Origin of the sequence: Microcoleus sp. B13-B6 (assembly GCF_036705405.1) — a bacterium.
GTDB lineage: Bacteria > Cyanobacteriota > Cyanobacteriia > Cyanobacteriales > Microcoleaceae > Microcoleus.
This window is the reverse complement of the sequence record NZ_JAUBUJ010000059.1, coordinates 1-51,438: the sequence shown is the minus strand read 5'-3', so window position 1 is coordinate 51,438 and position 51,438 is coordinate 1. Positions and strand designations below refer to the sequence as shown.

Here is a 51,438-nt window from a genome sequence, read left to right as displayed (position 1 = left end):
TTGCACACGCGGAGCATTCAAACCAGTCAAAGTCTTTCTATGTAAAGGTTTTAGGCTTTTTCAGCAAGCCCTAAGTAAAGCAGCAAAAACTTAGGAAATAAGCAATTGACTGAAAGCTAATTGACTTTGACAAGTAAATATTTTGTTCTCGCTGGGGGGAGTCTAGGTTAACCAATGGCGGCGAATCACTCGATCGCGATCAACCTGTTATTTCCTCTCATAGTTGTCACTCTCAATTGAGATGCGATCGCCTTTGATGACAGAAATTCTCTGTACTGAGGAATCTCCGCTTCTTGAAACCGAGTTTTTCTGGCAGACATCGATCGAATTTAGATATCGACTCAACCGTAGTAAGGATTTTAGCTTCATTTTGGGAGATATCTAATTTACATATCAGGAAACAAAAAGTTTTTTATATAGCCACAATAAAATTAAGGGCGATCGATGTCTGTTAAATTCCTTAATCCTACGATACTCTTACGGCAAAAAAAGAGGATTTTTACCAGGATGAGTCTTTTTTTCTGTATATCTACCCAAAAAAGATTTTCTTTGATAAGATTACCTTAAACTCAGGTTAAAAAAACATGAAATTCCAAATTTCCCTAACTCCTGGGGCTGTAACCCAGTTCCTGCTTCGAGTGGTGGTCTGTCTAGTTTTACTATCTTTCTTAGGTCAGATGACTTTGTATTTCTTGCCGGATTACCCGTCTAGAGACTTCTTGGCAAACGGATTCAACGTTGATTACGAGAGGAACATTCCAACCTTATACTCATTTTTGGCATTGCTGTTCAGTTCTCTCTTGCTGGGTGCGATCGCCCATGCGAAAAATTTGGATAGTTGTCGCTACAAGCATCACTGGACAATTTTATCCTTCATCTTTTTATATCTATCTTTAGACGAAGTGAGTCAATGGCACGAAAAGCTTGCTAACCCGATGCGAAGCCTGGTAAATACTACAGGATTTCTTTACTTTAATTGGGTTGTGCCGATGGGTTTTCTAGTAGCGATATTTCTCTTATCCTACAGTAAGTTTCTGTTCCACCTTCCGGTTGCTACAAAAAAATTGTTTGTTGCAGCAACCGCTCTTTATATTGGAGGAGCCATCGGAATGGAAATGCTAGCGGGATACATAGTTTATACAACGGGACCGGAGAGGAATCTATCCTACGTGATAGTAACGACCCTTGAAGAGTTTTTAGAAATGCTGGGAATCGTTGTATTTATCCACGCCTTGATTTCATATATCAAGACATATTTAGGCGGCGTAAGTTGGAATATTTACATACCAGGAAAAAACACAGAAGTTACCTAGAATCAAACTATGGGTATAGCGGCCCTTAACGAACCAGCAAACAGAAAGCTATCCAAGTAAATCACTTGAAAGCGGGTTTGATGGACGAAAATACTGTATTCAGGTCTTTAATCAGGATAAAAAACCAGGTTTCTTTGGTACTGATGCGTCCTGGACTGGAAGTGCTACGCTCTTCGGCGCACCTACGACTAATATGTAGGGTGCTTGCTGCACCAAACGACTAATTAGACGTGGAGCAGCTTAGAGATGAAATCCTCACCTTTACCAGAAAATCGTTAAGAGCCACCTTTGCATTAGGATTTGACGGCAAATGACTTGTAAAACTTGCTTCTTCTAATATATTAATTAGCCGATCGCGCTCTTGCTGATAAAATTCAATATCTGTATCTTCCAGCACTGATTTTTCCTCCCCGCCCAGCTTTCTAGCAATCAAATCAGGAATATACGACAACTGGAATTTCTGGTTAAGTTTCACCAAATTCGCCTCGACTTCCCCCGTTTGCATCAAGTGAATCCCAGCCAGCAACACCCGATAAACGTACAGCAGCGGCTTAACCCGACGCGGGCGTTCTTTCTCAAACAGTTTCCATTGAGTTTTAGCAAAACCGAGATAGTGGTGGCTGTGGTGCTTGGTAATGCAGTTTGAGGCGAGATCCTTTAATTCCTCGTGTTCCTTTGTAGTGTAAACTATTAGCGGCGAATACAGTTGTTCCAACACGTAGCCGTTCCGCTTCAACAGCAACTCAAAAAATTTCTTGATGTCGTGAGTTACTAAATCGAGTTGCATTCCCTCCCGAACTTCCGAAACTTCGATTGTTTCTTCGGCAGAAATCAGTCCAATTACTTTCGGTAGCGGTAAAATGTGTACTCCCCGCAAATCAAAGTCAGAATCTGCGGAAGCAAAGCCGTATAAGTGCGAACCGCTGACAGTCGCAAACAGCAGCGGGTAAGGTCGAACTGAAATAATTTTAGCGAGATTAGAGATGTATTCTATCATCTTTTTCTTCAGTCCGCGTAGGCGGACTTTGTTTGTATAGAAGCGATTTCAATCGCCGATTCAATCGCCGATTCAATTCCCGATTTCGATCGCACCTCTACGAGATTTAATCAAAAACAGATTCGCTTTCTCGTAATTAGGACGTTCCGGTAAGGAAGTTGCAGCAAAAGCGCGATCGAACTCACCGTGCAAACTCAACCGCCAGCGATTCACCTCATCCCAGGATATTTCTTGGTTGCGGATAGATAAAAGTTGCGATCGATAATCCTGCACCCGAACTGGTACAAACCCCTCCTTGAGCACCGTAATTCCTGACAGCAACAAGCGAATTAAGTGCATCGCGTGCTTCCAACGAATTTCCCCGGTATTGCGGAGGTCTTGCTCCATTTTTTTAAATTGAGACAAAACGTAGCTATTGTAAGTTTGATAAACCAATTGAGAAAGAAAGATTTCCCTAATTTCGAGCAATTCTTGTGCTACAGGAGAAACAGTTTCTACTAAAGGCGTGTACAAACATTCTAGCACATTTGGATTAGCTTTTAGTGCCAAAACTAGAAACTTTTGCAGTTCCCAATAGCATTCCTGATTTTCCTTGTTTTCCAATTGTTCTGGAATGCCGTAAAGCGACCAATGAAGTATTGCCGGCGGCAGGTAAATCCCGCGTCTGTCTGTATCGGATTGCTCGTTATCAAGACCGTAGGCTCTCGAACCAAGAATGCAGCGGTAAATTACAGAATCATAGAGGTTGTATTCTGCAAGAAAATCTCCTCCTGAATGCAATCCTTCGCTCTGAAACTGCTTGCGGATACTGAGTTCGTGCCGCCGCAGACTAACTTGTGTTCCGTCTGGGAGTTTGACTAAATATGCGTGGGAATTGTCCGTAGGCGATTGAACGATGACGCCTACTAATCCCGGTTTCCAAGGTTGGTCGCTGGCGGGGTTCTTGACCTCGATTCTGGTGACAATTTGGGTTCCTGCGGGTAGGATTAAGTTGAAATTTTGAGGAATATTGGCATTTGCCATGAGGAAACCTCCTGCGGGGGCACGAGCTACAATGTTAGTGTAGCATATTTGTAATACAAAACTCAATCGAGAATTTATAGCAATTCGGAAAAGGACAGCTACATACAGAATTCTGTTTAGCGAAAAAGCAAAAAGTTCTCTAATTTTATCGCTGCTTAATTTTTCGCTTTAGCTTATACCCCCTTTTCACTTTCATGTTGTGCAGGAAGTGCTACACGCCCATGAAAGTCATGATAACGATGTGAAAAGTCTTCTAAATATGGACTTTCAAGCACAGCACGTCGTTTAGCAAAATTATTATTTATTTGATGGTATAAGAAATCAGCATCTATCGCAAAAATTTTTTTAAAATCTACTGTTAATTCTGGTATTCCTTCCTGAGATGATTCACGTTCTAGAGGTATTTTTTCCAAAAAATGGTATTGCTGATAACGATTAGATTTAACTAAATTCCAATCTGCTGAATTTAGCTGAACTGTTTTGTTGGAGCGAATTTCTTGAGCTGTATATACTTGACAAAAAAGTATAGAGTTTAATAACTTATTAGGTTTATCTCGATTTTGCCTAGCGCTATAGTCCCAATCTAAATCACAGTTTTGAGTAACAATAATTGCATAAGGATGAACAATAGGTTTAAACTGAATTTGATCGAGGTACGGAATTTGATCGAGGTTTGGAGAAGATTCACTTGGAACTGGTTTAATCTGTATAAGTCCAGTCAGAATTTCCCCTTGTCTAAGAGCCTCTGTGTCATTCGAGGCTCTGTAAATCCAAGGTTTACGCATGGTTAGCTACTCAAAATCTAGGACTAAAGGTGGTCTGACTTCGCTAGGTAATACGCTACCAGTAAGTAATCCTAATTCTTGAGGTAAGGTAGTTTGTCCTAAATCAGACCGACAGTCACTATAATATTCCACCATTTGTTCAAGCACGTCAGATGCTTCTTGCAATCCTTCTGGAGTCTTAGCAAAAAGCAGATTGAGTAGCGTTAAGCACTTAACCCAAGCGATCGTGTTTTGATTGAATTGACCAAACCATTCACCACTAATAGGTGGTTCGATGGAAACTTCGATTTTTAAGCTAGGAGTAGCAGATGCTAATGTGTGCCGATACTGCGTCTGAGCAGGAGTGGGTAAAACTTCATACCTTTGTCCAATTATATTTTTGCTTTGAGTACCACCAGTTGTTACGTGCATAGGATTATATTGGTTGAGGTCGCATTGCTCTGTGCAACTCTTCCGTGATACCCCAGCGGAAGAGATTTCTGGCTGTATGGTTGTAGTTATCGAGTATTTTCCAGGCATTTTCACTCCTTTCTACTTTATCCTCAGTAAAAAAATCAGTATCTAATAAATAAGCTGTTTCATCTATACCTCTTTCTGTGTCCCTAACGTTAACAAGCCCATGATTAAAATTAACTTGACCGAATTCAGTTTTTAGCTGTAAATTTTTAACAAAGTTTAGAATTGAATCTGCTACTTCTGGTGTATACAGTTCAGAAGCAATATGTTGCGGTATTAATTCATGCCACTCTTTGTCTTTGATATTTAGTTTTGACCTAATAATTAAATCACGATATCTTAGTCCTGTTCGTGAATAAAAAGAGGGATTATATATTTTTTCAAAAATTTCTACAGCGCGTTTAAATTTATCAATAAAATTTTCATATCTTTCATACTTTGTCGTAGCAAACGTTATAGAGTTTTTGTCTAAAGATATCTGGCAACTCAAGTCTTCTGACTTAAATTGATAAGTCAAGTCAATTGAAGTCAAGTCACTGGTAAAATTAGAGGTAAATTGGGTTAAAAGATTAGATAGCTCAACCGGAATCTGCAAATTTCTAGAACTTTCAAAAATTGGGTATTCAAACCTTATACTATCTTGAAAGTCTACAGGCTGTTGGCTGGCAATTTTCAGGATAGTTGGAAATCTAAGTTGAGCAATAACCTCAATTAGGGGGCTGTCCTCATAAATTACTCTTTCATAGTTTGGGAGCTTCATTTTTTCAAAGTATCCATTACCAGTTTGAAGAGCGTCTATTACTCTAGCTTAACTTACTTCCCAACAGAATTACATTCAGGATAGATGCCCTCGCCTTTTCCGAATCCAATTTTACAACTTAAAAATATGGGCAATACAGGATTTGAACCTGTGACCCCTTCCGTGTGAAGGAAGTGCGCTACCACTGTGCTAATTGCCCGCAGATAATTACTATACCATACCAAGTCCAAATTAGCAACTAAATTTTTCCTAAAAATTCAGCCGCTGGTTTCCGAGTTAAACTCGACACAATGCCAAGAAAACAGGCATTTGTCGAGTCTGGCATCAGTTAACCTGCCACCAACCCGCCGAGGGGCCGACAAACCGCACTACAATCCACCAAGCCACCAAAAGACTAATCCCCATCCAGCTTCCGCGACTTGTCCACTTCACAAAATCTTCGCTTTGGGTTTTCGTGATTGGCAGCCAGGGAACGATGCGTTCTTCTTTTCCGTATTCGTCGCCGATCGACTCTTTGCGACGCTTAGCTTCACCCATAATCTTTGTCTACTAAATTAGATTTCAACTGGATAGTTACAGGTTTTATAGGCAAATATTACACTTGCCTCGGACAACCATTTTGTAAGGTGTGACCCTCACCGGACGTACTACCACGCCCTGTATTCCCTCGGCAAAAGCGTTGGGAAATGCTTTTTTGACAATGTTAGCGCTGCCATTGACATCGGCATTAATCAGTCTGCCGTCACCAGCACGAAACAACCCTCGCTTAATGCGTTTACCTTTATACTCCGAATGCTTGACACAAGGTTCATTATCTAAAAAAGAACACTTTGAAGTGTAACTTTCTTCAATAACCTTCACAACGATTCCTGCTAACTGCGCTTTATAAGTTAGCATTTCAATAAACCTTGCATGAGGTATGGCTACGAAGTTCTGATTATTCCGCTTGCCGAGATTTATTCCCTGTTTCCAGTTATCGTTTTTACCAATCACCAGTGTCCCGATTCGGTTAGCTGCCAGATGATTGATGATGAATCGACTTGCATTATGCAGGTAATTATCTACTTTTACATGCCGCTTGTGAGTTAATTGTTCAATTTTGATTGATGTCTTTCTTTCCCCCTTCAAGTAGGACTGAAACACTGTCTTATTTTTGTGATAGTAAGCATTGATTGATTTGAGGGGTTTGCCATTTATTATCAGCGGAACCAACCCTTTTTGAGTGGATGTAATTGTCGCTAAATTATTGAGCCCCATATCAATTCCTGCTATCCCTTCTCTACCTGATGATGATTGACTTACATCCTTGGGTTCATAAACTACCTCCATCGAGTAATGGTAAGTTTTTGGGACGATTCTGACTTGATTTACGACCCTAACTTTAGTAGTCAGAAATATCTGGCTTTTCGAGAGATTGATAATTCCTTTCTTGAGCCATTCTTTACTGATGGCTTGAGCGGTGTAAGTCAGGACATTTCTGCCTAATGTTTTGTGTTTGTATCTGGGTATTTTTGGTCGGGCTTTGAATTTCTCTGGATGGATGGCATATTCCTTGGTAGCTTCAAAAAATGATTTCCAGCTTTCATTTAATCTCAATAATACTTGCTGAGATACTTTGGCTGGTAATGCTAGATAGTCAGTCGTTCCCTGACATAGTTTCTGTATTTTGTAATAGTCGAGGTATTCTCCTGAGATAATAAATTTTTGTCTGATTAGGTAGTTAGCGTAGTTGAAAAGATTCTTCGAGAGAAAGCACAAATTATCTAGCTGCTTGTATAGCCAGTGGGTTCGATCGATAATGTGCTTTTCAACTAGCTGCATTGTTGTACCGTCATTTTGACTATTCTATACTAGAAATGGCTATTAATGGCCATAAAGTCAATAAAGTTTTACAATACCTAACCAAATTATACGCCAACAGGTCATCTCAAGCCTGCGTCAGCCAAGTCGTATCCAAATAATCAATCCTCGCAAAAGGACTCAAGGCCACTAAAACCTGCTGTCCATAACTGCGGTGAATCACCCTGCTGTCGAAAATCGCCACCACCCCTTGACGTTCTCGCACCGGCGCGATCGCCCGTTGCAACTCATTCAGCGCCGCCGGCAGCAAATACAACCGAAACCAATCCTTGCGCCGTTCCTTATAATAAGCCACACGCGCCGTCACCAAAGGATTCTCCAAAGAAGGTAGCGGCAAAGTTGCGATCGCCAGCAAGTGAGGCGCCCTCAATTCCCCCTGATGTTCCCGCCAAAACTCCCACCCTGTCACCAAAATCGCATTCTCGCCCACATCAGTCTTTTCTACCTGCACCCGAGAACCGAACTCAGAAGCCAAAATCGCCGCCAGCCGAGCCCTCAGCGGTACATCACCAACAATCAGCACCGTTAAACCCGCCACCGACGCGCTCATCAACAGCAAAGTCCGAATTTCTTCCATTAAAACACCCTGAAATTCCGGCGTATTTGGCAGCGGCAGCCAGTTGGGAATGTACAGTTGAATTAATTCGCTTTGTCGATCGGGCGAAAACTTAACGCTCGTCAATTCTGGCAGTCCCAGCATTTGCCGGAAGATCGGAGCCTTCGGTTCCACATCCACCGCCCCCCCAATCAACACCACAGGCTGAGAATCCCAAATTTTGCTCAAAACCTCAGCCACCTGAACCGGCGCGCAGAACAGAGAAAATGAGCCAGCCTCCCGATTAATTTGCGCCCACCGCAATTTTCCGTCTCCTTCCCACCGCTGCCAAAAATTGCTCCAAGCAGCCGGAATCAGCGAATTCGGCTCGATTTTTTCAAACAGCCCCTTCAAAATATTTTGCTCTGCGGTTTCCAGCAAATAGCACTCCTCTGGTTTCGCCGGATGCTGAAAGAAAGCCCGCGTTAGCAGTACCCGCCCTTGGAGGATTGCATCGGCTTCCAAAGGCTGAGATTGCATTAAATCATTCCAGTCAGCAGGTTGCAAGCCCGCCGTCAATTGCTGGCGCGTCCAAACTTCCAAGTCATCCACACCGTCGATAATTGTCGGAATATTGCTGTGAAGTTCCGAATTCCCCGCCAAGCGAGCCGCCAGCCAAGACTCGGGATCGGCTAGCATCAATCCTCGTCCAGTGGCATTATCGGAATAAGTCTCGATCAGCTTATCAGTTTCCAACCACTCTTGCAAACGCGGAATTTCCACTCCTCTCAAATGCTCGATCAGCCGTGTCGGCGCCACCAAAATCACAGGCTCCGGCCACATCAAAATCGGCATCAAATAGCTGACTCGATACCGCTGTCGGTAAGCTCCAGCGGGAAGCCCCGTTTGGATCAGAGCGCTGCGCCCCAAGCGCAAAGCCCGCGCCACGAGCCGCGCCATCGTTAAATGGTGGGGCCAGTGCGGCTCGGAGTTCGATCGCAGGAAGCGGAGCAATGAGTTGTGGACTTCTACCTCAATCAATCGGTTTTAAAATTGACATTTCTCACTCAAGATAATCAAAACTGGCCAGAAAATCAACTACTTTTTGACCGAGAGGCAAACTGAATTTACTCTCCTGATGAGTTGCACCTCCCTTCCCAAAATTCCCGTGAGAATTCACCATCAAACTCTCCTGTCCCGAACTAATTAAAATAGTTTGGGTAGGTGACTCAAAAAACTTTGTGGGCTGACTAAGCCGTGATATATTAGAGAGCAAATTTATCAACTCATTTAACTTATTTGTAGCTGTACTCAATGCTTGACGCAACTGCACTATTCGTTTTTCATCCAAATTTTGACTTTCAATATTTTTGCCGATAACCATAATATTTCTCTGAGTTTGTACAGCATCCTTAAAAGGAAGAATCGCTAAAAAAGCTGCTGGCAATAAATGCTCATCGCTCTCAAATCTAAAAGTTAGAGTTGTGCGGCGGTAGCCGACTTCAATATTAGGAGGAAAAATCATGGCCCGGTAATGCCGAGCTATTTCGCTGTAAACTGTTGCTAAAGTGCTGTTTGCTGAGTAGTCTAAAAGTGCGTCAACCACAATTTGCACTAACCCCGGCGTGTGACTTAAAAATTTTATCGATTCTGACGGCGAATGAAATTGTTGAATCTGAGTGCGATCGCCAGCGGGGCTGAGGTCAACCCACTGGCAAGTAATATCATCTGCAATGATGCCACATCGAGGAACCAAATGCAGTTTTGCTCCTGTTAAAGTTGCTCCCCTCAAATCAGCGCCCACCCAATCTGCATTAATCAAATTTGTTTCTGTCAAATCAGCGTGAACCAAACTAGCACTTGCTAAATTAGTATTTCTTAAATCTGCTCCGTTAAGGTTAGCTCCGTTCAATTTAGCACAGCTCAGATCGGCGCCGTTGAGGTTAGCTCCCGTCAAATCAGCCCATTTGAGGTTAGCTCCGCTCAAATTGGCACTGCTGAGATTCACCTGTTGCAAAGAAGCTTGTCTCATATCGGCATTGCTCAAATTGACGCCGCTAAGTTCTGCTTTCGTCAAATCTGCGCCATGTAAGTTAGCTTCTTGAAAGTTAGCTGAAGCAGCCGAAGCACCTCTGAGATTTGCACCGGAAAGATTAGCACCGCACAGGTTAGCTTCCGTCAGTTTTACCTCTCTTAAATCTGCTTCAGTCAGGTTTGCACCGCTGAAGTTAGTTTTGCTGAGTTCGCAGCGGACTAATTCGCATCTAATCAGGGATGCTCGGATTAATTGAGCTGCACTTAAATCGGCTCTGACTAAGTTTGCTACGTTGAGAGTCGCCCCGTTTAAGATTGCCCGCGACAGGTTGGTACTGCTGAGTCTAGCCACATTCAAGTTAGCGTCGCTCAAGTTAGCGTCGCTCAAGTTAGCGCCGCTGAGGTTGGTGACAAATAAGCTAGCCCGCCTTAAAATTGATTGGCTGAGGTTGATGCGGCTGAGATTAGCTTCATTCAGGTTCATTCCTGTGAAATCTCTGTCGCCTTCTGTGTATCTCTTGACGAGTGCAAATCGTTTGAGCAGTTCTTCAGCTTCCATTTTTTTACCTAACTGAAAGGGCAATTGGCTAACTTTTATAGGGCATGAATAGAAATTATTTCAAATTAATTTATAGTATTTACTCACCGAGCTGATAAAAGCTTTTGACAAACTCAATGACCGTATTTAGCGGCGGGGTGGTAAATCTTTGGGCTTTAATTGCAGGACTGATAGAGGTTTTGTTGACTCCGGGCAAATTTGTCAAGTTTCTGCCAAAATCTGGGTGATAGTGAATCATCAAAGTTTCGGCGCTGGAGTTAGCCAGTACAGTTTGGGTAGGCGATTGGAAAAAACTTGACATCGGTTCGCGATCGAGGCGAATCGGCTGAATTTTCATTTCCCCTATTTTTCTCATTGTTTTGGTCAGGGCGACGTTTAATTGCACTACCATATTTGAGACTCTGACGCCCAGGTTATTACCACTTTGGGGTTGAATCATCTTGATCAGAGTCATCAAATTTTTCTGAGTAAATGCTGCATCACTAAAGGGAATAATCGCCACGAAAGCTGTGGGAAATAGTTGATCGTCCTGCTCTATTCTAAATGATATGATTGTGCGTCGGGAATTAACTTCGATACTGGGAGGATGGTTCAAAGCAGGGTATTGACGGGCTATTTGGCGGTAGGTAGCTGCCAGGACAAAGTTAGCATCCGGGTCGAGGGGTCGATCGACAATAATTTGAACTGTCGGCGGTGTAGCATTGAAAAACCTTTGAGATTCTTCTGGGGTAAAGCGCTGAATGTGGCTGCGATCGCCGTTAGGACTCAGGTCAACCCAATCGCAGGTAATGTCATCTGCTTTCACATCAAACCTAGACACCGCGTAAATTTTTGCCCCCGTCAGGGCCGCCCCCGTCAAATCTGCGCCCACCCAATCAGCGTGAATCAAATTCGCTTGAGTCAAATCCGCGTGTACCAGAGTAGCGTTCAACAGATTGACATTGCTCAAATTTGCCCCGTACAAGTTGGCCCCGCTCAATCTCGCTTCATCGAGGTCAGCACCGGTCAGGTTCGCCCCGCTGAGGTCAGCCCACCGGAGATTAGCGCCTCGCAAGTCAGCGCCGCTGAGGTTGGCCTGAGAGAGATTAGCTTGTCTGAGTTCGGCATTGCAGAGGTTGACTCCTCGCAAGTCTGCCCTGCTGAGGTCGGCTCTGTGCAAGTTAGCCCGTTCCAAGTTGGCCGCGGTTAGGGAAGCGCCTCTAAGGTGAGCCCCGCTGAGGTCGGCTTGCTCTAGATTGGCTTCTCTGAGGGTTGCTTCTCTCAAATCTGCTTCGCTGAGGTTTGCCCCGCTCAAGTTGGCACTGCTGAGGTTTGCTCGGATCAGTTCGGATCTGATCATTGTAGCTTCGACGAGTTGGGCTTCGCTGAGGTCGGCTCGAATCAAGTTAGCCACGTTGAGGATAGCGCCGCTGAGGTTGGCTTTGTGGAGATTAGCACCGCTGAGTCTGGCAACATTGAGTTTGGCTTTTCTCATGTTGGCGTTTGACAGATTGGTGCCGCTCATGTTGGTGAGGCTCAAGATTGCCTCACTGAAATTAGCCCCGCTGAGATCGATCCTGCTGAGATTTGCCTCGCAAAGGAGAATGGCAGTAAAGTCTCTTTCTCCTGCTGCATATTTGGTGATGAGTTCTTCGGCATCCATGCTTTTCAATTTCCCTGATGTGTTAGCTAGAACAAAGCTTTGTTGTGCCAACCTTTAAACTAGAATAAGCATTTTTTGTAACTTGATGCAATATGCCTAAACATCTATATTGTGGAAGCCTTTTATAAAATCCAAAATGCTACTGATATTAGTTTGAGCCAATTTTGTGCTTTCGGCTAACTTACCAGAGGTTGAGTTACTTGGGTCGTATTTTTTAATCAGGCGCTTGCCGAAGGCTGGGTGGTGATATACGCTGAGTCTTTGGTCGCGGGAATTAATTAAGAGCATCTGTGTAGGAATTTGAAAAAAATTGATGCTTTCGCCGATTTTGGGAAAAGAACTGGAAATTTTGATTTGGTCTACTTTGCTGATAGCTTGGTTGAGAGCTTTGCTGCATAACTGGACGTGTTTAGATTCTTTGACGTTAAGTTTGCCTGCATCGTGGGATTGAATCATTTTCATCAAAGCTATTAGGTTTTTTTGAGTTATGGCAGCGTCGTTAAAAGGAATGATGGCAACGTAAGCGGTGGCAAATAATTTATCGTCACTGTCCATTTGAAAGGCGAGTACGGTGCGCCTGGAGCTGACTTCGATCGTGGGAGGCTGACTTAAACTCGGGTATTGTTGGGCAATTTGGTAATAAGTTGCAGCTAGCGCAAAATGAGCGCCTTGGTCTAAGGGCGAGTCAATCACAATCCGAACTGTGGGCAAGGTTTCGTGAAAAAATTCCTGGGTTCCTCCCGAGTTCAACCAGTAAATTTGGCTGTGGTCGCCGTTGGGGCTGAGATCGACCCACTTGCAGGTCATGCCTTCGGTTTTGATGCCCAGCCGCGAAACTGCGTGAAGTTTGGCTCCGGTTAAGGTGGCTCCGGTTAAGTCGGCTCCAATCCAGTCGGCGCGAATCAGATAGGCATTTGACAGGTCGGCGTGAACTAAGCTGGCATTCAGCAAGTTGGCGTGGCAGAGGTCGGCTCGGCTGAGGTCGGCACCGCTCAATTTGGCTTCGCTGAGGTCGGCCCAGCGAAGATTGCACCCGCTGAGGATTGCCCAGCGCAAATTGACGCCGCTGAGGTCGGCGCCGCTGAGTACGGCTTGAGTGAGGTTGGCTTGTCTCAGTTCTGTGCCTCGCAAGTCGGCGCCGCTGAGGTCGGCTCGGCTGAGGTCTGCTCCTTGCAGGTTGGCTTGTTCGAGGTTGGCTTCTGTCAAGCACGCGCCGCTGAGGTGAGCGCCTCGAAGGTTGGCTTGAGCGAGGTTGGCTCCTCGAAGGGTGGCTTCGGTGAGGGTGGCGCCGCTGAGGTTTGCGCCGCTGAGGTTTGCACCGCTGAGTTCGGCTCTAATGAGCTCGGCTCTGATCAGTTTGGCCCCTGTGAGTATGGCTTTTTTGAGGTCAACTCGCACTAGGTAAGCGACGTTGAGGTCGGCGTCGGTGAGGTCGGCGCCGCCTAGATGGGCGCCGCTGAGTCTGGCGATGTTGAGTTTGGCACCTGTGAGGTTGGTTTTGCTGAGGTTGGCTCCGCTCAGGTTTGCTACACTCAGATTCGCACCCTTGAGGTTGGCTCCGCTCAAGTTGACGCCGCTGAGGTTGGCCTCAGTCAGGTTGATTCCGGCAAAATCTCTTTCTCCGGCGGCATATTTTTTCAGGAGTTCCTCGACTGTCATGGGGGCGGCACCGTATCAAATATCCCCATTTTATTGCTATGAATATCGGTATTGTAGGACTGGGTTTAATTGGTGGCTCGATCGGGCTGGATTTGCGATCGCGCGGGTTTAATGTTTTTGGGGTTTCGAGTCGGCAGCAGACTTGCGATCGGGCGCAAGCTCGCGGTGTTGTCAATGAAGCCAGCATAAACCTGTCTCTGATGGCAGCAGCCGATGTGGTTTTTATTTGCACGCCACTGGGGTCGATCGAGCCGATCGTCCGAGAGTTGGTGCCCTATCTTTCCCCTGATACTATTGTAACCGATGTCGGTTCCGTAAAAACACCCATAGTACAGGCTGTGTCTCCTCTGTGGCCGAATTTTGTGGGGGGACACCCGATGGCGGGGACTGCTGAAAGCGGAATTGAGGCGGCGGTAAAGGATTTGTTTGTGGGCCGGCCTTATGTGGTGACGCCGACTGCCCAGACGCCGACGCTTGCGGTGGATAAGGTTGAGGAAATTGCGCGGTTGCTGGGTGCGTCGGTTTACCGGTGCGATCCGATCGAGCACGATCGAGCTGTGGCTTGGATTTCTCATTTGCCGCTGATGGCGAGCGCGACGCTGCTTGCTGCGTGCGATCGAGAGGGCGATCGGGATATTGTGAATTTAGCCCAACATTTGGCGAGTTCGGGTTTTCGGGATACGAGCCGCGTTGGGGGCGGCAATCCCGAGCTGGGAGTGATGGTGGCAAAGTACAATCGAGAGGAATTATTGCGATCGCTCTCTATTTACCGCGACAGTCTCGACGAGTTCATCAGCGATATCAAAGCCGAAAATTGGCAATGTCTCGAACACAAGCTGAAGCTGACTCAACAAGCGAGACAGAATTACAACTTGTGATCCCAAATTTACCAGCCAATTCAACCAGTAATTGACGTTCAGGTGGATGCCCAAATAGTTGGTGTAGTCGCTAAAATAAAGCGAGTGTTAACGTTTAAAGCGTAGCCTGGGGCTATTTCTCCGTTTTTAATAACTGGTGTCTAAACCAGGCGAAAAGCCCGTTCTAAAAGACAATTTCTTAGTTGTGGAACGGGCATCTTGCCCGTTCGGAACAGGCGAAAAGCCCGTTCTAAAAGACAATTTCTTAGTTGTGGAACGGGCATCTTGCCCGTTTCTAAAGCTGTGAGAGTAGTGCAAAATCTAAAAATTGCCCAATTACCCCCAATCCTCAATTGTCACCAAATCCATCAAAACCTGTCCATCCCCTAAAGCGGCTGCTGAAGTACGGGCGCCGCTACCGCATGAAAGCTTGGCTGGCAAGTATCTGTTCGCTGCTGAATAAATTCTTTGATTTAGCGCCGCCAGCATTAATCGGTATTGCCGTTGATGTGGTGGTGAAACAGCAAGATTCTATCCTCGCTCAGTGGGGCATAAAAGATGTTTTTTGGCAACTGGCTCTTATTACTCTTTTGAGCGCGGTTGTTTGGACGTTGGAATCTCTTTTTGAATATGCCTATGATTATTTGTGGCGCAATTTGGCTCAGGATATTGAACACGATTTGCGTCTGGAAGCTTACAGCCATTTGCAAGAATTAGAATTAGCTTATTTTGAAGAACGCAGCACGGGCGGTTTGATTTCTATTCTCAACGATGATATCAATCAACTCGAACGTTTTTTGGACGACGGCGCTAATGAGGTGATTCAGGTAATTACAACGGTTGTTGTGATTGGTGCGGCTTTTTTTGCTGCTTCTCCTGGTGTTGCTGGGCTGTCAATGCTGCCGATACCTTTTATTATTTGGGGTTCGATCGCCTTTCAAAATCGCCTTGCTCCTTTCTATGCTGATGTGCGGGAAAAGGTGAGTTTTCTGAACGGGCAACTGTCGAATAATTTGATGGGAATTACTACTATTAAAAGTTTTACTTCCGAAGATTATGAAATTCAGCGCATCGAAGCACAAAGCCAAGCTTACCGGCAAAGCAACCGACGGGCGATCGTACTTTCGGCAGCTTTTATTCCGCTGATTCGGGTTGTGATTTTCTTAGGGTTTATTGCAACGCTATTTCTGGGCGGTTTGGAGGTTGTGGCGGGCCGGTTGTCTGTGGGAACTTACAGCGTTTTGGTGTTTTTGACCCAGCGGTTGCTGTGGCCTCTGACTCGCCTGGGAAATACTCTGGATCAATACCAGCGCGCTATGGCTTCTACTAATCGGGTGATGAATTTGTTGGATACTCCGATCGCAATTCGCACGGGTGATATCCGGCGGCCTGTTAGTTCGATTAAGGGTGAGCTAGAATTTAAAAATGTTACTTTTTCTTACAATCAAAGAAAACCGATTTTGCAGTATTTTTCCCTGACTCTGCCGGCGGGAAAAACTACTGCGATTGTTGGGGCTACTGGTTCGGGAAAAAGTACGCTGGTGAAACTAATATTGAGGCTGTACGAGGTACAGTACGGCAATATTTATCTCGACGGTATAGAATTAAATAGCCTGAATTTAAAAGATTTACGCAGAGCGATCGGATTGGTGAGTCAAGATGTGTTTTTATTTCACGGTACGGTGGCAGAAAATATTGCTTACGGCAGTTTTGAGGCTAACAATCGAGAGATAGTAAATGCTGCTAAAATTGCCGAAGCGCACGAGTTTATCGTACAATTGCCGGACGGTTACAACACTATTGTAGGGGAACGCGGTCAAAAATTGTCGGGGGGGCAACGGCAGCGAATTGCAATTGCGAGGGCTGTTTTGAAGAATCCGCCGATTTTGATTCTTGACGAAGCTACTTCAGCGGTGGATAACGAGACTGAGGCGGCAATTCAGCGATCGCTCGAACGAATTACCAAGAATCGCACTACAATTGCGATCGCCCACCGTCTTTCTACTGTCCGCAATGCCGATTGCATTTGTGTCATGGAAGAGGGGCTGGTGGTAGAATCGGGGCAGCACGAACAACTGATCGAACAGGACGGAATTTATGCGGCGCTCTGGCGCGTGCAATCTGGTATAAGATAGAAACGCAGCGGTTTTGGGTAATTGGGAATTGCGGGAGCATCTCAATGAAAGCAGCAAAGCTCGAAATTGGAATTAGGAGTCAGGAGTCAGGAGCCAGGAGAAAAGAGTCAGAAGGAAGAAGAAAGAAGTGTTTTTGCAAATATGAGATGCTCCCGGGAATTGCTAATTTGTAATTGGGGATGGGCTATTGGGCATGGGTAACTAATGACAACAGTCAACTGCCAACTGCCAACTGCCAACTGCCAACTGCCAACTGCCAACTGCCAACTGACTACTGACTGCTGACTGTAAAATATTAGTTTATACAAACAAGAAGAGAAAATGTTTCTATTTGATAGCCCTGAGTCCAAACCCAACGAAAATAGCTGGAGTCGGAAATTAGATAAATTTGTGAAAGCTAATCAACATGAATTGGCTGCTTTGGCTTGGGGGCTATTTCTGGAAAGGGGAGAAGAAAGCGAGGAGATTTTGGCAATTGATATTGCAGAAACTGCGCGTTTTGTGTATTGTAAGAAAGAGGCGGTTGAAGAGTTGAACCGTCAAGTTAAAAGCCATATTCAGGAAGTTGTAGGTGTGTTGAACGCTCACAAGCCTGAGAAGGAAGTGGCCATTTTGGCGATCGGCGAAGGTCAAATTAAGTTGATTCTTTTTGAACCTAAGCCTGAACCTCCTGTTTGTTTTGAGGAAGCTGCAACAGATGTTGATACATTGTTGGCTAAGCTAGAACAGCAGATGGTTGAATGTATGAAAGGATAATGTAAAATGCAATCCCCGTTCGATACCCCCAGCCGTTAAATTGCTGCGGGGTTCAGGATATCCTGTTTTTTGAGCCGTTGCTCACTTATCAGAATAACCAGCAATCAAAATAACCAGCGGGCGGCGAATCGTCATGAAAAATTTGAGCTTTGTCTAAATTAGGTATAGCTTCCGCCAATTCTCTACCTACTTTTACCTCAAGCGCCCTGTCTGTTAATGGAAAGGAAAATTGATAGCTATCTTGCAAATATTTTGCCTTAGCAACAATCTCATCTTTCTCTAAAATCTGGCTGTTGCTACCAATCAAAATGCTATTACTTTCCTGGCCAACACACACGCACACCTGAGAAAACACACTTTGAAGAGTCGTGATTTTTTCGGCATAAAACTGATCTCTTTGCAGCAGATTTGCTATCACAACTCCCTCGCTTGACAAGTGTTTTTCGCAGATTTGATAAAATTCTTTTGTGGATAAGCGGTGCGGAAAGTAGCCGTTGCCAAAAGCTACGTCGATCATGATGATATCGTACTGAGTATCTGATTTTTGCTGCTCTAAATACTCTCTGCCGTCTTGAATTGTTACAGTTAGCCGATCGTCCAATTTTACCCCAAAACACTGTGTAGCTGCTTCGATCGCGATCGGGTCTACATCCGCACATTCTATAACAGTTTCCGGCAAATAGTGGTGCAAAACTAAGGGAATTCTGCCGCCGCCAAATCCAGCCATATAGATTCTTTGAGGTTGGCTTTGCCACACTAAACCCAACATCATCGCCTGAGTATATTCAGACACTAGATGTAAAGGATTGTTGAAATCGAAAATAGATTGCAGTAAATCTGTATGCTGATTTACTTTTTCTACTAAAGATAGCTTAATGTGCGATCGATCTTTTGTGACTGCAACATAGTGAACACCAGACTCTTTGCAAAAAATAACTTTGTCTGGCTGTTGCTGCAGCCAAGCCAGCCGCTGTCCAATAGCGGATAAATTAATAGATTGCCAAGTTTTGTGTTCCTCAATCATCTGATTTTAAATTTTATTTAAATTCGATATTCTCTAAGAATATAGCCTCATCAACCCGGTTTCTACAAAAATGGCTGAGTCGCCCGGTATCTGCGAAGAAACCGGGTTTCTAATCAAGGCTGGGGCCAGTCAGTCGATTTTAGATTTTAGATTTTAGATTTTAGATTTACCCCACAGATCAATCTGGGATCTTGAACTAGGGTCTAAAATTTTTATCTTTCCACGACTTAAGTCGGTGGCTTGTATCCGTTTTTGGGCTGGGTCATGTCTCATTTTCCAGCAGGGCGAAGAACGAGAAGACAACAGAAATTCACCCGATTACAGCCGCTTGTACGCCACCAACTCCAAACCTGAAACCGAAAGTTCCACTTTTTCCCAATCTTGCTTGTCACCTTCTAACTTTTCAAAGGCTGCTGAAGTGAGCAAAATCTCTCCCCGTTCCGCCACATCCTCTCCCAGCTTAGATGCCAGATTAAATTCCGATCCGTACATATCCTCTCCTTCCAGCATCAAAACATCGCCACAGCCAATACCAATGCAGAGGTAAATATCCATCTCCGGCGGCAGTGTGGTGTTGACAGCCGCCGTTTGTTTCAAAGAGTCGATCGCAGCTTCCACCGCTGATTTTACATCAGTAAAAACTGCAAAAATATTGTCTGCTTCCTCCTTAACTACAGTGCCACCGTATTCTGAAATTATCGGTTTGACAATTCCGTGCATCCGGTGAATCATTGCCAAAAAATGAATAATTCCGTAGCGGACTGTCGTGCGCGAAAATCCCGACATATCCATTACTAAAATTGCGTAATTTTTGCGGAAAGTGGCATTAATTTTTTCATCAATTTCCGCCATTCTTTCGGGATGTTCGTTTCTTTCTTGCAGCAACTTTTCCAAGTTAGCGCGGTTATTTGTTTTCATTTTAGTTTAATTAAATTCCCAATCGCGACACAGTTCTTGAGGGCGGCCAGCAGGATGCACCGCACAATTGATGCCATCCTTACCGTAATAATAATCGCACACTTTGCAGGGTTTAGTTTGCTCTAATTTTTTCATCAAAATTGTCCGGATTGTCTGGACTCGGTTGCGATACTTGTTTGCATTCGAGTGACTCGGTTCAATTGCCAAAGCTTGCTCGAAAGCTGCTAAGCTGGAATCGTACAATTTAATAATTTGGGCGCTGTATTTTGTCCAAGCATCGGCATGGCTTTGATACAGTTCGACTGTACTTAAGTTTAAAATCCCGTATTCTGTCCAAGCGTCGGCTGAAGCTCGATCGAACTTAATATTGGCATTGAGCAAAACTTTTTTGATCGTTGCCAAAAGTTCCCTCGGCTGCCAAGGTTTGCTAACATAAGCCTCGGCGCGATCGCCCTGGAACCTCGCAAATAAAGCTAACTGCTGTCCCTTGCCTGTTAAAAAAACAACTGGTAGATTCCGAGTTTCGGGATTAGCTTTAATTAAACGACAAACCCCGTAGCCGTCTAGACGGGGCATTATGACATCTAATAATACTAAATCAGGGCAATTTTTTTCAATTTTATCCAGCGCTTCCACACCGTCAGATGCCTGAATTACATTCAATCCGCTGCATCTCAACTGATGTGAAATGCACTCGCGCTGGCTGCGGGAATCTTCCACCACTAAAACTGTACTCATCACTCCCCACCTGGTTTTTGAGGTAAACTTGTTCGTTGCTTCGAGTAACCCTTGCTGAAATCAGTTTACCCACATTGGAAGAGTTTGTTATCACTGGCAAGCTAAATTTACTCAAATTGCAACAAATCTTAAACAGGGGAGCCAAGGTGATACTTATCAGAAAATGCTGGTTGCTAATACGCGGACAATTATTCGAGATTTAGGGGGCAAATATTCGGCTTTTAAGCCTTAATAACGGCAAATCGTACTGATATCGGACGAAAACCTTGTTGAATTGCAACAGATAATCGGCTACTGTGTACGTTGAAGTTCTTAAGGACGACAAATGAATCGATTGCTCCTCACTTTATTGGTAAGTCCGACGCTGTTTGGATCTTTGATGTCTTTGAGCGCGATCGCAAATCCCGCTCAAATTGGCGAAACACCAAGCCAATCGGCTGATTCGCCTCAATGCGTGCGATCGCCCCACACTCAGCGTCTGACTTGCGTGCGGCTTCCTGGCAAGTCTGCTGCTGTGGCTTCTAAGCCGAGAATTACTTGGCAGCGCCCGGGTGAAGAACGGGTGGCGATGCTGGATTTTTCGGAAGAAGAAAGCGATGCGGCGGCGGCGCTGTTTGGCTGCGACTGCCAAGCGTGTATCAACTCGCTGCGGCAGTTGCGCGGTTTGCCACCTCTGGATCTGACTTGAGGCCGATCGATCGGATATCTTGCATCATTCTCAATTAACCTTTTATGAACAGGCTTTTCGGCCTGTTCCACAAGAAAATTTATCTTTTGTGGAACAGGCCGAAAAGCCTGTTACTGACAAGGGTGCGCGCTTTTGAGTGCCTTTAGCTTTCTCACTTTTAGAGAAATTATAGTCAATTTGTTCTGTTCCATCATTTATAGAGATTTTTTATCTCTCAAAATCGGATCTCTACTTTTTAGCTAAAACTTGTTTAAGTTGAGCAGTTGCTTGCTCAATTTTTTCGATACTGCCGGGGTTGACCAATCCGTAGTAGTCAAAAACGTAAACTCGATTATTTTTGGTGGCTGTTAGTTGATTCCAAAATGAATCCGATTTAAATTGGTCTAAAATTCCTTCTCCCCGATCGACTATAGCAATCCTAAATCATTCTCATAATTATTGTAGGGGCAATCCCCCCGTGGTTGCCCGATAGATAGGGGGTAGGCACGGGGGCACTACCCCTACAAATTTATCGGAATCATTTAGGATTGCTATATAATGATTACTTCGGGATTAGCCTCTAAAACCTTTTCCGCTGAAAGCGTTACGTAGCCTCGCACGGGGCTATCTCCTTGCAATTGGGCTGCGACATTTTTCACGTTAAACTTATCCAGCAAATCTCCAGCCCAACTGCTTTGATTGGGTGATAAAATCGATCGAAGTTAAAATAGCACCTATCCAAGCCGCCAAAGGCACCCAAGTTTGAAATATTCCCAAAGTCAGCATGGTAATCGCAACCAACCCTGCACCAGCCGAAATTCCTAATACAAAAGGATCGGCTAAACCGTTGCGGAGCAAACCTTGCAGCAAAGCCCCCGACATTCCTAAAGCCGCACCAACCGTCAGCGCCGCCGCAACTCTGGGCAAACGCAATTCCCACAAAATAGTTTGATTGACAGCATCACCTCGGTGCAGAAATGCTTGCCACAATTGATCTGAACTCATCGGCACCGCACCAAAAGAAAGCGAAAGGGCGATGGTTAATAGCAAACCCAATCCTAAAAAGACAACTGCCGGAAAAATGCGATGTTGTAGCCAGAGTTTTTGCAGAGTCACTACATTACACCACAATCTTGATTAACAGCACTAAATACCATATTTCCTCTGTTTTGAATGCTCGAACTCGTTAACTACAATAACAATAACCCATTCACCTGAAGACGGCTTCAGTGGGAGCAGATGAGCAGGCGATCGCACCCGCCGCCAAAATTAAATGTATAATATTAACGAAGTAAACCGCTACGAGTGAATCATGTCCGCAAACACCGCGCTACCCGCAGCCCTAGCTAAAATCGTTCAGCGCTTTCAGCGACATTCCGATCCCAAACAGCGCTACGAACAACTGCTGTGGTATGCCAAGAGACTCCCAGCATTTCCCGAAAGCGACAAACTGCCGGAAAACAAGGTTTCTGGCTGCGCGTCGCAAGTTTATGTTACTGCAAATTTGGCAGAAGGAAAAGTATTGTTTCAAGGCGATTCAGACGCTCAGTTAGTCAAAGGATTAGTTGGCTTGCTGGTGGAAGGTTTGAGCGGCTTAACGCCTGCTGAAATTGTCACCATTACCCCAGATTTTATTCAAGACACGGGATTGAATGTGAGTCTGACACCCTCCCGCGCTAACGGATTTTACAACATCTTTCAAATGATGAGAAACAAAGCCCTTGCTTGCGAAGTGAGCAAGCAAGCCGAAGCAAATTAAAAGAATAAACAGCCATGACTCAAACTACAAATTTAACAAAATCAGGTTCTGGCAACTATCCCGCCGCAGTTCAACAATATCTCTGGAATTGGCAAGAAACGCAAATCAAAGTTATTTACGAAACCAGAGGACAGGGAAATCCTGTATTGCTGCTGCCGGCTTTCAGTACGGTTTCGACGCGAGAAGAAATGCGTCCTTTAGCAGAATTGTTAGCTCCTAAATTTCAAGTTGTGAGCTTAGATTGGCCGGGTTTTGGCGAATCTGATCGGCCGCGAACCGACTATCAACCGCAATTATACCATCAATTTCTCAAGGATTTTGTTGAGTCAATTTTTAAGAGTCCTGTGGCTGTAGTTGCAGCCGGTCACGCGGCGGGTTATGTGATGCAATTAGCCCAATCACAGCCCAATGTTTGGTCAAAGATTGTCTTAGCTGCGCCGACTTGGCGCGGGCCTTTGCCGACGATGAGCAAACAGCAAAGCGGGTGGCACGGAATGGTGAGAGAATTAGTACGATCGCCCTTACTGGGACAATTCCTATACAAACTCAACACTGCGCCGTCATTCCTCAGTTTGATGTACCGCCGCCACGTCTATGTTGATGCAGCTAAAGTCACGCCGGATTTCATCCAAAGCAAATGGCAAGTGACGCAAAAACCCGGTGCTCGATACGGTTCCGCGGCCTTTGTGACTGGTGGTTTAGATACGGCAAAAGTGCGATCGGAATTTACAGATAAATTTCAACAGTTAGCAGTGCCGATGATGGTTGTAATTGCTGAGAATGCGCCGCCAAAATCAAAGGCTGAAATGGCAGCATTAACGGAATTACCGGGTGTTGAATCGCGAGTTATTCCTGGTTCTTTGGGTATGCACGAAGAGAATGCAGAAGCTTTGGCAAATGCGATTCAATCTTTTATTGGAGAGGATTAAGAGGGGATGAACCGCAGAGGGCGCAGAGAACGCAGAGGGGAGAAGGGAAGAGGGGAGGAATGCAAGCTGTTTTTTTTACGTTAGTTTGGATGGTTTGCTATTGGTTTTGTCTGCCAGTTTATGCTGTCGGAGATTCGCCGATAATCAATTTGCCACAGAGTACGATTGAAGGTGCGATCGACTTTCACATTCATTCTTCTCCTGATGTGATTCCCCGCAGGTTGGATGATTTTGAGGTAGCGAAATTAGCTGCTAGGGCGAAGATGAAAGCTGTTGTATTGAAAAATCATTATGCCAGCACAGCAGCGCGGGCAGTTTTGGTTAATAAAATAGTACCAGAAATCCAAGTTTTCGGAGGAGTTGTTCTTAATCATTCGGTAGGCGGCATTAATCCCGACGCTGTTAACGCAATGCACCGCATAGGTGGCAAATACGGTAAAGTAGTGTGGCTACCAACGGTTGATGCTGAGCATCACTTGCAGGTTTTTCACAAGTCGGGAAGGGGGATTAAAGTTGCGGAAAATGGCAAGGTTTTACCGGAAACAGCAGCGGTGTTGAAGATTGTGGCAAAAGAGAATTTGGTATTGGAAACCGGTCATATTTCCTCAGAAGAAGTGATGGCGGTTGTCGGTGAAGCCAACCTGCTCAAGATTAAGAACATCCTGATTACCCACGCAATGGCGGATGTACCCGGTTTATCCCTAGAAAATATGCAAACAGTCGCCGCAGCCGGAGCTTTTCTAGAACTAGCATTTGTGAACGATTTGATGGGAGAAAATGCCGCTGATGACGGACACAAAAACTGGCATCAAGTTCCTATTAGTAAAATGGCAGCAGCGATTAAACTAATAGGAGCAGAGCATTTTGTGATGAGCACGGATTTAGGAAGGAAACCCGATCCTTTACCTGCAGAAGGCTACAAATTATTTGTGAAAAAATTGATAGGTGAAGGCATTTCTCCGCAGGAAATTGATTTAATGATGAAACACAATCCAGCTCGATTGTTAGGCATTGAGAATTGGTAATTGGTAATTGGGTATTGGCAATCGGGGATTGGGAATCGCTAATTGGGAATTCTCTTTCCTCTTCCTTCTTCCTCCTTCCCTCTTCCTTCTGCCTTCTGCCTTCTGCCTTCTGCCTTCTTCCTCCTTCCCTCTTCCCTCTGCCTTCTGCCTTCTGCCTTCTGCCTTCTTCCTTCTTCTATTCTTGATTGCCTTTGTCGCGCAGGTATCCGTTATCTGCAATGCGCCAAGCACCCCCAGCATTGCCCGTTAAATCGCAATCTTCCACGGTAGCAATGCCATCTGTGTAAACGGCGATCGCCTCACCTTCATTACCATTAATCCGACACCGGCGCACGATCAATTTTCCTCCCAATCCGACACCTATTCCCAAACTGCCGTTGTCAAAAATACTGCAATCTTCCACCGTTGCTTTCCCATTATCCGATATAAAAATTCCGTTCCATACCCCATCATGAATTTGACTGCGGCGGAGGATAGAAGTTGCATCAGGGCCGCAAATTCCCACCACAGAATAGTCCGCAGAAGTGATATCGCTGTCTTCTATGATTAACTCGCCTTTGCGAATATCTACAGCGTAATATTTCCCAGTAGCGCTCAGGGTTAAACCCCGCACTAAAGCCGTATCAGTTGCCATTTTAATGCAGTTTGAGTTGATACTTTCAACCACAATGCGATCGACATCTCCGCTGCCGATAATTTCTACCGATTTGTCGAGAATTAGACTTTCGCGGTAAACGCCTGGATGCACGTCAATGCGCGTGCCAGGTGCTGCATTTTTCAGGGCTTCGCTAATAGTAGTATAATCGCCTTCACCCTGCTGAGAAACAACAAATCCTTGACTCTTCCCAACTTTGGTATCTGAAGTAGATGCTTTAATTTGCCCTGACTTCGACTCAAAATGCTCAGATTGTCGATCGCCCGCTTCGGAAAGTTGCGATGTTAGCTGCAAGCGTTCTTGATAAACTGTCTCTAGCTGATGTTCTAACTCGCATACTTGAGATATAAGTTGAGCTTGATTCTGATTGGCTGTCTCGATTTGACTTTGAGTTTCCGAGAGTTGAGAATAAAGGTGCGATCGTTCTCTGTTAGCAGTTTCTAGCCCAGATGCCAATTCAGAGCGACTTTGACGCACACTTTCTAACTGATTTTCTAACTCAAAGATTTGAGATTGAAGTTGATCTTGATTCTGATTTGCTGTCTCGATTTGACTTTGCAATTGGGAAATTTGAGAAGTTAGCTGAGATTCCAATTCAGTGCGACTTTGACGCACACTTTCTAACTGGTGTTCTAACTCCGAGATTTGAGATTGAAGTTGAGTTTGATTCTGATTGGCTGTCTCGATTTGACTTTGGAATTCCGATATTTGAGAAGTTAGCTGAGATTCCAATTCAGAGCGACTTTGACGCACACTCTCTAACTCATGTTCTAACTCGGAGATGTGAGATTGAAGTTGATTTTGATTCTGATTGGCTGTCTCGATTTGACTTTGGAATTCCGATATTTGAGAAGTTAGCTGAGATTCCAATTCAGAGCGAGTTTGATGCACACTTTCTAACTGGTGTTCTAACTCCGAGATTTGAGATTGAAGTTGATTTTGATTCTGATTGGCTGTCTCGGCTTGACTTTGAATTTCCGAGAGTTGAGAAGAAAGTTGCGATCGTTCGGTGTTAGCAGTTTCTAGCTGAACTTCTAATTCAGAGCGAGTTTGACGCAGGCTATTTAGCTGATTTTCTAAGTCCGATACTTGAGATTGAAGTTGAGTTTGATTCTGATTAACCGTCTCGATTTGACTTTGGGATTCCGAGAGTTGAGAAGTGAGTTGAGATTCCAATTCAGAGCGACTTTGACGCACACTTTCTAACTGGTGTTCTAACTCGGAGATTTGAGATTGAAGTTGAGTTTGATTCTGGTGGGCTGTCTCGGTTTGACTTTGGGATTCCGAGATTTGAGAAGTGAGTTGAGATTCCAATTCAGAGCGATTTTGACGCACAGTTTCTAACTGGTGTTCTAACTCGGAGATTTGAGATTGAAGTTGAGTTTGATTCTGGTTGGCTGTCTCGGTTTGACTTTGCAATTGGGAGAGTTGAGAATAAAGTTGCGAGCGTTCTGTGTTAGCAGTTTCTAGCTGAACTTCTAATTCAGAGCGAGTTTGACGCACAGTTTCTAACTGGTGTTCTAACTCCGAGATTTGAGATTGAAGTTGAGTTGGGATCTGGTTGGCTCTCTCGATTTGACTTTGCAATTGGGACAGTTGAGAATAAAGGTGCGATCGTTCTGTGTTAGCAGTTTCTAATTCAGCTTGCAGTTCTGATAACTGAGACTGGAGTTGCGAGCTATCTCCCTCCTTGCGCTGTATCTGAGACTCCAATTCTGACAACTCAGACAGCAGTCTCTCTCGCTCTACAACAACCATTTCGGATTGAAGTTGTACTTCATGAAGTTGAGAGTTTAACTGCATCTTCTCCAGATTAGCTGCTTCTAACTGTCTTTGCAGTTCTAATAATTCCAATGGAGGTTGCTTTGCTTGTTGGCGAGCGGTTTGCAATTGAGAGTTGAGTCTTTTGCGTTCTTGCTCTGCACTCTCCAATTGAGCTTGTATATCTGACAATTCCGAAGTAAATTGCGATCGCTCTGCTTCGACTAATTGCAGTTGAGCTTGCAAACCCGACAGTTGAGACTGAAGTTGCTGCCGCTCTTCAATGGAGCGATCGAACTTAATTTGAATTTCCGACAACTGGTACTGTACCTGCAATCTGCTTTGAGTAGCCGTTTCCAACTGACTCTCAAATTCCGACAGCAGAGCGTGAAATTGAGAACGTTCTGCATCAACCGCCTCTAACTCTGCTTGCATTTCCAGCAATTGAGCGTTAAGTTGCGATCGCTCCTGATCCGCAACTTCTAACTGATCTTTAAGTTCGGCCACTTCTCCTAACTGCGACTCAGCTTGTTGAGCATTTTCTAGCTGAAACTGCAAATCAGCAATCAGAGAATCAATCTGCGATCGATCCTGGGCAATTCCTGTCAAAAATTCTTCCATTTCCGACACTTGATTTTTTAACAATTCTTGCTCGCCCGTCACAGTTTCCAACCGACTTTGCAACTGAGACACTTCAGAATTTAGCTGATTTTCATTCTGCACCTTTTGTCGCAATTCCGAAGTTCTGGCATCCAACTGAGCAGCCAAATTCGATATAGCCTCCTGCGAACCCTGCATCCGCACCAAATTGCGTGAATTTCGCTTATTCAAAATTAGCCAGCAGACTAATGCCCCGCCTCCAAATCCTATGAATAAAAGTAATGCTTGCATTTGTTTTATCTAATTAATATCAATTGAGTTATTTTGAGACCGACCCAAAAATGGACATCTACCAATCGCTATCTTATATCGTTTCCGGTTGCATCGGAATAATAAAATCGAGTCAACAGTTAACACTCAAGCATTCAGTTTTACGACTGCGAGTCAACTGTCAACTGTCAACTGTCAACTGTCAACTGTCAACAATCATGAGGAGTGCCACCGGAATTGATATTACTCAAAACTATCACAACTTGCCAGCCTGTGTTCACTTGGATCGAGAATTTATATTTCTTTACAAATCCCTTTTGGTTACAGGTAAGGTGCAGCGCACCCTGCAAGTCCGATTAATGAAGCAAATCCACAATATGAGGAATAATTTCGATATGCTGAGTCAACAAATAATCCAACCTATCCGCCAGTAAACTAAAAATTAAATCGTTATAACTCATCCCGTATTCCGCCAAACCTAAAGCTACCAAACTCGTCACATTTTCCCCTGGATGTTTCAGATCCGGTTTCGGATTTGCTTCCAAAACATAAAGCGAGCCATCAGCATCACTTCGGACATCAATCCGCACCAAACTGTTCAAACTAAACTCCCAATAAATTGTTCGAGCTAACTCAATTAACTTTTGTTTTAGTTCTGGTTCCTCACCGCCCATCAACCGTCCTCGATCTGCCGTAATCGCCTTTTGATCCATAGAAGTAAAGATACGTTCGTCAGGCTCCAACACGCGCTCTATCGTGGAAAAAGCAAAAGGCTTTGTATTTTTAGAGAAACCGCCTTTAGCATATTTAACATAGCCACAAACCGCTACACAAAATTCTCGTCCCGGCAAATACTTTTCAATTAAAGCAGTATTGTGAGTGGAGCGGTGAACTTCCGAAACCGCCTGAGACAAACCCTCAATTTTGTCTACAAAATGAACGTGCAGCGAAGCGCGACCGGATACGGGTTTAACAACAAACGGCCCTTGATAGTCACCAAAAGCAATGGCAAAACGCTGATGCAAATTAGGCTGCAAAATCCCTTGAGAAGGATGCCAAGTCATAAACGGAGCGGTTTTAATTCCAACTGATTGCAGTTCCCGTTTAAAAGCGTGTTTGTTATCTAAAATTGAACTATTTAGAGGATTGTGACCGACATAAGGCATTCCCAACATTTCCAACAATGCGGGAGTGTGACAAACAGGATTGTAGCCCTGGACTCCGCCAGTATTCAGCCACACTAAATGGATATTTTTTTGTTTGAGTTGTTCCGGCAAATTCATGTCATCAGGCATGACAAAGACTTGCTGAAAGCCAATTTCTGCTAAGGCTTTAGCAATCTCGCGGGCGACTACTTCGTAACTTTTCCAAGAGCGGGGATTGTGAGTTTTGTAAATCACTGAGCCGGGGCGATCGCAGTCGCCGCCGAACACCACAGCAATCCGCAATTTAGCAAACAGCACCTCCAAATATTGAGGCAGCAAACTAAAGTCGTAATGCCAGCTATTGAGGCTGATTGATGTTGGAGTCATTTAAGTATTTTTTCCTTTTGGTTTCATTTTTTACCCACCGAACCGCTAGATTTTCCCAAATATATTCCCGCTAAAACCACAGAAAAAGCAAACCAATTAAACAAGCTCAAACTTTCCGAAAACAGCACCCAAGCCATAATCGCCGTAATTACGGGTTCTAGCAGCAGGAAAAAAGCTACAAATTCCGACGACAAACTACCGAGACTGTGGATAAGCAGTCCCTGACCGAAAGCTTGGCAAATCACGGCCAAAGCAATTACAGTCAGCCATCCCTGCCAAGAATAAGGGAAAACTCGATCGCCCGCAAGCAGAACCAGTGGCAAAACCAAGATACTGCCCATAAAACAGCGCCACATCAATATAGTTGTCGCCGGAAACTTGGTTCGCAAATGTTCTGAAATTAGCAGATTTCCTGCATAAAACATCGCCGATAAAAGAGCAGCAAAGTCGCCGGCAAGATTGTCTCCCGCAGTTTGCAAATCGTCCATTCCGATCGCAATTGCGCCGGACAAAGCCACCGCCAGTCCCACCAAAAACCTGTTGTCAAAGCGTCGCCCCAACAGCAGCCATCCCCCCAAAGTAGTAAATAAAGGAGTTAAGTTTCGCAGTACAGTAGAATTAGCGACATTAGTCTGACTCAGTGACCAGGCCCAGAAACCCACAGAAGCAGAAGAAACCACGCCTACGGCTATTAACAGCATCACATCCTGCAGAGTGTAGTTTGATCGCTCTTCAACTTGGGCCCCAGACATTCGGCGACGCATAGCACCCGCACCATTCCACACTCCAAATACTACAGTTGCTATCCACAAACGGTTAAAAACAGTAGCATTCGGGCTGATTTCCCGTTCGCTCAACCTAATAAAAATCGCCGCCAGCGACACCGCTAGCAGGGCCGCCGACAGCGATGCGATCGCCCAAATTTTGGCTTTACTGTCAGCTAATTCACCGTTTTTTAAACTTTCTGGCTTTCCCGAAACAAGAGTTTTGTCTTCAGTTTTTAAGGCAGAGTTTAACTCGGTTTTTTCCAAAATATTGCGCTGACGTTGAATATTTGGCTCTGGCAATTCCAGTTTTTTTGACATTATTAAAAGTTCCAATGAAGGCAGAAGGCAGTTGTGTAGGGTGCGTGACGAAAGAAAATTTGGGCGACGAATAAAGTGACTCAAAAGTCACGCACTCTACTTACTAAGGCTGCACCCACTATTTTTTATAGTTAACAGCAGCTTAGGTTGAAGGTTTAACAGAAAGCCTTGTCAAAGCCTCCTTCAGCGCCGGTGGCAATTGGCGGATAATCTTGTTCTTGTCACGATCGACACCAACCAAAGTTACCTGTGCTGTCACATATAACTCCTGAGTATCAGCCGATCGAATTTCGTAATCCCAAAGCAGCCGCACACCCTCGCTAGCAGCCATCCGCGTTCTGACTGCCACAGATTGACCCATTTGTACAGCCCGGTGGTAGCGCAGCGAAAGTTCCACCACGGGCAATTCCAAACCCTGCGCCACCCAGTCTGCATACTCGATGCCAAGAGATCGCAAACTTTCCACCCTAGCTTCCTCCATCCAAGCCAGATAAGTCCCGTGCCAAACCACACCGCTGTAGTCAGTATGGTGAGGGTACACTCGCACCAAATATTCAAACCAGCCCTCAGAGTCCATCCCCCGCCGATTTTGAATAGCACCAGCCGGTGCGAGTTCTGGTTGAGTTCGATCGTTCTCTAACACTTTACAAATCGTTCCAAAACGCTACATTTCTACAAATCATAAGACAAACTTCAGGCTTATGCTTGACAGTAAGCAACTAGAGTAATTGCTAGGATGATATTTTCCGAGACTTTTAGGTAATACTCATGACAATTGGTGTAGACTGAAGTAGCCTGCATAAAACCATCAGTAATGATGACTTGGACTTTCTCTCACTTATCTCAAGCTTTCCCTTGAGATCATCTCTGTAATCCTTGCGGTTCGAGGTTGGTCAAAACCAGTGAAGAATACACCTCCTTGATTTGTGCAAAATACGGTTAGAGCCATAAAAGTTAGGTGGCTCTAAAATTTTAAAAGGCCCCAACTGTGGTTAGAAAACACCAAGTTTGAGTAGCGCTTTAGGGATTTTCCTTAAAGCTTTGTGGGATACCACCATGCTCTGAGACCTGTCTGATGAGTGTGCTATATTCGGATTCTCTCAGGTTGTCGGAGATTGTCTGGATTAAAAGTATCAGTACCAACGCCCTAGTTTAACGTCGCACAAGAAAACTCAACTGTTTTTACCGCCAAAACCCCATGATAGAAAAAATTTTAGTAGCCGTCGCCGGTCGCGGCTTGTGCGAAGAGATGTTTAATATGTTGATGGACATCCCTTCCTTGCAACAAACCTCTGTCACCGTCTTGCACGTCGTGCCGCCGCAAGTAACCTCCGATGGCATGGCCGAGAAATTGGAAGAAGGAGGCAAGATTTTAGCACAAGCAGTCCAGTCTTTGAAAATAGATCCCAGCAAAGTCAACCCCCGGCTCAAACAGGGAGACCCGAAAACCACAGTTTGCCAAGTCGCAGAAGAAGAACAATCCGACTTAGTAATTATGGGTTCCCGGGGACTCGGACGGCTGCAATCGATTTTGGAAAACTCAGTCAGCCAGTACGTTTTCCAGCTAACATCCCGACCGATGTTGTTAGTAAAAGACGACATCTACGTCAAAAAAATCAAGCGAGTCATGGTGGCGGTAGACAAATCAGAATCTGCCAAACAGTCATTGCAGCTTGCGCTATCTTTGGTCAAAGAAGTCAGTGGCGGAGAGATAATTTTAGTACACGTCACCAAAGATTTGACGGGAAAAGCCAGCGAAGATTTAACAGCAAGTGCTGAAAAAGACCCCGTATTGGCCCCAGCAGTAGCACTAACCAAACAAATGGGAGTTAGCTACCGCTGCGTGAGTGCTACAGGCAAGCCAGGGGAAGAAATTTGTCGGATTGCAGACGACTTGAATGCCGACTTGTTGGTAATCGGTTCCCCGGATCGGCGACCCAACGTTGCCAAAAACTTTGTGGATATCGATCGACTCCTAGGAAATTCGCTATCAGACTACGTGCGAGTTTATGCCAACTGTCCCGTCTTGCTAGCCCGCACAGTCGGCTAGAATCTCATCATTAAGAGTTAGCAGCTAACACTCAACATTTAACAAAAAAAGCGCCTCAGCAAAAAGCTGTTGGCGCTTTTTTTGCAAGCAGCAAAGCCAGAGAGAAATAGCAGCAGTTGCTAATCTTTTCTGCCTTGACGGCTAGCTGTTTGAATGTACAGAATGATTAGAAAAACACTGGGAACCAATACAAACAGAATGGTTGCCACAAACCCTAAATCGTTAACTTCCATGAAGACGCTCGCCTCTATCGGAAAATAGAAAAACACACACAACTAGGATATCACTCAAAGGCAAAAGGCAAACTCGAAGACAGAAGAAGAGCTAACGGACAAGCGTCGAAACCCGCTTTCTGCCTGGATGCCTCGCTGCCCAATCTCTTATTTGTCCTAGAAACCAAGTTTCTTTTCCTAGGCAGGCAAAAGGCGTGATTATACAGTGAAATAGGAAAAAAAACACAATTATTGCATTCTGCATTTTTCTTTCCTTCTGCATTAGAGCATCTCTAGCCTTCTGCCTTCTGAAAGTCACGGTTTAGTCTTCACGCTCACCTGACCATTGACCATAGCTTGACAAGCCAATCGATAGTTTTCGGGCTTTTTCTTGAGCTTGCGGTTCTCAAAGTCAGTGCGGGGCGACAGATTTTCACTGCCCTCGACAATTTCCACAATGCAGGTGCCGCATTGACCAATGCCCCCGCAATTCATGAGCTTTCCCGAAAACGTGTACAAATCGATGCGGTTTTCTAGAGCTTTGAGCCTCAAATTGGCCCCGTCTGCTGCGATGACTTCCTGATTTTCCTTCACAAACTTGATATTGGCCATTGCCGATTCCTTAACGCAGTTGACATCGAACTCTATTACAAAATATTAACTAATGTGTCGGACGTTTAATACCCCGATGTCTAATTGCCTTTGTAATTAAAGGACGCGCGTGCGTAGCTATCCCGTAGGGAATCGCCCCAACCGAATCTCACGGAGCATCCGAGAGGTTATTAGTCGGAAGATTGCTCACAAAGCGCTGGAGAGACGAAAGCCCCAGGTTGTAGGTGATAATTGCCGACAATCGGCTTCTCTCAGCCCTAGTCAAATCAGTTTCCGCCTGAATCACATCCGTCTGAGTACCCACACCAGCTTGAAACCGCAGTCTCGCCAGACGCAGAGCTTCCCTTGACTGCAAAACCCCCGCCTCAGAAGTTTCGATATTCTCAAAACTCGATTCTAAGCCAAAATAAGCTTGTTCTACTTCCCGGCGAACCTGGTTGCGGAGTTGGTCGAATCGACTTTCGGCGATCGCAATATCAGCATCCCGCTGTCTCACCCTCGCGTTCGCCGCGCCCCCATCGAAAATACTCCAAGTCAGACTCGCCCGGATCGAATACCCGTCGGCCCACCCACGAGTCTCAAACGGGTTGGGGTCGTCAGGGTCTTGTCCCAGCACGTTGTAACTACCCCCAACACTCAGTTGAGGCAAACGCCCCGCCTGAATCGATCGCCTCTGCTGCTTGCTGATATCTCTCTGCACCAACTGCTGTTCCAACTCTGGGCGATTCTTAAAAGCCTGCACGATACTCTCTTCCAAAGACAGCCTCCAAGAGCCCGCTTGTTCTACCGGATCTGCCGCTGTCAAGTTCGCCGACTGGCTGATATTCAAAATCTCAGCCAGACGCCGCTGGGCAACTCGCTGATCGCGACGGGCCACTGACAGTTGTTGCACCTCGTTAGCCAAATTTGCCTGAGCCTGCAACACAGCAAACCGGGTTCCCACCCCTGCCCGTTCCAGGGCTTCGGCATCCCGCAAACTTTGCTGGGCATTTCTGACCGAAGCTTGGCGGATGGCAACTTGTCCGTCCGCGTTTTGCAAGTTGTAGTAAGCCTCAGCAGTGTCGAAGCGGAGTTCCTCGGCTTGGCGTTCCACATCCAGTTCCCGAAGGCGCAACTGTTCCTCTGCAGCGCGGATGTTAGCCCGCCGCCTTCCGAACAAATCGATGTCATAGTTCAACTGCAAAGTGCTGTTGAGACTGTTGCTGCCTAAATTTTGCCGAGCTTGCTCGGCGGGCTGCCCGGTTCCGTTAGCCCGAGAGTTGTTGAAGCGCTGCTGAGCCCGGACTCCGAGTTCTCCGCCTGCAGTCACAGAGCGGCTGGCGTCCATTTGAAAATTCAGGTCTGGATAAAGAGCAGCTTGCTGTTCGCGCAAAGCGGATCTGCTTTGTTCCACCTGCTGTCCGGCGATTTGCAAAACTTGGCTGTTGCGGCGCGCGAGGTCGATCGCCTGCTGCAAGGTAATTGGCTCAGTTTGCTCGATCCTGACATCCTCCGGGTTTGTCGGAAACAGCAGCGGGTTCGGGTTGGGTTCCAGGGAAGCCGGAGGCTTGGTGTCTAAAATGCCCCTCGGAGGGAGAGGGGGGAAACTTTCGTTCGGAGTGCCCCGGAGAATTGGTACCGGGGAACTCGGCACAGGAACATTGTTGGGAGGGTTTGGGGAAGGCTGCTGAGTCTGTGTCGGTTCCAACCCTCTTAGAGGCGTTGAACCGGCCTGAGACAGAGTTGATGGGGAAGCCGGAGCAGCCTGTTGAGGCTTTGATGCTTGCTCCGGCCCGGCTGGGGGGTTAAGGGCGATCGACTCTTCGGCCTGTGATGCTGATTCTGCCACTTTGTTCGAGGCCGATCGAACATTCTGCCCTAATTCGACGAGCTGATTGCTAGGGGCCAAGCTGTCCTGAGACTGAGCCGGAGGCTGTGCTGAAGCACTCTGTGCGGCGTTGCCCAAAGTAATTGCAGCGCCCACTCCGACTACGATGATTTGACGAAAAACACGCATAATTTTTTAATTACTCTGCAATCCTAGAGACAATTTTAGAGCAAGATTGAGGTCTCAAGTTTCTAGTCTGTAGCCTGAACTCGACGGTTACAAGTCACAATTACCATACTCATCTTAACTTTTGAATGTTCGATTCAAAATTTAGAATTTAACTTCCGCAGTTGCCAGACCGATCGCCGCCGAGATTAGTTCCTCTACTCCGCTCACCGGCAAAATCCGGGTTTTCAGCGAGCTGGCGAGCTGTTCGAGGGTCATGTCGTCGAGAAAACGCGGTTCCCCCTGTTTTAGCATCACCGACGGCAGCAGGATACCATCTCCCAAGTCTCGCCCCTGCAAAGCTTCGAGCAAATCTTGCCCGGTGAGCAAACCCGTGACAGTGATAGTTTGTCCCCAGTAGTGGCTGCACAGTGCTGCCATGTTGACGGACAAGCCGGGAATTTGGTTTAGTTGTTGTACGATCGGCTCAAAAGCTTTTTCGACTGCATTCCCCACCACCCAAACTAACTTGCGATCGGGCTCGACTGGCATCGGTTGCAGCTTCTCAAAAGCTGTTTCAAACTGCTGGATAAACTGGCGGATAGAACCCACACCGTTACCAATTTGCGGATAATCTTCGTAATCAGCAGCCGACGGCAAATCTAAACCCGCGATTAAAAACCACTCGTCAGCCAGCCAAATACAGCGCGACTTTGAATTCTGCTTTTTAGCTTTTGGGCCGCCTTTTCCTTTACTCAAAAGCACTTGAATTTTCTGCACTTGCTCGATTACTTCTCGCGCTTTTTCCGCAGTTACTGCGATCAGTTCATCTTCGGCAGGACGAAAGCGAGTTAAACCCACCGGCACTACAGCCACCGATGCTACAGCGGGAATACTTCCAGTATGAAACTTTGCCAAATCTAACAAAGTGCGTTCTAAATGTTCGCCATCATTAATCCCAGGACAAACAACTACTTGAGAGTGAATTTGCAAGCGGCGTTCTTGAAACCATTTGATTTGTTCGAGAATCTTGCCAGCGCGGAGATTTTTTAGCAACCGAATTCGCACTTCCGGTTCCGTAGCGTGCACGGAAACATAGAGAGGAGAAAGCCGCATTTGTTCGATTCTGTCCCACTCTTTTTGAGACAAATTTGTGAGAGTGAGATAGCTACCATACAGAAAGCTGAGGCGGTAGTCATCATCTTTGAGATAGAGAGTTTCCCGCTTTCCCGGTGGTTGTTGGTCTATAAAGCAAAAAGGACAGCGATTGTTGCACTGAATTAGTCCGTCAAAAAGAGCTGTTTCAAATTCCACTCCCAAGTCTTCATCATACTCTTTTTCTATTTCTAATTTGTGAGTTTTGCCTTTAGTGTCTAATACTTCTAATTCGAGAAATTCATCGGCGCACAGGAATTGATAGTCAATCAAGTCGCGGGGTTTTTGACCGTTGACGGCGACGATTGAGTCTCCTGGTTCAAATCCCATTTCGGCGCAGATGCTGTCGGGGATAACTTTGGTGATTAGGGCGGGCCGGATTGATAAGTCGCTCATGGTTATTAGTTATTTGTTATTTGTTATTTGTTAGCGGAGAATGTTTACAGTTTAACTTGTCTAGGCTGACAGAAGCGATCGGGCGATCGCTTCTGCCAGTCTAGGCGAGTGAATTGTCTTTAAGAGAATTGACTTGTCGGGTTGCTAAATATACAGCATTATTATATTTTTTCCATAAACAGTCCTGCAATCCGCACCTCAAAAGTTATTCCAGGTAGCTGAGGCTGCCATCCAAGTTGCACTGCTTGCCGTATCCATTGTGTTGCATCACAGGGTGTTACTGGTTTCACTTCGTTAGCGGGACTTAAACCTTGAGGATGAGGTCGATCGGTGATGATAACTAACACCGAACCCGGTTTTTGGGCGTGTTCGATCGCAACATGAAGATTTCCGCAGTATTCTTGCGTATAAGTAGCTTGTCTTCGGATTAGCCAGATGAAAGGCTCCCCATCAACAATTATTTTTCTGGTTCCTTTTTTCGGTATGGACATAGTTTGCTAAGGTCGATCGCCTTTAGAATCAGGATAATTTCTGGGTTGTGAATTTAGCTTGGCTGTGAGAGGATGTATCAAAAATATGTATTTATGAAACTCAAAATTTTGACTGGTTCCTGACAGGCTTAGTTGTTTCTGCCAGCACAACACCGCTCTTTTGTCAACCCAGCAGTGCGGGAAATAATCGCTTTTTTTGCGATACTCTTCCATATATTAGCACTGGGATTCTGAACGGAAAACCTGTTTTCAATCTGATACTATTGTTCCCAGAATTCCGGGAGCGATAAAGAAGGACATCGCTACACCAATACTAGCAGCAGTAACCAGCCTAATTAGCGCTAATTGTGCATTTTGTCGCTCGCTATCTTCGAGCATTCTACATCCTTCACGGCGACGCTCACTTTGAGTTAAAAGCTAACAGCTTGTCAGCTCTTAATAAGCTTTTTATGAACGGGTTCTTCGGCCCGTTCCACAAGAAAATTTACTCTTTGTGGAACAGGCATCTTGCCTGTTCTTGTTTTGGTGGAACAGGCATCTTGCCTGTCCTTGTAATTATAACAACCTACGCATTTTTCACTGCCCCACCTGCGATCGCCGTTAAAATCGCCACACCAAAAGCCAGCCGATACCACACAAACACCCAGGTATTTTGAGTTTGCAGGAACTTGAGCAGCCACGCGATCGACAAATAAGAAAACACAAAGGCCGAAATCGTTCCCACTATCAAAGCTGCAACTCCAGCATCGCTGATTCCTTCTCCCAAAGAACCCTTCAATTCCACTAATCCAGCCAGAGTAATTGCCGGAATTCCCAATAAAAAAGAAAACCGCGCGGCCGCGGGTCTTTCTAATCCTATAAACAATCCTGCTGTTAGGGTAGAACCCGATCGCGAACACCCCGGAATCAAGGCTATTGCTTGAGCTAATCCCATAAAAATACCGTCTTGAACAGTTAACTTTTCATAAGTACGATTGCGCTTGCCAATTTTTTCTGCTATTGCTAACAGTAGCGACATGACTATCGAAGCAATAGCGATGCTGGCCAAACTCCTGAGTGGCGAGTTGTCAAAATCTGGAATCAATGCCTTGATTAGCAGCCCAAAAAAGACTATAGGTATTGTTCCCAAAACCAGTGCCACCGCCATTTGAAACTCATGGGATTTGTAGTTGCGTCGCACCACGGCTTCTAATGCACCAACAGTTATATTTGTCAAGTCTTTCCAGAAATACCAAAGCACTGCGACAATACTGCCCAACTGAATAACAGCAGTATAAGCAACCCCGGGGTCGCCCCATCCCAGGGCGATCGGCACTACCTTTAAATGAGCGCTGCTGCTAATGGGCAAAAACTCTGTTAATCCTTGTACAATTCCTAAAACAAGGGCCTGCACCAGATTGATTTGAGCCGGCCCGGAAACATCAGCAGCCGGCGTTTGGGCGAGGAGTGCGTCAAGCAAAGCTATCATTAGTTGTAAATTCCCAGTTGTCAGTTTCTAGTAATCAGTTGAATTTAATATCTTGCACCCTTCTGGGAAGCTAGAAGCCCACCCCACCACAAATAAATTTTATTGTGGCGCGGACTGTTCCAGTCCGCCCCTGAAAAGCCGATCGCAAATAGTGATCTTCGGTCTGTAGAATCGCCTTGTCGATCGCCACTATCAGCAATTTATGATCATCGAGTCGAAACTACTTTAACCTACTCAACAACATTTGCCTACATTTTGCTGATAAACTTAGGAAAGTTTTTGCATCTGATTTCGCTTTCCTTACAGCAACTGCCAATAACCTATGATATTTCCTGAAAACAAAAATTCAATTGTTACTGCTGCTTCTGGCATCCGCTGGCTGAGGCGAATGTTGTCAGCGAGTCTTGTAACAGTGGCGATCGCACTTAGCTTGATACTGCTAACCGGCACCCCACCAGCCTTCGCCACTCTCACAGACGATCGCTATGACGGTACAATCTTTGCCCTCTACGCCGGCAACGGTTCCCTAGTTCCTCCTAAAGTCAAACTCACAGATTCTTTCAAACGCAATAAACCCGTATTGTTAGTGTTTTACACTGACGACAGCAGCGACTCCAAGCAATACGCGATCGTCGTCTCTCAACTCCAGGAATTTTACGGGCGCGAAGCCGACTTTATGCCCATAACAATTGACTCTTTGCCTCCGCAACCGTCACCCGAAATCACCGAACCAAGCCATTATTACGAAGGTTTCGTACCTCAAACTGTCATCCTAGACCAATCGGGAAAAGTAGTTTTTAATGAAAAAGGACAAATACCATTTGAACAGGTAGATGATGCTTTTCGGAAAGTCTTTGACTTGCTGCCCAGAGAAAAATCAATCCCGCTCAAACGCCGTGTCGTGAACGAACTTAACGTCGAATTGTCGAAGTAATAGGTAATGGTAATTGCTAGTCGCTATAGCAATTTTCAAGGATTCCTTAACGAGAGTTTTTTTGTTCTATATTGGGTAAGGTACGCAATGCGCGCCCTACATTTAGGGTGATACACTCAACAGTCAACAGTCAATCATCATTCTGCCTAAGTAATTCTTTACAAACACCATATCGGGTCTCAGGGCAAAATGGACGTGAACTATTTAAACTTTAAACGATGAGTAGAACCTTAATTCCTGTGATTCTGGCCGGTGGTAAAGGCGAACGTTTTTGGCCGCTGAGCCGCAAGCAGCGGCCCAAGCAGTTTTTGAGTCTCGACGGTAGCGGCAAGAGTTTGCTGCAGGCTACTGCGGAAAGACTTTTGGAATTAGGTAACGGCTGGGACGATTTGTGGGTGGTAACGTCGGAAATGTTGGCTGCGGGAGTCCGCGAACAGTTGCCGCTGTTACCGCCGGAGAATTTGCTGGCGGAACCGGAGGGCCGGGATACTGCGCCGGCGGTGGCCTGGACTGCTATAGAAACTGCGAAGCGTTACGGTGAGGATGCGGTTGTTGGTTTTTTCCCGGCGGATCACTGGATTGGGGAACCACAGGAGTTTATCAAGACTTTGGAGGCGGCGGCGGAGTTGGCGAAAAATCAGGATGCGATCGCCACTTTGGGAGTAAAGCCGAGTTATGCTTCCACTGGTTACGGTTACATCGAACAAGGTGAGGAAATTGGCAGTTTTGGGGGTTTTCCGGCCTATCGGGTGGCGAGGTTTACCGAAAAGCCCGATCGCACAACTGCGGAAGAATTTGTAGCCAGCGGCAAGTTTAGTTGGAACGGGGGAATTTTTGTATTTCGAGTCGGAACTGTCTTGACAGAATTGCGAAATCATGTACCGGAAATGATGGCAGCTTTGGAAGCAAAAGGCGCGCAGGCTTACTCGGAATTACCCAAAATTAGCATCGATTACGCGCTGATGGAGAAGACGCAAAAAGCTTGTGTTCTGCCCGTAGGCTTTAGCTGGGACGATTTGGGAGATTGGAATGCGATCGGCCGTTTGCTGCAAGGAGACAAGCCGAATGTGGAGTTAGCAAAACACGTCGGAATTGATACGAAAGGTGGCATTTTTTATGCCGCCGATGAGAATGAGGTGATTGTCACCATTGGTTTAGAAGATGTCGTAGTTGTCAGAGATGGCAATGTGACTTTGATTGTGAAAAAGGACAGGACGCAGGAGATTAAACAGGTAATTAAGGTTTTGGGAGAAGATGAGAAGTTGAAAGATTTATTGTGATGTAAGTACGCCACAGATTGGGCAGGCGAATACAAAGGATTAATTACTCTTTATCCAGACTTTCGTTTCTTAATCTGTGTCGTACTTTACTATTCTACTTTTGTTGTTCGCACTTCCACTGAAGCCATTGTTTTACCAGATTCCTAATTAAAGCCTCTGCTTCTGATTCTGACATAGGTTCTTTTGGTGGATCGTTCTGATCGACACCGTGCCGTGCATCATCACCAATTGCGCTTTGACTATTAGCAGTATGCTTGAATTGCCTAATCTTATCTTTAGTTATCCACTGTTCAATCCTATCTATCTTATTTTTTTTTCCAGCATCTTTCTTGACAATTTCATAAACTTTGTAAAGATTAATCCAGTTACGATCAAACTCCCTAAATAGTCTAAAAACATTTTCAACTATCTCGTCTTCTTCTGCCAGCTTCCTCCAGGAGTCAAACCCTAAAATAGGGATTCTATCTTGACCGCCTTCTAGTTTGATATAAACACGAGTTAGAGGATCTCTGACTAAAAGCTCAACTCGGTTATGACGCTTACCTTCTTCGTCAACTTCGCGGATGTTATCAGGCTTAAAAAGTGGAAACTCTGTAAAATGAATCCTTGCAACAGCAGTTATATATTGAAGAAGTTTAGTAGCTTCACAAAGTACATCATACGTATTTGTTAGTGATTCCCAGTGCGAAGAAGTTAGGTAATATTTACTAATCTCTTCTTGGATTAAGCTAAATTCATCTGATGAAGCCAGTAAGGAAGAAGTTAGGTAATCTTCTTTACTATTCTCTATGATTAAGCTAAATTCATCTGATGAAGCCAGCAAGTTCGACAAATTGTCAAGATTCGACTTTGTAACGCTAAAAATCTTAAATGGTTTGTTAACGGGTTTGTACATATATTCCATTAGAAAAACCTCCTAATCGTATCAGGAATAGTAAATATTACATCAACTGCACTCATATTTGTGACCCATGACTAAACAAATCAATTTACTTTACTTACATAATTTCTGCTAAATCCAACACAAAACCAGGTAGTACATCTTCCCCTGATAGAGTGCGAGGATTTTGGATAATTTCAACATCTTGACCGGGGCGATAAATTTCAACACGCTGATTTTGCCTGTCAATTAACCAACCCAATTTAGCACCGTTATCTATATATTCTTGCATTTTCTCTTGAAGTTTCTTCAAGGAATCAGTCCGAGAACGCAACTCAACAACAAAATCAGGACACAAAGGAGCAAAACTGTCTTTTTGCTCCGGTGTTAAAGCATCCCAGCGTTCTTTTTTGACCCAAGAGGCATCAGGAGAGCGATCGGCACCATTGGGGAGTGTAAAGCCTCCCGAAGAGTCGAAAACTACTCCCAGTTTAGTTTCACGGTTCCAGACTCGGAGTTGAGATGTTAAATCGGCATTACGCCTGCTAGTTTCACTGCCTGTCGGTGGCATAATAATTAATTCCCCTGATGCTGTACGTTCAAATTGATAATCGCGGTTGTGCTGACAAAGCTGAAAAAATTGCTCGTCAGTTAAGTTGATGGATAATTCGATCGAGTTGGCAGGAAATGGGATGGCAATCATGTCTCTTATACGATATTAAAAACATTGAGAATCTGGTTTTTAATAACTTACTCATTCAATTCTTTGACACATCTTTTCAAGTTAATAAATTTAATTATAAAAATATCATGTCTGCTTTAACTGTATATTACCATGAGGATTAATGCCACGGCCAAAAACCGATCGCCCCCCGCACCCCAAAATTCTCACGCGCATTCCCACCCTTTCGCCCAAGTTATTCCCCAAGACACTGGTCAGCCCGGTCAACAGCGCTATCCTAGTAGTTATATAGCCCTTAAACCCGATCGACCCGGAGGCCCCTTGTTTAGCCTAGTTCAAAACAATTCTCGCAAAGGAGAAATTCTAGAGGTCGTCTTCCGCAACGGTTGGGACTACATGAAAAGCCTCCTAACCGGCCGCAAAACCGACGCACCCAGTCTCCCAACTCCAGCAGTTCTCCGCAACATCCTCGTCCAATTAGGCCCAGTTTTTGTCAAATTAGGACAATTGCTGAGCACCCGTCCTGACCTTTTGCCGGCCAGCTATATCGAAACTCTCTCCACGCTACAAGCGGAAGTGCCGCCCGTACCGTGGTCGCAAGTAGAAGCAATCGTCCGCCAGGAACTCACACAATCTCTCGAAAATACCTTCGCCAAATTTAACACCGAAGCCATCGCTGCAGGTTCGATCGCCCAAACCCACAAAGCTACTTTAAAAGACGGCCGCGAAGTCGCCCTCAAAGTTCAGCGCCCCGGTATTGATATTGTCATCGAACAAGACATCGCCGTACTGCGAGGTTTGGCAGAACTTGTCATGCTCACAGACTTCGGTCAACAATACGATATTGTCGCCCTAGCTGAAGAATTTGCGATCGCCCTGCGTGCAGAACTAGACTTCATTCAAGAAGCCAGCTACACAGACGAACTGCGCCGCAATTTATCTAAAAGTAAATGGTTTGACCCCACACAAGTTGTCTTACCAGAAATTAACTGGGAGTTGACTACAAAAAAACTCTTAGTAATGGAGTGGCTGAACGGAGTCCCAATTTTGCTAGGCGACTTGCAAGGAATTCGCCACAAAGGAGATATAAATGCCGAACGCGAAGAAATTACAACGCTGCTTTGCCGCGTTTTCTTCCAGCAGTTATATATCGACGGATTCTTTCACGCAGACCCGCATCCCGGCAATTTATTTTATCTCAAAGATGGCCGCATAGCCCTGCTAGACTGCGGCATGGTCGGCAGATTAGACCCGCGCACTCAGCAGAATTTGACAGAAATGTTGCTGGCAATTGTCGATTTAGACGCTCAGCGCTGCGCTCAATTAACTTTGGAAATGGCAGAATTTGCTCAGCCGACAAGTTTAGTTAATCTAGAGAACGATTTGGCTCGAATGCTACGCAAGTATTACAATGTCAGCTTGTCGCAAATGAACTTGTCGGAAATATTTTATGAGGTGCTGGAAATCACCCGCAAAAATAAAATTCGGCTTCCCAGCAATCTCGGTTTGTATGCAAAAACTCTAGCTAATTTGGAAGGACTAGCCCGCTCTTTTAATCCCAGGTTTAATATTGTAGAGCAGGTGAAACCGCTGATGACCGATATGTTTCGGCGTCAGTTATTCGGAGATGACCCGATACAAGCTTTGTTGAGAACTGCCCTGGATCTGAAAAGCTTGTCTTTGCAATCCCCGCGACAGGTGGAAGTGCTTTTAGACCGGGTTACTTCAGAAACTTTGAAGTGGAACTTGACACTAAAAGAACTCGATCCGCTGCGTCGCACTCTGGGGGATTCTGCGAACCGACTTTCTTTTAGTATTGTCGTGGGTTCGCTGATTGTGGGGGCGGCAATTATTTCTTCTAACGCACAAACTTCTCAGCTATCTTTTCTGAGCACTGGTTTGTTTGGGGCGGCGAGTTTTTTGGGTTTTTGGTTAATTATTAGCATTCTCAGGTCAGGGCGTTTGCGGAGTTGATTGTACAATATCGGTATGTGTTGTGGAACATGCCGGAAAGCCTGTTCTTGAGAATTGTGGAAGATGTAGAATATAGCCTAGTGCAACAACCGCATAAAGGTAGGCTATGTCACAGCATGATTCTTCTCTCCCAAAGTCGGCAATTAGAGACAACCGCCGCCGGGGTACTGTGGGCGATTTTTTGAAAGCCAAGGTTGAGGAAAACTCAACCTTGTCAATTGTTTCTGCTTACTTTACAATTTATGCTTTTGATGGTTTGAAGCAACAACTTCTAGGTATTAAAAGCTTGAAATTTCTCTTTGGCGAACCGCGCTTCATCAAGTCACTTGACCCCAGTAAAACTGATAAAAAGGCTTTCCAAATTGAGGATGAGGGCTTGCAGCTACAGAATCGGTTGCAGCAAAAGCGGGTTGCAAAAGAATGTGCAGAATGGATTGAGAAAAAAGTACAGATACGGTCGGTAAAGCAATCTAATTTACTGCACGGCAAAATGTATCACATTGCTCATAACGGAAGTGAAAATGCTATTACGGGCAGTTCTAATTTTACCGTGCGGGGACTGGGATTAGGTAGGAAAAACAACAATATTGAACTCAATTTAGAAGTAGATAGCAAACGGGATACCCGCGACCTGAAAGCCTGGTTTGATGAACTCTGGAATGATGCCGAACTAATCGAAGATGTCAAACAAGATGTGCTGCTGTACCTAGAGCAACTTTACCAGAACAATTCTCCTGAGTTTATCTACTACAAAACTCTGTTTCATATCTTCGAGACTTTCCTCGATGACCTAGAAAAAAACGATATTCTCAGCGAACAGTTACACTTTTTTAATACAGAAATTTGGAAATCTCTATTTGAATTTCAGAAAGACGGAGTTAAGGCTGCTATCAATAAAATCGGACGATATAACGGGTGTATTATTGCTGACAGCGTTGGTTTAGGTAAAACATTTGAAGCTCTAGCGGTGATCAAATATTTTGAACTTCGCAATAAAGGAACAGTTTTGGTTCTTTGTCCCAAAAAACTCCGCGAGAATTGGACGGTATATCTAGCACAGAACAATAGCGAACTGAATCCTTTTCTTAAAGACGGCTTTAACTATGCAGTCCTGTCTCACACCGACTTGAGCCGGGATTCCGGTTACTCTGGGGATCTTAATTTAGAAAAGATTAATTGGGGCAACTATGACTTGGTAGTTATTGACGAATCCCACAATTTCCGCAACAACATCAAGAGTAAACGGGACGAATTTGGCAATCTAATTAGAAAAAGCCGTTACGAAAGGCTGATGGATGACATTATCAAGAGCGGTGTCAAAACTAAGGTGCTACTCTTATCAGCAACTCCGGTTAACAATGATTTAAAGGATTTGCGGAATCAACTTTATTTTATCACAGAAGGTCGCGATGCTGCGTTTAGCGAATCGCTGGGAATTGCCAGTCTGCGCGCTACACTAGCTGATGCTCAGGGGAAATTTACCAAGTGGGCCAAGAAAAGTAGGGATCGCAAAACTAGCGAACTGCTGGAAGAACTAAGTTCTGCTTTTTTCAAACTGCTTGACGAATTGACGATCGCACGATCGCGCAAGCACATTCAAAAATACTATAAAGATGCGATCGCCCAATTAGGCGGCTTTCCAGAACGGCTCAAACCCATTTCGGTATTTCCTGAGATTGACCTAAAGGGTGAGTTCCTGTCCTACGAACAGCTTAACAGCGAAATTTCTAAATATCAACTCTCGCTATTCAACCCTTCAAAATATGTCCTGCCGCCATACCGTTCGGTGTATGAAAATAAAGGAGTGCGAAATTTCAAACAGAGCGATCGCGAACGCTGTTTGATCGGCATGATGAAAGTCAATTTTCTTAAACGCTTAGAAAGCTCCATCCGTTCCTTTGCGCTGACAATGGAGCGCACGATTAAAAAAACTGGAGATCTAGAGACAAAAATTAAAAATTTTCAGCAATTGCAGCAATCTCGCGACGCTAACCAGACAGTAACTTTCAGCGATTGGATGATTGAAGACTTGGACGATGAAGAGTTGCAAGATGCCATGCAAGTAGGTCAGAAGCTGATATTTCAAATGGCGCACCTCGATGTCGAAACCTGGTTAAAAGACCTGAAACGCGACAAGGAACAGCTTAAAAAAATTTACAATTCTGCCCAAAGCATTTCTGTGGAACGCGATGCCAAGCTGGCTGAGTTAAAAGCACTGATCGCCGAGAAAGTCAAGCATCCTACGACTAACAAGCATGGCAAACCAAATCGCAAGGTTTTAGTCTTTACTGCCTTTGCAGATACGGCAGTCTATCTCTACGAAGGATTGCGGGAATGGGCAAGATTAGAATTGAAAATTAACTTAGCTTTGGTGACTGGGGGATCGGCGGCAAATAAGACTACCTTTGGCAAAAACGAGTTCAATCACATCCTGACAAATTTTTCGCCTTTCGCCAAGAAACGCGCCCAAATTCCATCTATGCAGCAAGACGGCGAGATTGATTTATTAATTGCCACTGATTGTATTTCGGAAGGGCAAAATTTACAAGATTGTGATTATCTGATTAACTACGACATACACTGGAACCCAGTCAGAATTATCCAGCGGTTCGGTAGGTGCGATCGCATTGGCAGCCCCAACCACACGGTACAATTAATTAATTTTTGGCCGACAGAGGACTTGGATCAATACATCAATCTGAAAAATCGAGTAGAAGCACGGATGGCTTTAGCGGACATGGCTGGTACATTTGAAGATAACCTGCTGGAGGCAAAGGAGATTCAAGAACTGATTGAGAGTGATTTGAAATACCGCGACAAGCAGTTGCTGCGATTGAAAGACGAGGTGCTGGATCTCGAAGATTTCACCGAGACTGTAGCCCTAACGGAATTCACTCTCGATGATTTCCGAATGGAACTAGCCAAATACATTGAGAGCAACCGCAAACTACTCCAAGATGCCCCTTTAGGACTCTATGCCGTAGTTCCAACTAACTCGGAGTACCCGATAATTGCTCCCGGCGTAATTTTTTGCCTCAAACAAAAAGGCGATTGTCTTGATAATAAAACCGTCAACCCGCTGCAACCATACTTTTTAGTTTACGTTCGAGAAAATAAGGAAGTGCGATTAACTTTTGCTCAACCCAAACAAATACTTGAAATATATCAGTTGCTCTGCGCGGGGTGTACTGTTCCCTATGAAGAGTTGTGCAACTTGTTCGATAGACAAACTAATAACGGATTTGATATGAGTTTGTATAACGATTTGCTTAAGCGCGCGGTTGATTCAATTGCAGGTATTTACAACAAGCGGCTCATCGGCCACCTGCTGTCTAGCCGCAGTGCTGTGTTGGTTGAGCAAGCGCATCAGGTTAAAGCAACAACTGATTTTGAACTGATTACCTGGCTGGTGATTAAATGAGCGTCAGCGAACAACAAGCCAAAGCATCTATTAATGAAGCTTTAAGTAGTTTTGTCAAGGGAAAACTTGCCGATAACGCTAGAAATTTGTTTTTAGCTCTTGGCTACCGCAGTGATAAAACTCTTCCCTTTTATCCTAAGAGTTCGGATAATTTTATTGCCAAATTTGATAGTGATAAAAAGCTAAATCACCAAAAAGCTCTGTTAAATGAATGGCTAACTGTTGATTTTTTATTTCAGCTCACTTGGGATGAAATTGCGGGTGATGACCAGCTAAAATTATCCTTGGAGACAAGAGCTAAGGGAGAAAATACGTTTTTCATTTCTTCCTACTTGTTTTTCGCAATAAAATTGCAGCGTAGCACCTACACTAGCGAACAGCTTGACGGCATTGTCCGCGAGATTAATAAACTCTTTCTCAAGCCCGCGATAATTCTATTCCAGCATGGACAAACTCTGACTTTATCCATTATCAACCGCCGCCCCGACAAAGGCAATGAATCTAAAGATGTATTAGGAAAAGTCAAACATATTAAAGATATCCCATTCGACAGTCCTACAAACTCCCATTTAAAAAATCTCTTCGCTCTTTCCTTGGCAGAGTTGCATAAAAATCACGGATTTAGCAACTTTGACGAATTTCATGAAGCTTGGCATAAAACTCTTCCTGACAGCATCAAATTTAAAGAAGACCGTATACCGCCAGATTCGCTTCGCGTTTATCTGCAAGAGATCGGTCGAATTCCCATGCTCAAAGCTGACGAAGAGATTGAATTAGCTCGAAAATTTTCTGAGTTAGAATTAGAGGCCAGCCCAAAAGCGAAAGACAAAATGGTAGAGTCTAACTTGCGGCTGGTAGTCTCAATCGCTAAAAAATATCAAAATCGAGGGCTGGATTTATTAGACTTGATTCAGGAGGGAAATCTCGGTTTAATCAAGGCTGTAGAAAAGTTTGATTGCACGATGGGAACCAGGTTTTCCACCTACGCATATTGGTGGATTCGTCAGGCAATTACGCGGGCTATTGTCGATCAATCGCGGACTATCCGCCTACCAGTTCACGTTTATGAAACTATCTCGAAGATCAAGAAAACTACCAAACAGCTTTCTCAAGAAATCGGCCACAAGCCTACGGAAGAAGAAATCGCGACTAAAATGGAGATAACAATTGCCAAATTGCGCTTTGTTGTTCAATCGGCTAAATCTATCATTTCCTTAGATACTAAAATGGGTGATGATGAAGACTATACATTGGGAGAGTTGATTAAATTCGATGGAGAAACACCAGAAGAAAAAGTATATAAAAATTTGTTTGCCGAAGATTTAGAAAGCGTTTTAGATACTCTGGGTCCTAGACAACGTGACGTTATTCGGATGCGATTCGGATTGGATGATGGCCGCGAGAAAAGTCTACAGGAAATCGGTAATATATTTGATGTTACCCGCGAACGGATTCGGCAAATTGAGGCTAAGGCTTTACTAAGATTGCGCCATCCCAACCGCAACAGTATTTTAAAAGAATGTATTCGCCCTACAGGGATTGACCAAACTCAGACAAAAAGACCGATCGCCCAACCGATGCAGCCCAGACAGTTCAATATCTCAGAAAACTTGTCTCGCAGCCGCGACACTTTCTTACAGGAGCCTGTTCGTGATAAAATAGTTGATACAGCTAATATGACAGAACCATTAATTCCTTTTAACAACTTCATAGAAGAATCAAATATAGAAGAAACTATATTGGAGGAGACTTACTTGTCGAGAACCGATGGAAGTCAAAACAATCTGAATTATGCAAATTTGAATGAGCATAATTTCCACATTGCCGAACTGAGAGAAAATAACTTGAATGGAGCGATTAAACCGATGAAACACAATTCAGCAGACTTACTCAAACAACTCACCGCACTAGAAGATGTTTTTTCCCAACTAGAGAAACGGCTGTCAGAGGCGAGTCGAAAATTGCTAAACCCTGGTATACCTATATCTAAAGAGCTGATTCAAGAACTTGATGAGTCCCATAAAAAGTTTATTCAGCTTCGCGATAATGTGCTAGAATTGGCTGAATATTTTGCAGTATCGACAACGCTGAAAGTTGAAGAAATTGATTCTTTAGCAGATATCAAGTCTGTACTTGAGCGTGTGGATTTGGCCGAGAAGCAAAAAAGTGCGATCGCTCTTGTCCGCGACTCTGCTTTGAGGGTTCTGGAACGAGTTTTAGCGATCGCCCATCGAGTAGAGAGCAATTTTCAGTCATTGCTGGAATGTCAGAAAACAGCCCGCGAACTTCAACGCGCCATCTCCGAATCCCAGGAGTCTGACTTGCATCCCTACACCCAACTCTTGGCTGACGGTAATCATCCATTCTGCCAACTGCTAACACTAATTGCAGAATGGGAAGCAGCAGATGACGAGCATTTAGCTTCTTTACAGGATGCCGTAGCAAAATCATTTGAAAGAACTCTGGCGATGGCAGCAGTCAGAGGTAAACTGATTATTCAGTCGGAAACAATACCAGATTTGCCTGCGGTTTCTACTAACAATAACTTAGACGAAACTTCCTTAGTTTATGAGCCGGAATCTGAAACTGTTCCTGTTGTCGAACAACCACCATTAGCAGAGTTGAACTCGGTATTGACAGAGGAGGCGATCGCGCAGCAAACCGCTGAAAATATCCCTAATTTTCCACCCATAGAACTGCCACCCACAATTCAGATAAATCAGCAAAATTCGGAAAATAAGCAAGGAAAAGAAGTTGACAAGCCGGGAAATAAAAAAAGAGAAGAAAAACAGTCTCTCTACAGCTTCTCGCCCAATGATACCGCTCAACAAATCGCTCAATCCATCTTGGACGACCCCGATCGAGAACGTCCAGCAGTTTTGCGCGACTTAGTTTGGCGGCTGATTCTTGAAGAAAAACTCAGCCTTGCGTTTCATTTAGCTCGCTGCTTTGAAAAACAATACTCCAACTTTGAACCGCACCTGCCACCGCATTTAATTAGAGCAGTATTGCTAGGACAAAACCTGCGCGATGATGTAGGATATGGAAAACTTGCAAATCTGCTTAAAGATGACTTCACCAGTTACACCGCCAGCTATTCATTACCCGAAAAAAGTGAATGGAATCAAGCCGTAAGCTTGCTCTTAGCCGCAGCAGCAATGCGACCGTCTTTACTAGCCCCAAATACCGGTGCTTCGCACCTTTTCCAGGAGCTTCAATTCGGTAAAGCTGGACTCGACAAACTGTACGATTATTGCCAAATTATCGCCAGACACGGCGATCGGCAGCGGGCCCTAGATACAAAAGCCATCAAGAAAGCAAAAACTCTGGCAGCCTTGCAAAAAGATTTAGACGATTTGTATATGAAAATCGAGGATTGGTGGTCTCAAGCGCCACAACAAGATTTGATTTACGGTCATGCAAAGAAAGTTTGGGTCGAGTGGTTGAATCCCGGTGAACTTTTTTACACTCTGTGGCTTCCCATCAAGCAAAAAGATTTGGTAAGGATTCAGGTCTGAAATTCGGGAATGAGGTCAGGCATAGGAAAGTAGTCACAAGAATGGGCAGAAAGAGCCTC

General features: G+C 44.9%; 44 protein-coding genes, 1 tRNA gene and 1 pseudogene. 15 read left to right on the top strand and 31 right to left on the bottom strand.

The annotated features are described in order from the left end of the window. Window positions 1-185: 185 nt before the first annotated feature. Entirely contained in the window at window positions 186-320 is a 135-nt protein-coding gene (locus QUB35_RS23615) for a hypothetical protein (protein ID WP_333144126.1), read from the bottom strand. Between the two features lie 264 nt (window positions 321-584). Here QUB35_RS23615 and QUB35_RS23610 point away from each other — a divergent pair, with 264 nt between their 5' ends. Next, a complete protein-coding gene (locus QUB35_RS23610; RefSeq protein ID WP_333144125.1) occupies window positions 585-1,313 on the top strand; it encodes a hypothetical protein in 729 nt (242 codons plus the stop codon). 220 nt (window positions 1,314-1,533) lie between these two features. Here the strand turns inward: QUB35_RS23610 and QUB35_RS23605 are convergent, their stop codons facing one another. From QUB35_RS23605 to QUB35_RS23550, 12 genes are all read right to left on the bottom strand, one after another. Beyond that, the gene (locus QUB35_RS23605) at window positions 1,534-2,310 is read right to left on the bottom strand and encodes a nucleotidyltransferase domain-containing protein (protein ID WP_333144124.1); all 777 of its coding nucleotides are present in this window, start codon (window positions 2,308-2,310) and stop codon (window positions 1,534-1,536) included. Between the two features lie 72 nt (window positions 2,311-2,382). Continuing rightward, window positions 2,383-3,333, bottom strand: coding sequence for a DNA polymerase beta superfamily protein (locus tag QUB35_RS23600; RefSeq protein WP_333144123.1), 951 nt, complete (start codon window positions 3,331-3,333; stop codon window positions 2,383-2,385). 173 nt (window positions 3,334-3,506) lie between these two features. After that, the gene (locus tag QUB35_RS23595) at window positions 3,507-4,118 is read right to left on the bottom strand and encodes a hypothetical protein (RefSeq protein WP_333144122.1); all 612 of its coding nucleotides are present in this window, start codon (window positions 4,116-4,118) and stop codon (window positions 3,507-3,509) included. A 6-nt stretch (window positions 4,119-4,124) separates the two neighbouring features. Next, window positions 4,125-4,529, bottom strand: coding sequence for a hypothetical protein (locus QUB35_RS23590; RefSeq protein WP_333144121.1), 405 nt, complete (start codon window positions 4,527-4,529; stop codon window positions 4,125-4,127). 4 nt (window positions 4,530-4,533) lie between these two features. Beyond that, window positions 4,534-5,334: a TIGR04255 family protein gene (locus QUB35_RS23585; RefSeq protein ID WP_333144120.1), complete on the bottom strand. Its 801-nt coding sequence runs from the start codon at window positions 5,332-5,334 to the stop codon at window positions 4,534-4,536. Window positions 5,335-5,461: 127 nt separating this feature from the next. Beyond that, window positions 5,462-5,533: transfer RNA gene (locus tag QUB35_RS23580), tRNA-Val, on the bottom strand. Between the two features lie 125 nt (window positions 5,534-5,658). Continuing rightward, complete coding sequence (locus QUB35_RS23575; protein ID WP_333063857.1) at window positions 5,659-5,871, bottom strand: DUF2839 domain-containing protein; 213 nt, start codon at window positions 5,869-5,871, stop codon at window positions 5,659-5,661. A 45-nt stretch (window positions 5,872-5,916) separates the two neighbouring features. Further along, entirely contained in the window at window positions 5,917-7,155 is a 1,239-nt protein-coding gene (locus QUB35_RS23570; protein ID WP_333144119.1) for a transposase, read from the bottom strand. Window positions 7,156-7,261: 106 nt separating this feature from the next. Next, window positions 7,262-8,770: a helicase C-terminal domain-containing protein gene (locus QUB35_RS23565; RefSeq protein WP_333144118.1), complete on the bottom strand. Its 1,509-nt coding sequence runs from the start codon at window positions 8,768-8,770 to the stop codon at window positions 7,262-7,264. A 22-nt stretch (window positions 8,771-8,792) separates the two neighbouring features. Next, complete coding sequence (locus QUB35_RS23560; protein ID WP_333144117.1) at window positions 8,793-10,322, bottom strand: pentapeptide repeat-containing protein; 1,530 nt, start codon at window positions 10,320-10,322, stop codon at window positions 8,793-8,795. A 79-nt stretch (window positions 10,323-10,401) separates the two neighbouring features. After that, window positions 10,402-11,964, bottom strand: a complete 1,563-nt coding sequence (locus QUB35_RS23555) for a pentapeptide repeat-containing protein (protein WP_333104756.1) — start codon at window positions 11,962-11,964, stop codon at window positions 10,402-10,404. A gap of 96 nt (window positions 11,965-12,060) precedes the next feature. After that, a complete protein-coding gene (locus QUB35_RS23550; RefSeq protein WP_333144116.1) occupies window positions 12,061-13,623 on the bottom strand; it encodes a pentapeptide repeat-containing protein in 1,563 nt (520 codons plus the stop codon). A 38-nt stretch (window positions 13,624-13,661) separates the two neighbouring features. Here QUB35_RS23550 and QUB35_RS23545 point away from each other — a divergent pair, with 38 nt between their 5' ends. From QUB35_RS23545 to ccmS, 4 genes are all read left to right on the top strand, one after another. Then, window positions 13,662-14,501, top strand: a complete 840-nt coding sequence (locus QUB35_RS23545) for a prephenate/arogenate dehydrogenase (protein ID WP_333144115.1) — start codon at window positions 13,662-13,664, stop codon at window positions 14,499-14,501. Between the two features lie 401 nt (window positions 14,502-14,902). Next, the gene (locus tag QUB35_RS23540; protein ID WP_445252064.1) at window positions 14,903-16,615 is read left to right on the top strand and encodes an ABC transporter ATP-binding protein; all 1,713 of its coding nucleotides are present in this window, start codon (window positions 14,903-14,905) and stop codon (window positions 16,613-16,615) included. Between the two features lie 44 nt (window positions 16,616-16,659). Continuing rightward, complete coding sequence (locus QUB35_RS23535) at window positions 16,660-16,788, top strand: hypothetical protein (RefSeq protein ID WP_333144113.1); 129 nt, start codon at window positions 16,660-16,662, stop codon at window positions 16,786-16,788. 148 nt (window positions 16,789-16,936) lie between these two features. Beyond that, window positions 16,937-17,371, top strand: a complete 435-nt coding sequence (ccmS, locus tag QUB35_RS23530) for a beta-carboxysome assembly chaperone CcmS (protein WP_333144112.1) — start codon at window positions 16,937-16,939, stop codon at window positions 17,369-17,371. An 88-nt stretch (window positions 17,372-17,459) separates the two neighbouring features. Here ccmS and QUB35_RS23525 read toward each other — a convergent pair whose 3' ends face one another. The 3 genes from QUB35_RS23525 to QUB35_RS23515 all read right to left on the bottom strand — a co-directional run bounded on the left by QUB35_RS23525 (window position 17,460) and on the right by QUB35_RS23515 (window position 20,051). Beyond that, window positions 17,460-18,395: a fused MFS/spermidine synthase gene (locus QUB35_RS23525; RefSeq protein WP_333144111.1), complete on the bottom strand. Its 936-nt coding sequence runs from the start codon at window positions 18,393-18,395 to the stop codon at window positions 17,460-17,462. A gap of 318 nt (window positions 18,396-18,713) precedes the next feature. Further along, a complete protein-coding gene (locus tag QUB35_RS23520; protein ID WP_333144110.1) occupies window positions 18,714-19,313 on the bottom strand; it encodes an adenylate/guanylate cyclase domain-containing protein in 600 nt (199 codons plus the stop codon). Between the two features lie 6 nt (window positions 19,314-19,319). Then, window positions 19,320-20,051 (bottom strand): response regulator, encoded by a 732-nt coding sequence (locus QUB35_RS23515; protein WP_333144109.1) that lies wholly within the window; start codon window positions 20,049-20,051, stop codon window positions 19,320-19,322. 325 nt (window positions 20,052-20,376) lie between these two features. Between QUB35_RS23515 and QUB35_RS23510 the strand changes: the two genes are divergently transcribed. Beyond that, a complete protein-coding gene (locus QUB35_RS23510) occupies window positions 20,377-20,739 on the top strand; it encodes a hypothetical protein (RefSeq protein WP_333144108.1) in 363 nt (120 codons plus the stop codon). Window positions 20,740-21,384: 645 nt separating this feature from the next. Here QUB35_RS23510 and QUB35_RS23505 read toward each other — a convergent pair. Beyond that, the gene (locus QUB35_RS23505; protein ID WP_333144107.1) at window positions 21,385-21,834 is read right to left on the bottom strand and encodes an iron chelate uptake ABC transporter family permease subunit; all 450 of its coding nucleotides are present in this window, start codon (window positions 21,832-21,834) and stop codon (window positions 21,385-21,387) included. A 196-nt stretch (window positions 21,835-22,030) separates the two neighbouring features. Here QUB35_RS23505 and QUB35_RS23500 point away from each other — a divergent pair, with 196 nt between their 5' ends. The 3 genes from QUB35_RS23500 to QUB35_RS23490 are packed head-to-tail and all read left to right on the top strand — an operon-like array spanning window position 22,031 to window position 24,431. Further along, complete coding sequence (locus QUB35_RS23500) at window positions 22,031-22,477, top strand: SufE family protein (protein WP_333144106.1); 447 nt, start codon at window positions 22,031-22,033, stop codon at window positions 22,475-22,477. A gap of 14 nt (window positions 22,478-22,491) precedes the next feature. Further along, the gene (locus tag QUB35_RS23495) at window positions 22,492-23,406 is read left to right on the top strand and encodes an alpha/beta hydrolase (protein ID WP_333144105.1); all 915 of its coding nucleotides are present in this window, start codon (window positions 22,492-22,494) and stop codon (window positions 23,404-23,406) included. A gap of 59 nt (window positions 23,407-23,465) precedes the next feature. Beyond that, window positions 23,466-24,431 carry a DUF6282 family protein gene (locus QUB35_RS23490; RefSeq protein WP_333144104.1) on the top strand — a complete coding sequence of 322 codons (966 nt, stop codon included), beginning with the start codon at window positions 23,466-23,468 and terminating at the stop codon, window positions 24,429-24,431. On the opposite strand, the gene QUB35_RS23485 is transcribed toward QUB35_RS23490, so the two are convergent. From QUB35_RS23485 to QUB35_RS23465, 5 genes are all read right to left on the bottom strand, one after another. Then, complete coding sequence (locus tag QUB35_RS23485; RefSeq protein WP_333144103.1) at window positions 24,411-24,650, bottom strand: hypothetical protein; 240 nt, start codon at window positions 24,648-24,650, stop codon at window positions 24,411-24,413. The two genes, QUB35_RS23490 and QUB35_RS23485, sit on opposite strands and share 21 nt — an antisense overlap. Beyond that, window positions 24,607-27,738: a right-handed parallel beta-helix repeat-containing protein gene (locus QUB35_RS23480; protein WP_333144102.1), complete on the bottom strand. Its 3,132-nt coding sequence runs from the start codon at window positions 27,736-27,738 to the stop codon at window positions 24,607-24,609. The genes QUB35_RS23485 and QUB35_RS23480 overlap by 44 nt, the downstream gene beginning before the upstream one ends. Before the next feature lie 335 nt (window positions 27,739-28,073). Beyond that, the gene (locus QUB35_RS23475) at window positions 28,074-29,249 is read right to left on the bottom strand and encodes an ATP-grasp domain-containing protein (RefSeq protein WP_333144101.1); all 1,176 of its coding nucleotides are present in this window, start codon (window positions 29,247-29,249) and stop codon (window positions 28,074-28,076) included. Window positions 29,250-29,272: 23 nt separating this feature from the next. Further along, window positions 29,273-30,334, bottom strand: a complete 1,062-nt coding sequence (locus tag QUB35_RS23470) for a DMT family transporter (RefSeq protein ID WP_333144100.1) — start codon at window positions 30,332-30,334, stop codon at window positions 29,273-29,275. 142 nt (window positions 30,335-30,476) lie between these two features. After that, window positions 30,477-30,977: a thioesterase family protein gene (locus QUB35_RS23465; protein WP_333144099.1), complete on the bottom strand. Its 501-nt coding sequence runs from the start codon at window positions 30,975-30,977 to the stop codon at window positions 30,477-30,479. A 555-nt stretch (window positions 30,978-31,532) separates the two neighbouring features. Between QUB35_RS23465 and QUB35_RS23460 the strand changes: the two genes are divergently transcribed. Beyond that, window positions 31,533-32,384 carry a universal stress protein gene (locus QUB35_RS23460; protein ID WP_333144098.1) on the top strand — a complete coding sequence of 284 codons (852 nt, stop codon included), beginning with the start codon at window positions 31,533-31,535 and terminating at the stop codon, window positions 32,382-32,384. Window positions 32,385-32,503: 119 nt separating this feature from the next. On the opposite strand, the gene psbM is transcribed toward QUB35_RS23460, so the two are convergent. The 7 genes from psbM to QUB35_RS23425 all read right to left on the bottom strand — a co-directional run bounded on the left by psbM (window position 32,504) and on the right by QUB35_RS23425 (window position 38,690). Beyond that, the gene (gene psbM, locus QUB35_RS23455) at window positions 32,504-32,617 is read right to left on the bottom strand and encodes a photosystem II reaction center protein PsbM (protein WP_015177760.1); all 114 of its coding nucleotides are present in this window, start codon (window positions 32,615-32,617) and stop codon (window positions 32,504-32,506) included. Between the two features lie 294 nt (window positions 32,618-32,911). Beyond that, window positions 32,912-33,208 carry a 2Fe-2S iron-sulfur cluster-binding protein gene (locus tag QUB35_RS23450; RefSeq protein WP_006631487.1) on the bottom strand — a complete coding sequence of 99 codons (297 nt, stop codon included), beginning with the start codon at window positions 33,206-33,208 and terminating at the stop codon, window positions 32,912-32,914. A 148-nt stretch (window positions 33,209-33,356) separates the two neighbouring features. Further along, a complete protein-coding gene (locus QUB35_RS23445; protein ID WP_333144097.1) occupies window positions 33,357-35,204 on the bottom strand; it encodes a TolC family protein in 1,848 nt (615 codons plus the stop codon). 141 nt (window positions 35,205-35,345) lie between these two features. Continuing rightward, a complete protein-coding gene (locus QUB35_RS23440; RefSeq protein ID WP_333144096.1) occupies window positions 35,346-36,731 on the bottom strand; it encodes a TIGR03279 family radical SAM protein in 1,386 nt (461 codons plus the stop codon). A 161-nt stretch (window positions 36,732-36,892) separates the two neighbouring features. Continuing rightward, window positions 36,893-37,222 (bottom strand): hypothetical protein, encoded by a 330-nt coding sequence (locus QUB35_RS23435; RefSeq protein WP_333144095.1) that lies wholly within the window; start codon window positions 37,220-37,222, stop codon window positions 36,893-36,895. Window positions 37,223-37,471: 249 nt separating this feature from the next. Then, window positions 37,472-37,600, bottom strand: coding sequence for a hypothetical protein (locus QUB35_RS23430; protein WP_333144094.1), 129 nt, complete (start codon window positions 37,598-37,600; stop codon window positions 37,472-37,474). Window positions 37,601-37,787: 187 nt separating this feature from the next. Further along, window positions 37,788-38,690, bottom strand: coding sequence for an undecaprenyl-diphosphate phosphatase (locus tag QUB35_RS23425; RefSeq protein WP_333144093.1), 903 nt, complete (start codon window positions 38,688-38,690; stop codon window positions 37,788-37,790). A gap of 322 nt (window positions 38,691-39,012) precedes the next feature. Between QUB35_RS23425 and QUB35_RS23420 the strand changes: the two genes are divergently transcribed. Beyond that, the gene (locus QUB35_RS23420; RefSeq protein WP_333144092.1) at window positions 39,013-39,624 is read left to right on the top strand and encodes a thylakoid membrane photosystem I accumulation factor; all 612 of its coding nucleotides are present in this window, start codon (window positions 39,013-39,015) and stop codon (window positions 39,622-39,624) included. Window positions 39,625-39,842: 218 nt separating this feature from the next. Continuing rightward, a complete protein-coding gene (locus tag QUB35_RS23415) occupies window positions 39,843-40,904 on the top strand; it encodes a mannose-1-phosphate guanylyltransferase (protein WP_333144091.1) in 1,062 nt (353 codons plus the stop codon). Window positions 40,905-40,998: 94 nt separating this feature from the next. Here QUB35_RS23415 and QUB35_RS23410 read toward each other — a convergent pair whose 3' ends face one another. Beyond that, complete coding sequence (locus tag QUB35_RS23410; protein WP_333144090.1) at window positions 40,999-41,808, bottom strand: hypothetical protein; 810 nt, start codon at window positions 41,806-41,808, stop codon at window positions 40,999-41,001. A 94-nt stretch (window positions 41,809-41,902) separates the two neighbouring features. Next, a complete protein-coding gene (locus QUB35_RS23405; RefSeq protein WP_333144089.1) occupies window positions 41,903-42,487 on the bottom strand; it encodes a Uma2 family endonuclease in 585 nt (194 codons plus the stop codon). A gap of 300 nt (window positions 42,488-42,787) precedes the next feature. On the opposite strand from QUB35_RS23405, the gene QUB35_RS23400 reads away from it, so the two are divergent. The 3 genes and pseudogenes from QUB35_RS23400 to QUB35_RS23390 all read left to right on the top strand — a co-directional run. Beyond that, window positions 42,788-44,440 (top strand): AarF/ABC1/UbiB kinase family protein, encoded by a 1,653-nt coding sequence (locus QUB35_RS23400; RefSeq protein WP_333144127.1) that lies wholly within the window; start codon window positions 42,788-42,790, stop codon window positions 44,438-44,440. A 106-nt stretch (window positions 44,441-44,546) separates the two neighbouring features. Then, entirely contained in the window at window positions 44,547-47,861 is a 3,315-nt protein-coding gene (locus tag QUB35_RS23395; protein ID WP_333144088.1) for a helicase-related protein, read from the top strand. A gap of 674 nt (window positions 47,862-48,535) precedes the next feature. Next, window positions 48,536-49,390 (top strand): annotated as a pseudogene (locus tag QUB35_RS23390) (sigma-70 family RNA polymerase sigma factor); the annotation flags it as partial. Window positions 49,391-51,438: the final 2,048 nt, after the last annotated feature.

Excerpts from the sequence above, each read along its gene's own strand:
- QUB35_RS23615 (WP_333144126.1), bottom strand. The coding sequence starts at position 320 with ATGTCTGCCAGAAAAACTCGGTTTCAAGAAGCGGAGATTCCTCAGTAC.
- QUB35_RS23610 (WP_333144125.1), top strand. The coding sequence starts at position 585 with ATGAAATTCCAAATTTCCCTAACTCCTGGGGCTGTAACCCAGTTCCTG.
- QUB35_RS23605 (WP_333144124.1), bottom strand. The coding sequence starts at position 2,310 with ATGATAGAATACATCTCTAATCTCGCTAAAATTATTTCAGTTCGACCT.
- QUB35_RS23600 (WP_333144123.1), bottom strand. The coding sequence starts at position 3,333 with ATGGCAAATGCCAATATTCCTCAAAATTTCAACTTAATCCTACCCGCA.
- QUB35_RS23595 (WP_333144122.1), bottom strand. The coding sequence starts at position 4,118 with ATGCGTAAACCTTGGATTTACAGAGCCTCGAATGACACAGAGGCTCTT.
- QUB35_RS23590 (WP_333144121.1), bottom strand. The coding sequence starts at position 4,529 with ATGCACGTAACAACTGGTGGTACTCAAAGCAAAAATATAATTGGACAA.
- QUB35_RS23585 (WP_333144120.1), bottom strand. The coding sequence starts at position 5,334 with ATGAAGCTCCCAAACTATGAAAGAGTAATTTATGAGGACAGCCCCCTA.
- QUB35_RS23575 (WP_333063857.1), bottom strand. The coding sequence starts at position 5,871 with ATGGGTGAAGCTAAGCGTCGCAAAGAGTCGATCGGCGACGAATACGGA.
- QUB35_RS23570 (WP_333144119.1), bottom strand. The coding sequence starts at position 7,155 with ATGCAGCTAGTTGAAAAGCACATTATCGATCGAACCCACTGGCTATAC.
- QUB35_RS23560 (WP_333144117.1), bottom strand. The coding sequence starts at position 10,322 with ATGGAAGCTGAAGAACTGCTCAAACGATTTGCACTCGTCAAGAGATAC.
- QUB35_RS23555 (WP_333104756.1), bottom strand. The coding sequence starts at position 11,964 with ATGGATGCCGAAGAACTCATCACCAAATATGCAGCAGGAGAAAGAGAC.
- QUB35_RS23550 (WP_333144116.1), bottom strand. The coding sequence starts at position 13,623 with ATGACAGTCGAGGAACTCCTGAAAAAATATGCCGCCGGAGAAAGAGAT.
- QUB35_RS23545 (WP_333144115.1), top strand. The coding sequence starts at position 13,662 with ATGAATATCGGTATTGTAGGACTGGGTTTAATTGGTGGCTCGATCGGG.
- QUB35_RS23540 (WP_445252064.1), top strand. The coding sequence starts at position 14,903 with ATGAAAGCTTGGCTGGCAAGTATCTGTTCGCTGCTGAATAAATTCTTT.
- QUB35_RS23535 (WP_333144113.1), top strand. The coding sequence starts at position 16,660 with ATGAAAGCAGCAAAGCTCGAAATTGGAATTAGGAGTCAGGAGTCAGGA.
- ccmS (WP_333144112.1), top strand. The coding sequence starts at position 16,937 with ATGTTTCTATTTGATAGCCCTGAGTCCAAACCCAACGAAAATAGCTGG.
- QUB35_RS23525 (WP_333144111.1), bottom strand. The coding sequence starts at position 18,395 with ATGATTGAGGAACACAAAACTTGGCAATCTATTAATTTATCCGCTATT.
- QUB35_RS23520 (WP_333144110.1), bottom strand. The coding sequence starts at position 19,313 with ATGAAAACAAATAACCGCGCTAACTTGGAAAAGTTGCTGCAAGAAAGA.
- QUB35_RS23515 (WP_333144109.1), bottom strand. The coding sequence starts at position 20,051 with ATGAGTACAGTTTTAGTGGTGGAAGATTCCCGCAGCCAGCGCGAGTGC.
- QUB35_RS23510 (WP_333144108.1), top strand. The coding sequence starts at position 20,377 with ATGAATCGATTGCTCCTCACTTTATTGGTAAGTCCGACGCTGTTTGGA.
- QUB35_RS23500 (WP_333144106.1), top strand. The coding sequence starts at position 22,031 with ATGTCCGCAAACACCGCGCTACCCGCAGCCCTAGCTAAAATCGTTCAG.
- QUB35_RS23495 (WP_333144105.1), top strand. The coding sequence starts at position 22,492 with ATGACTCAAACTACAAATTTAACAAAATCAGGTTCTGGCAACTATCCC.
- QUB35_RS23490 (WP_333144104.1), top strand. The coding sequence starts at position 23,466 with ATGCAAGCTGTTTTTTTTACGTTAGTTTGGATGGTTTGCTATTGGTTT.
- QUB35_RS23480 (WP_333144102.1), bottom strand. The coding sequence starts at position 27,738 with ATGCAAGCATTACTTTTATTCATAGGATTTGGAGGCGGGGCATTAGTC.
- QUB35_RS23475 (WP_333144101.1), bottom strand. The coding sequence starts at position 29,249 with ATGACTCCAACATCAATCAGCCTCAATAGCTGGCATTACGACTTTAGT.
- QUB35_RS23470 (WP_333144100.1), bottom strand. The coding sequence starts at position 30,334 with ATGTCAAAAAAACTGGAATTGCCAGAGCCAAATATTCAACGTCAGCGC.
- QUB35_RS23460 (WP_333144098.1), top strand. The coding sequence starts at position 31,533 with ATGATAGAAAAAATTTTAGTAGCCGTCGCCGGTCGCGGCTTGTGCGAA.
- psbM (WP_015177760.1), bottom strand. The coding sequence starts at position 32,617 with ATGGAAGTTAACGATTTAGGGTTTGTGGCAACCATTCTGTTTGTATTG.
- QUB35_RS23450 (WP_006631487.1), bottom strand. The coding sequence starts at position 33,208 with ATGGCCAATATCAAGTTTGTGAAGGAAAATCAGGAAGTCATCGCAGCA.
- QUB35_RS23445 (WP_333144097.1), bottom strand. The coding sequence starts at position 35,204 with ATGCGTGTTTTTCGTCAAATCATCGTAGTCGGAGTGGGCGCTGCAATT.
- QUB35_RS23440 (WP_333144096.1), bottom strand. The coding sequence starts at position 36,731 with ATGAGCGACTTATCAATCCGGCCCGCCCTAATCACCAAAGTTATCCCC.
- QUB35_RS23435 (WP_333144095.1), bottom strand. The coding sequence starts at position 37,222 with ATGTCCATACCGAAAAAAGGAACCAGAAAAATAATTGTTGATGGGGAG.
- QUB35_RS23430 (WP_333144094.1), bottom strand. The coding sequence starts at position 37,600 with ATGCTCGAAGATAGCGAGCGACAAAATGCACAATTAGCGCTAATTAGG.
- QUB35_RS23425 (WP_333144093.1), bottom strand. The coding sequence starts at position 38,690 with ATGATAGCTTTGCTTGACGCACTCCTCGCCCAAACGCCGGCTGCTGAT.
- QUB35_RS23420 (WP_333144092.1), top strand. The coding sequence starts at position 39,013 with ATGATATTTCCTGAAAACAAAAATTCAATTGTTACTGCTGCTTCTGGC.
- QUB35_RS23415 (WP_333144091.1), top strand. The coding sequence starts at position 39,843 with ATGAGTAGAACCTTAATTCCTGTGATTCTGGCCGGTGGTAAAGGCGAA.
- QUB35_RS23410 (WP_333144090.1), bottom strand. The coding sequence starts at position 41,808 with ATGGAATATATGTACAAACCCGTTAACAAACCATTTAAGATTTTTAGC.
- QUB35_RS23405 (WP_333144089.1), bottom strand. The coding sequence starts at position 42,487 with ATGATTGCCATCCCATTTCCTGCCAACTCGATCGAATTATCCATCAAC.
- QUB35_RS23395 (WP_333144088.1), top strand. The coding sequence starts at position 44,547 with ATGTCACAGCATGATTCTTCTCTCCCAAAGTCGGCAATTAGAGACAAC.